This is a genomic window from Nocardia macrotermitis (assembly GCF_009604405.1).
Lineage (GTDB): Bacteria > Actinomycetota > Actinomycetes > Mycobacteriales > Mycobacteriaceae > Nocardia > Nocardia macrotermitis.
This window is the reverse complement of record NZ_WEGK01000029.1, coordinates 1-48,210: the sequence shown is the minus strand read 5'-3', so window position 1 is coordinate 48,210 and position 48,210 is coordinate 1. Positions and strand designations below refer to the sequence as shown.

Below are 48,210 nucleotides of genomic sequence, written 5' to 3'. Positions count from 1 at the left end.
CACGCATCCGCAACGCTTCCTGCTGACCGGGAGAGAGCCTGCGCATGTCCACCCTCAGATCATCGACCACCGGACAGGCGTACACGAACACGACCCACACCCGCAAACGTTCAGTTCCGGACCAATACATGCGGGCCGAAGCACCGACACGCTACCATCGAGTGGGATGTCGCTCGGTCCGACCGCACCTGGCAGGGCCGAAATCCTGCATTGGGAGGCACGGTGGGGACCTCGACACGCTGGCCGGGACCGAAGAACGGTGTCTGGCGCGGACCCAATATCGCCTTCGGCAAGGTGGGCAAGCTGTCATCCGGATTAGGTGGCGAGACAGCGCCTTTCGAACCTGCGGTGCGGGTTCCAGCGGCCGAGACGGCCGTCGAGGACAGGCTGCGGCGTGCGATTCTGCAATGCTTGTCCGCACTACGCGATCTCCTCGAGGCCGATCCCGACGCCTACGATCTGATCCCGACCATGGTGCGTACCGGAAACAACCTGCTGGACGTGCTGACGGAAATATCCACGGGCACGGATCTCCTCGCCGACTCGTCCGACGACGCCGACCGCCGTACCCGGTTCGTCCAGGTGTTCACCGAACGTGTCGTCGGTGTCGCCGCTGCACCCGCGGATGCCGTCGCACGCGCAGCGGCCGTCCGATCGGCCCGAAAGCTGTTGCAGAACAGTAATGTTGCCGCCGCGATCGACCGCGGCGCGCAGGTCCCTCTCCCCGACGACCTGTTCTGCGCGATCTACGAACTCTTCCTGAAAAGTATGCTCACCGAGTTCATCGCCGGAATCGCGGCGGCCAAACTCAATCTCGCACTGCCATTTCTGTATCTCATCGATCCCGGCGGCAAGATCGCGGAGTGGATCGCGGACGGGGTCACCGAGCACATCCTGGATCCATGCGCCGAGCGCGGCGACTCGGACGATATCTCACTCGCCGACCTGGGCCGCGACCTGCTCGAGGAGAACGTGCGAAGGGTTTTGGGCCTGCCGATCGAGTCGTAAGGGGATGCCATGTCACGGCGCGAGTTCCGTTATCACTTCACCGATATGAACACCGCGTTCCCACCCCATGCCGATGACAGCTGGATTCGACTGTCGGACAGGGATTTCCGGAATGATCCGACAAGGCAGGCGGACGAGAGCGGGGTCGACGACGAGCACATCTGGGCGCAGGATTTCTGGCGCATCGCCCGCGCGGTATACCTCGCCGATCGACGATCGGCCCGGGACTCGACCGACGACAACTGGACCAGAACAATCCGGCTGTCGGTCCAGGTGTACGAGCCCTGTCGTTGGAAAGCGCAGTCCGACCGCCTCGAGAGCCTGCTGGAACTGTTGACCGGAGATCGGTGGGAGATCCTCATCCACGGGGGAATCACCTCGATTTCCATCACTCCCAACCTCGTCGATCACCCGCCGACATCTGTCGTATTGTTCTCCGGCGGACTGGATTCGACGGCATACGCCGCATACCGTGCCGCGCGGCTGGGCGACTCCGAGCGAATTCGGTTCGTGGCCTTCGATACCACGGTCAAGAAACCTCAGCAGAGCATTTTCACGAGCCTCACGCATCTCGTGCCGAGGCAGCGCTCGCTGCGCGAGCGCATGGTTCTGGCCCCGACGCGACTGCTGCCGACCGGAAACCTGGACTCCACCAACCGTTCTCGCAGCCTCACCTACATCGCCGCCGCGATCCGCACCGCCGCCCGGGAAAATGTGTCCGACGTCGTGGTACCGGAGAACGGACAACTCGCCATCAACCCACCACTGACACCCGGTCGACGCGCGGCCTGCTCCACTCGCTCGGTGCACCCATGGATCATCGGCACCGTCAATCGCCTGATCGCCGACGTGGGCGGTTCCGTCAGGGTGCGCAATCCACTGCTGTCGGCCACCAAGGGCGAAGTCTGTCGGTGCGCGCTCGACTCGGGACTCGCTCCCGAGACATTGCTGCAAACCGTGAGCTGTGGTCGGCCGACCACGGCGCGCTGGGACAGCGGTCGCACCTATTTCAACTGCGGCATCTGCTTCCCGTGTCTGGTCCGGCGTTCCGGGCTGCATGCCGCACTCGGCGGTTACGATGACTCCGGCTACGCGCACACCCTCTCCTCGATCGATCTCACCGATATGAGCGAGCAGGGCCGCAAAAACGCTTCACACCTGCGTGATCTGATCCGCTGGATCGACGCGCCGTTCACGGTCGACGACCTCCTGGCCGACACCCCTTACCCGCCGACGACATCGCCCCAGTCGGTGATGCCGGTCCTCGAGCGCGGCCGCGGCGAGCTCGGCACGATGTTGACGGACCTCGTTCCCGACCTTTATCCGGTACGCCGTCCCCTTCTCGAACTGCATCGCCGATGATCACCGTGCGGAGCGGCCCGATCGGGTTGCAGTGCGGGCCTGGCGATACGACCTCGATCGAAGTGTGGTGTGCGGTCACTCCGCGGCGAGGGCCTGCTCGCGGGCCCAGCGGTAGTCCGCTTTTCCAGCTGGGCTGCGGGTGATTTCGGGGCGGAAGCGGAATTGTTTCGGGAGTTTGTATCTGGCAATGGATTTCGCGGCATGGGCGATCAGGTCTTCGGGGGTGGGTGTGGCGCCTTCGGCGGGGGCGACCACGGCGACCACCTCTTGGCCCCAGCGTTCGCTGGGGCGCCCGACCACGACGACGTCGGCGACCGAGGGGTGGGAGGACAGGGCAACTTCCACTTCCTCCACGAAGATCTTCTCGCCGCCGGAGTTGACCGTGACGGCGTCGCGGCCGAGCAGCTCGATGGTGCCGTCGGGGAGGTGGCGGGCTCGATCTCCCGGCAGGACATAGCGTTTGCCGTCGATGATCGGGAAGGTGGTGGCGGTTTTGGCGGGGTCGTCCTTGTAGCCGAGGGGGGTGAAGCGGCGTTGGGCGAGCCAGCCGATGCCGGTGTGGCCCGGAGGCAGGACGGTGGTGAAATCCGCTGCTACGACGCAGGTGTCGACTCCGGCGGCGAAGGTTCCGGTGGAGACGAATCCGGCCGCGGAGACGTGATGCATCTGGGCTCCGGTTTCCGAGGCGCCGACCGCGTCGAAGACGACCAGTCCGGGGACGGCGTCGATCCAGCGCTGTTTGAGCGCGGGGCTCAGCACCGCGCCGCCGTTGGCCAGCGCGACCAGGCAGGATACGTCGGCCGCACCGGATTCGATGGCCGTGAGCAGCGGTCGCGCCACCGCGTCGCCGACAACGATCACCACCGACACCCGCTCGCGTTCGATGGTCCGCACGACCTCCCGGGCGTCGATGTGATCGGTGATCGACGCGAATACGATGGTCTGCCCGGTGGTCATCGCGGTGAACACCGCCCACTGCGCCGCGCCGTGGATCAGCGGCGGCAGAATCATCAGTGTCGCACCGGGATTCGCGGCGGCGCGCTCGGCGACCTCGGCGGGCGACTGCACCACCGAGCCGGTGTTGTTGTCCCGGCCGCCACAGGCCGCCATGAAGATGTCGTGCTGTCGCCACAGCACACCCTTGGGCATTCCGGTGGTGCCGCCGGTGTAGAGCACGTAGAGGTCGTCGGGTGAGGGGTCGGGCAGCAGTGGATCGGGCGGGGTCTCGGCGATGATCGTCTCGTAATCGACTGCACCGTCGAGCAATTCGTGCCCGGAGTGATCGGCGATCTGAATGAGCACCCGCAGTCGCGGCAGATCCGGGAGCACTTCGGCGAGCCGGGGCGCGAAGGCCGCGTGATAGATCAGGGCCGTCGCGCCGGAATCGGTGAGCAGATAGTGCAATTCGTTCTCGACGTAGCGATAGTTCACGTTGAACGGCGCCACCCGCGCCCGGAACGAGCCGATCAACCCTTCGACGAACTCGTTGCCGTTGTATGCGTAGATACCGAGCAGATCCTGTCCGACCTCGTGACCGGCGAGATCGGATCGCTCTGTGTGACAACCCAATCCGCGACCGCGCAGATACGTCGCGAGCCGCCGCGAACGCTCGGCGATCTGCGCGTAGGAGAAGCGACGCTCGCCCTGCACCACGAGTTTCCGGTCCGGGAGCGTCGCCGCGGCGGCGTCGGCGGCCGCGACCAGGGTGAGTTGCCTTGTCGGCGTGGTTGATTCGATATCGGAGCCGGACAAGATGCCTCCTTCGATCGGCTACCGCGAGCGGACGCGGGACCGCTAGTGCACACTGCGTTCCCGACGACGGGCCGTGGCCAGACGCCGCCGGGTCCGCCCCCGCGCGACGCGCAGGGCCAGATCGACCACCGTGCGCACCGGCCGCCCGAACGGCGGCGCGGCCAGCGCGGTGACCACGAACGGCAGATCGGTCCCGACCACCGTCCGGTAATGCGTGAAGGTGTCGAACCCGGCCTTACCCCGGTAGGCACCCATACCACTGCTCCCCACCCCGCCGAAGGGCGCGTCCTCGGGAAACATGTTCAGCGCGAAGTCGTTTCGTGACACACCACCACTGCGGACACGTCGCGTGAACGACCGGAACTCGCGCCCATCGGGCCCGTACCAGTAGGCGACCAACGGCGTCGGCACGGCATGCAATCGGCTCACGACGTCATCGACGCGCGCATACGGGCGCAGCACCAGCACCGGCCCGAAGATCTCCTCCACCGCGATCGGCATCTCATCGGTGACATCACGAACGATGGTCGGAGCAACCTTGCGCGACAACGGATCCGGCAATATCTCACCGGGCGGCACGACCTGCTCGACTCGCGCACCCCGCGCCCGCGCATCCTCGATCAGCCCGACCACTCGCTCGTAGTTGGCCCGATCCACACACGCGGTGTAATCCTCCGAACCGACCACCGCCGGAAACAGCGCACCGAAGGCAGCCCGCACAGCGTCGGCGAACGCATCGATCCGGTCTTCGGGCACGTACACACAGTCCGGGCTCACACATACCTGCCCACCATTGACCATGCGCGCCCGCGCAATTCGCGCCGCCGCCACCTCGATATCGGCATCCGGAGCCACCACGACGGGGTTCTTCCCGCCGAGTTCCAATGTCACCGGAACGAGATTCGCCGCCGCCGCGCGCTGCACCAACCGCCCCACCCGGGTCGATCCGGTGAAGAACAGGTGATCGAAGGGCAGTGCGGCGAATTCGGCCGCGACATCCGGGCCGCCGGTGATCACCGCCAACTCGCCCTGTGAGAAGTAGGAGGGAGCCAGCGACCGCGTGAGTTCCGCTGTGCGCGAGGTGATCTCGGACATCTTGAGCATCACCCGGTTACCCGCCGCGAAGGCCGCGGCAGCGGGCACGATCACCAGTTGCAACGGAAAATTCCACGGCCCGATGATCCCGACCACGCCCAGCGGCGTCGGCCGCACCTGTGCCCGGATGCCGTACAGCCGCGCGCTCGGCTTCGGGTTGCGCGGCCGCATCCACCGCTCGACGTGCGAACGGGTGTGCTCGATGGTCGTGAGCATGCCCATGATCTCGGCGAACAGGATGCCGGTGCGCGATCGCGTGCCGAAATCCGTTGCCAGCGCGTCGACATAGTCGTCGAGATTGTCCAGGACCATGGCCAGCAGCCGATCGATCCGATGCCGCCGCACCGCCGCCGAGGGTGGGCCGTCCCGCAGGAACTCCGCGCGTTGCAGCTCCAGAACTTCTTGCGCCGCAACATGGTTCGCCATGAGAGTGTCGCCGTTCATACCTGTCGCGCCTCCCCGCGCGACGCCATCGGGCCTACCTCCACGAAACCGATGATCCGCGACATCCGCGCACTCCTCACTGGTCTTCGTCCGGCGAGCGACACGGACGGCGAAGCCTGACAGTGGATCTTCCAGTAAGACAAACTGTAACATCGAACACGACCGTCCCGCGGGGAGATCCGCTCGAATCCGTGGACCGTCGACGCCCTACCGAACAAATACCGTCGCGCATACGCTGTAAACCGTCCGCATTCCGGTCCGGACCGTTCCGATCCGCAATTACGTGGGCGGCGCGCTCCGGCCCGAGCCAAAACGGGTCCCGATCCAGGTCGCGACCAGAGAACAGCAGGAGGACATGTGACCGGCCGATTGAACGACAGGGTTGCCTTCATCACCGGAGCCGCGCGCGGACAGGGACGCGCGCACGCGGTGCGGCTGGCGAGCGAGGGCGCCGACATCATCGCGGTCGACCTGGCCGGTCCGCTGCCCCCGGCGGTGCCGTACGACTCCGCGACGCCGGACGATCTGGCCGAAACCGCCCGTCTGGTCGAGCAGACCGGCCGCCGCGTCGTCACCGCGCAGGTCGACACCCGTGATCTGGACGGCCTGCGCAAGGCGGTGCAGGAGGGCGTGGAGACCTTCGGCAGGCTCGACGCCATTGTCGCCAATGCCGGCATCTGCGTCCCCGAGACGTGGGACGAGATCACCCCGGAGTCCTTCCGCGACGTGATGGACATCAATGTCACCGGGACGTGGAACACCGTGCTCGCGGGCGCGCAGCAGATCATCGACGGCGGCCGCGGCGGATCCATCGTGCTGATCAGCTCGGCGGCCGGAATCAAGTTGCAGCCCTTCATGGTTCACTACACGGCCAGCAAGCACGCGCTGGTCGGCATGGCCCGTGGGTTGGCCGCCGAATTCGGCAAGCACTCCATCCGCGTCAACAGCGTGCATCCCGGGGCGGTCAACACACCCATGGGCACCGGCGACATGGTCAACGCGCTGGGTCGCGTCTTCGCGACGCAACCGCAACTGGCGCAGATGAATTCGCCGTTCCTACCCGAGGGCATCGCCGATCCGGAGGATATCGCCGCGACGGTGGCCTGGTTGGTGAGCGACGACGCGCGCTTCGTCACCGCGGCACAGGTCGCGGTCGATCTCGGGTCCACCCAGTACTGATCTGAAGTCGAATTCCCTTGTCCAGGAGATAATTCCATGCGTGAAGCAGTGATCTGCGAACCGGTCCGCACACCCGTCGGACGGTACGGCGGGGTATTCCGCACACTCAGCGCGGTCGACCTCGGCGTCACCGCCCTGCGCGGGCTGCTCGAGCGCACCGGCATCGATCCGGATCTGATCGATGACGTGGTGCTCGGTCACTGCTATCCCACCAGCGAGGCGCCTGCCATCGGCCGGGTGGTCGCGCTGAACTCCGGACTGCCGATCACGGTCGGCGGGATGCAGATCGACAGGCGGTGCGGCTCCGGCCTGCAAGCGGTCATCCAGGCCGCACTACAGGTCGCCAGCGGCGCCTGCGAGGTCGTCGTGGCCGGTGGGGTGGAGAGCATGAGCAATGCCGTGTTCTACTCCCCCGATATGCGCTGGGGCGCGGGGCGCGACGGCATCCGGATGTTCGACGGACTGGCGCGCGGCCGCGAAACCGCGGGCGGACGGCATCATCCGGTGCCCGGCGGGATGTTGGAGACCGCCGAGAATCTGCGGCGCGCCTACGAAATCCCCAGGGAGGAACAGGATCTGCTCGCGCTGCGCTCGCATCGGCGCGCGGTCGAGGCCGCGCGTTCGGGGGCCAGCGCCGAGCAGATCATCCCGACCGAGGTGCCCGTCCGGCGCGGGACGCCCGTCGTGGTCGACACCGATGAGCATCCCCGGGCGGACACCACGCTCGAGACGCTCGCCGCGCTGAAACCCGTTCGCGCGCAAATAGATCCGGAATCGACTGTGACGGCGGGCAACTCCAGCGGCCAGAACGACGCTGCCGCAATGTGTCTGGTGACCACGCGGGAGACTGCCGAACGTCTGGGCCTCACACCACTGGTCACGTTGAAGTCGTGGGCGGTGGCGGGTGTACGGCCCGATGTGATGGGTATCGGCCCGGTGCCCGCAACCGAGAAGGCTTTGCGCACAGCAGATCTCACTCTGAGTGACATGGGGCTGATCGAGCTGAACGAGGCATTCGCCGCCCAGGCACTCGCGGTGCTGCGGGAATGGAAGTTCGGCGAGGACGATATCGAACGCGTCAACGTGCACGGCTCGGGCATCTCGCTGGGCCATCCCGTCGGCGCGACCGGCGTGCGGATGCTGGCCACCCTCGCCCGCGAAATGCACCGGCGCGACGTCCGATACGGCCTCGAGACCATGTGCATCGGCGGCGGGCAGGGGCTCGCGGCGATCTTCGAACGCGTCGCCTGAGCCGCCACCCACAACACCGAACGGATATCCATGAAACTCGCCCGCACGCACGGACTTACCGAGACGCAGACCGAAATCCTCGCCGCCGTCCACGATTTCGTCGAGAAGCAGATCATCCCGGCCGCGCCGGAACTCGAACGCAACGACACCTACCCGCAGGCCATCGTGGATCAGATGGCGGAGATGGGGTTGTTCGGCCTGACGATACCGCAGGAGTACGGCGGCATCGGCGAATCGCTGCTCACCTACGCGCTGTGCGTGGAGGAGCTCGCGCGCGGGTGGATGAGCGTGTCCGGGGTTATCAACACCCACTTCATCGTCGCCTACCTGCTCAATCAGCACGGCACCGCAGAGCAGAAGCGGAAGTTCCTGCCGCGCATGGCAACCGGTGAGGTACGCGGCGCGTTCTCGATGTCCGAACCCGAACTCGGCTCGGATGTGGCGGCCATCCGCACGCGCGCGGTGCGGGACTCCGCGGGCGACTACCGTATCACCGGGCGCAAGATGTGGCTGACCAACGGTTCGACCGCGAATCTCGTTGCCGTGCTGGTCCGCACGGACGAGGGTCGCGAACGTCCGCACGACAATCTCACCGCGTTCCTGATCGAGAAACCCACCGGCCTCGGCGAGATCGCTCCCGGCCTGACCATCCCCGGCCGCATCCACAAGATGGGGTACAAGGGCATCGACACCACCGAGCTGCTGCTGGACGACTATGCCGCACCGGCGGATTCGGTTCTCGGCGGGCAGTCCGGTCGCGGGTTCAAGCAGATGATGGACGGCATCGAGGTCGGCCGGGTGAACGTGGCCGCCCGCGCCTGCGGAATCGCGTTGCGCGCCTTCGAACTCGGCGCGCGCTACGCCCAACAGCGTTCGGCCTTCGGCAAACCCATCGTCGATCACCAGGCCATCGGCTTCTCACTCGCCGAGATGGCCACGAAAGTCGAAGCGGCACATCTGATGATGGTCAATGCCGCGCGGCTCAAGGATTCCGGTGAACGCAACGACGTCGCGGCCGGGATGGCGAAATACCTGGCCAGCGAGTTCTGCAACGAGGTCACCCAGGCCAGCTTCCGCATTCACGGCGGTTACGGTTATTCCACCGAGTACGAGATCGAGCGGCTCATGCGCGAGGCGCCGTTCATGCTGATCGGCGAGGGCACCAGCGAGATCCAGAAACGCATCATCGGCAACGGGGTGCTGCGCGATTACCGACTGTGAGGATCGGGGTTCAACCAGCGGCGATGCTTCTGCGACGCACCGACGGGATGGCCAGCTGTATGATTTACGGTTAGGTGTACTATGAACGTTCCGCCGCGTCCCGTGGCGGAACTTGCCGACACGGCGTCAATCGATTCACGGAGGTGGTCGCGACCATGGCGAAGCGGGCAGCCGCACCGAAACGGCCGCGACGCGAGCGCGGGTCGCTCAATCCCGAGGACATCATCGACGGCGCTTTCGAACTGGCCGAACAGGTTTCGCTCGACAACCTGAGCATGCCGATGCTGGGTAAGCACCTCGACGTCGGAGTGACCAGCATCTACTGGTACTTCCGCAAGAAGGACGACCTGCTCAATGCCATGACCGATCGTGCGCTGCACCACTATTCGAGATTCGCGAGCCCGTTCGTGGAGGCCGGGGACTGGCGTGCATCGCTGCGTCGCCACGCCCGCACGATGCGAAAGACCTTCCTGCGCAATCCGATCCTGTGCGATCTGATCCTCATCCGATCCGCGCTCAGCCCCGCCGCCGCACAGCTGGGCGCGCAGGAGACCGAACAGGTCATCGCCAATCTGATGACCGCCGGGCTGACCCTCGAGGACGCGGTCGACACCTACTCCGCGATCCAACTGCACGTCCGGGGAACCGTTGTGCTGCAACGCCTCTACGACAAGAACAAGGAATCCGACGCCGAGGCCAGCGCCTACTACGAGCACCTCACCATCTCCCCCGACACCACCCCCCTGCTCGCCGCCGCCAGCGCCGAGGGCCGCCACAACGGCGCTCCCGACGACCACAACTTCGAATACGGCCTCGACCGCATCCTCGAACACGCGGACCGGCTGATCGACTCGGCGAATTCACCAGCTGCACAACGCACTTCCCGGACAGCGGCAGCCGAGTAGCCGCGGCTGCCATCTGCCCGAGTCAAAACCTGTGGCGGCTCCAACATGGTTCGTCGCCAGGAGTGCACAACGACGGCGCGCAATGCTTCGGCCGATCAGGTTGCGTTGCCGTTCCGCGCGGCATGCTGCGCCCCCGGTAGAGCGGTCGGGGTAGCGGCCACCGCGCTGACCGTAGCCGAGCAGTGCACTACGTCATCGAGTAGCAGGCGGGCCGTGGACTCGATATCTCGCTGACCCACTGTGCGTTTCACGTCGAAGCGCAGATCGGTGAGCAGGGGTGTGGGGCGGCGGTAGGTGAGGGTCAAGGTCCTGGTCTTTCCGGCTCGGTCGGTGGCGCAGTTCTGTTGTTGGACAACGCAATCGAAGAACAGGGCGAGGAATCCGCCGTGAACCAGGCCGGGCGGGCCCTCATAGGCGAGGGGGAAGTGCACGCGACCGTAGGCATGGTGCGGGTCGATGTGTTCGAAGCGGTATTCGGGGAAGCACGGATTGTAGTCGCCGACATCGAAGGCGTGATCCAGGTAGATCCGCTGGTCGGGAGTGGCGTTCGTGCCGATGCGCGGGGTCGGGTCCGGCGGGCCGGCGGCAGTCAGCGCGCGCTCCCATTCCGGGAGCCGGGCAAGCATCTCCTGCACCACTGGATGCGAATGTTCCTGGGACAGCAGTAATCCCGTGAGACGACGCAGGGCCGCGGCCGCTTGCCTGGTCTCTTCCAGCGGTGCGGCACCGAATCGCGCGGGCGGGGTCGCGGAATCGTCGGACATGGCCCCTCTTTCGTCCACGACGGTTGCTTGCTACATTGTGTGAGGTACAACGGTAGCACATACCGTATGTTTGATAGTAAGCCCTCCGAGACTCAGGTGGCGCCGTGCGCGATGATCGTGAATCCACCCGTTCCGGGGCAGTGTCCGTCGATCGCGAGGATGACGTCCTGCATCTGGTGATCGATCGGCCGGAACAGCGAAATTCCGTGAGCAGCAACATGATCGACACTCTCGTCGATACGCTGACGACCGCCGCGTCGGACTCCTCGCTGCGCGCGATCGTGCTGCGCGGCGCGGGCGCCGACTTCTGCTCGGGCGTGGACTGGATGGCGAGCAACGATCCCGACGCACCGCGCCCGCGCACCGGCGATCTGGTGCGGCGCATCCCGCACACCGCGCATCGCGTGATCGAGCTACTGCACACCATCCAGCTGCCCGTAGTGTGCGGCGTGCGGGGCTGGGCGGCCGGGATGGGCTGCAATCTGGCCCTGGCCGCGGATTTCACCGTCGCCGCCGACGACGCGGTGTTCTGGGAACCGTTCGTGGCCCGCGGTTTCAGCCCCGACTCCGGCTCGACCTGGCTGCTACCCAGGCTCATCGGCATCACCCGCGCCAAACGCATGCTGCTGCTCGGCGAACGGGTCACCGCCACCGAGGCCGCCGACTGGGGGCTCATCGACTGCTGCGTTCCCGCCGACGCGCTGGAGGAGACCGTCGACGACCTGGCGCACCGACTCGCCACCGGCCCCACCGTGGCCATCGGCCTGGCCAAGCAGGCGATCGCCTTCGGCCAGCACGCCACCCTCGGCCAATCCCTCAACCAGGAACTGTACGACCTCGAACTGTCCTGCCGCACAAGTGATTTCAAAGAGGGTATGCGAGCGTTCCGGGAACGCCGCGCACCGGAGTTCCACGGCCGTTAGCGAATACGCTCCACCCGAGATCAGGTATCGCCCATGAGCACCGAAATACCGAGCGACACAACGCATCACACCACTTCGGACCGCACGTTCCGGACGATCCGGCTCGACCTGGACCACACCGACCGGGTCGCGACCATCACCCTGAACCGCGCCGAACGCCTCAACGCCTTCGACCGAACCATGTGCGAGGAAATGGTCCGCGCCTGGCACACCGTGAAGGCAGCGGATTCGATCAACGCGGTGGTGTTGCGCGCGGCGGGCACTCGCGCCTTCAGCGCCGGACTGGACGTCAGCAAGCCCTACGGACAGCCCGAAAGCGTCTGGCACCACGAGGATCCGGGCGAAGCGCTGAGCCCCAAATGGCAGAAGATGTGGAAACCGGTGGTGTGCGCGGTGCAGGGCATGTGCACCGCGGGCGGGTTCTACTTCCTCAACGAGGCCGATGTGGTGATCTGCTCCTCGGACGCCACCTTCTTCGACTCGCACGTCTCCGTCGGCCTGGTCTCGGCCCTCGAGCCGATCGGCCTGCGTCGCCGCATCGGGCTCGGCGAGACGCTGCGAATAGCGTTGCTGGGCAACGATGAACGCGTCAGCGCGGACACCGCCCTGCGCATCGGCCTGGTCTCCGAGATCGTCTCCCCCGACCGACTGTGGACCCGCGCCCACCAGATCGCCGCCACCATCGCGGCCAAACCACCCGCCGCCACCCAGGGCACCGTCAAGGCGATCTGGGAATCCCTGGACAAGCCCTATCGTGCCGCCCTCGACCAAGGTCTGATCTACACCCGCCTCGGAAATCCCCTGGGCACAGCACAATTGGCCGCCGACGGTGGCCCCTCTCACCCTGATCCCTGGATCCGCTGATGAGTAGGCACGCCGAGGAGACCGACATGTCAGCACAGATCCCGGAATTCACTCCGAGCGATTCGAGCACCGCGGCGAATCCCCTCACGCTCGGCACCGTTGTGAGCGAGCAGGCGCGACGGCAGCCTGATAAGACTTTGCTGGTCTGCGATGCCGAACGTCTGAGTTACGTTGAGGCAGAGCAATATTCGGCGCATCTGGCTCGCGCGCTGATCACATTGGACGTCGGCAAGGGCACACACGTAGGGCTGCTGTATCCGAATGGCGTCGAATTCGTGATAGCAGCGCTGGCCGCCGCCCGAATAGGCGCGGTGGTGGTCCCGTTCTCGACCTTCTCGACCACCCGTGAGATGCGAGAACAGCTGATACACAGCGATATCGAAGTACTCCTGGGCACATCCTCCTATCGTTCGCACGACTACGCGCAACGTCTCCGCGAAATCATTTCCGCTGCGACACTGGATGATTCCGGACGCCTGTTCTGTCCGGCCGTACCACAGTTGCGGCACATCATCCTCGACGGCCGCACGACCGCCGAGGATGCACCACACAACGTATCCGAAGAACTACTGGCCGCCACCCAGGACGACGTAGACGGCTCCGACCCCCTGACCATCGTCTACACCTCCGGATCCACCAGCGCGCCAAAGGGTGTCGTACACACGCACACGGCCCTGCTCGAACACCAACGCAACCTCAACGAGATCCGCGCCCTGACCCCCGACGACGTCCTGTTCTGCAACTCCCCCTTCTTCTGGATAGGCGGCTTCGCCTACGGCCTCCTCGCGACACTCGTCGCAGGCGCAACCCTGGTCTGCTCCAACGCCACCGACCCGGGCAAAACCCTCGATCTCCTCGAATCCGAAAAGCCCACTGTCACCAATGGTTTCGCCGCAGGCATCGCCCACCTGGCCCAACACCCAAGCTTCGCGGACCGCGACCTGTCCAGCATGCGACGCGGCAATCTCTACCCGATCATGCCCGCCGAACTACGCCCGGGCGATCCCGAACTACGCCACAACATGCTCGGCATGACCGAGGCCGGAAGCGTCGTACTTCTCAGCGGCGACGAGTCCGATCAACCCGAGCACCGACGCGGTTCCTACGGCAGACCCGCACCCGGATTCGAGACGATGATCCTCGAAACAGACACCGGCACAATCCTTCCCCCAGGCGAGACCGGCGAACTGTGCCTACGCGGCCCCTACCTCATGGAGGGCTATTACAAGCGCACCCGCGAGGAGTGCTTCGATCCCGACGGCTGGTTCCACACCGGCGATCTGGCCCGCGTCGACGCCGACGGATTCGTCTACTTCCTGGGCCGCAGCGGCGCGATGATCAAAACTGCGGGCGCGAACGTGGCCCCCGCCGAGGTCGAACGCGCGATCAACGGAATCACCGGCACCGCAGTACATGTCGTCGGCCTGCCACATCCCACCCGCGGCCAGACCGTGGCCGCGGTCCTCGTACTCGATGATCCGACGACATTCGACGGGTCGGCCCTGCGCGAAAAGCTCCGCGCGGAACTCTCGGCCTACAAGATCCCGACCCGGTTCGCCGCAGTGCGCGCGGCGGAAATTCCCTTGCTGTCCAGCGGCAAAGTGGATCTGCGGCAATTACGTAAGGTGTTCGATGACTGAACAGACCGCCGAGCGGGCACCGTCCACCATGGATCAACTCATCCGCGCGCAGGCAGCAGAACGGCCCGAGACACCGATGGTGATAGACCCACTCTCCCGGCTCACCTATCGCGAATTACACACCACCACAAGAGACTTGGCCGCCCTCCTGCTAGACGTCGGTATCGGCAAAGGCATCCGAGTCGGCCTGCTGGCCCCGAACAGCACCGACTGGGTCCGAATCGCACTGGCACTCACCAGAATCGGCGCGGTCCTCGTCCCCCTGAGCACCCTGCTGCGCCTACCGGAACTGCGCACCCAACTCCGTGTCGCCTCGGTACAACACCTCATCACCGTCGAGGAGTTCCGAGGCCGCCACTACCTGGCCGATCTCGGCCTGACAGCGAACACCCCTGCCCAGCAAGCAGATCCGAACCTCCCCGCCCTACGTCGCGTACACACCGTCGGACACCTGACAACCACACCCCCGACGCCGCACGCCGCAGCCACCGTCGACGCCCTCACCGAAACCGTGACCGCCGCAGACCCCTTGGCCATCATGTTCACCTCCGGCAGCCGCGGCCTCCCCAAAGCCGTAATCCATTCACACGGAAACGCTTTCGGCGCAGTCCGCTCGGGCCTCGAGAGCCGCTGCATCGACCACACCACACGCCTGTACCTCCCGATGCCGTTCTTCTGGGTAGGCGGCTTCGGCGGCGGCATCCTGTCCGCGCTGCTGGCCGGAGCCACCCTCGTCACCGAGGCCATCCCCGATCCGAAAACCACCCTGAAACTGCTGCGAGACGAAAAGGTCACCCTGTTCCGCGGTTGGCCGGATCAAGCGGAATCCCTTGCCCGACAGGCGAATGAACTCGGCATCAGCGTCCCGACCCTACGCCCGGGCAGCCTGGAGGCCCTCCTACCCGAGCACCTGCGCGCCCACCCCGGAGCCCGCGCGAACCTCTTCGGCATGACCGAATCCTTCGGCCCGTACAGCGGTTTCCGCGCCGACACCGATATGCCCCGCACCGCCTGGGGCAGCTGCGGCCGCCCCTTCGACGGTACGGAAGTCCGCATCGCCGACCCCGTCGACGGCCACCCCGTCCCGCCGGGTTCGGTGGGCATGATCCAGTTGCGCGGCCCGAATACGTTGCGCGGCATGTGCAGACGCCGCCGCACCGACCTGTTCACCGTCGACGGCTTCTACCCCACCGGCGATCTGGGCCATCTCGACGACTGCGGATTCCTGCACCACCACGGCAGATCCGACGACATGTTCAAGGTCAGCGGCGCAACGGTCTACCCCACCGAGGTCGAACGCGCCCTGCGCACCCTGCCCGGCGTCGCCGCCGCGTTCGTCACCAATATCCCGGGCGCACAAGGTGATCGGGTCGCCGCGGCCGTGGTGTGCGACACCGGCACGACAGCCGACGCACTCCGCACGGCCGCCCGTGAGATCCTCAGCTCGTTCAAGATACCGACGGTCTGGCGACTGCTCGACACCGATGACGCCATCCCGCGCGGCACCACCGGCAAGGTCGATATCCACGGCCTCCGCAATCTTCTGGAAACCGGTTCCCGATGACCCGATCAAATGTATAGTTGGTCACACTGTAACTGCAATAGTTACCCATTCGGTCAACTCGGCACCGGCGTCGCACGCAGCATCCGAGCAGTCCGCTGGAGGTTCGATGACACTGGAACGACTGAATGCTCCCGTTCGAGAAGTAGGCCAGTTCTTCGCCATGGTCGCCGATGTCGGCCGTGGCCTGGTGACCACCCGGTTCCGATTCAGCGAATTCGTCGAACAGGGCTGGCTGCTGGCGCGGGTATCACTGCTGCCGACGGTCCTGGTCGCGGTCCCGTTCACCGTCCTGGTCAGCTTCACGCTCAATATCCTGCTGCGCGAGATCGGCGCGGCCACCATGAGCGGCGCGGGCGCGGCATTCGGCGCGGTCACCCAGGTCGGCCCGATGGTCACGGTGCTGATCGTCGCGGGCGCGGGCGCGACGGCCATGTGCGCGGATCTGGGTTCGCGGGTGATCCGCGAGGAGATCGACGCCATGCGCGTGCTGGGTATCGATCCCATTGTGCGCCTGGTGATTCCGCGCGTCGTCGCCTCGACCATGGTCGCGGTGCTACTCAACGGCCTGGTCTGCGCGATCGGCATCGCGGGCGGTTTCGCGTTCTCCGTGCAGTTGCAGGGCGTGAACCCGGGCGCGTTCGCCTCGGGCATCACCCTGCTGACCGGCGCGACCGAACTGGGCATCTCCGCGGTCAAGGCACTGTTGTTCGGCATGATCGCAGGGCTCGTCGCGTGCTATCGCGGCCTGTCGGTCACCGGCGGCCCGAAGAGCGTCGGCCAGGCGGTGAACGAGACCGTGGTCTACGCGTTCATCGCGTTGTTCGTGGTCAATACCGTGGTCACCGCGGTCGGCATCCGGATCTCGGGGAAGTGAGCGCCGATGCATATCGCCGAGACCGGAAAGTTCACCGCCACCCGGCGGCGGCTACAGCGCTGGAACGACGCCGTCGATTCGGTCGGCCTGCGAATCCTGTTCTACGGCAAGACCATTGCCCACATTCCCGGCGCGGTCATCAGACATCCGGCCGAAACTCTGCGCCTGGTCGCCGAAATCAGCATGGGCAGTGGCGCTTTGGCGATGATCGGCGGCACCGCCGCGATCGTGGGATTCATGACGCTGGCCACCGGCAGCACCATCGCCATCCAGGGTTTCAGCTCGCTGGGCAGTATCGGCATCGAGGCGCTGTCGGGATTCCTGTCCGCCTTCATCAACGTCCGCATCGCCGCCCCGGTGATCGCCGGAATCGGCCTGTCCGCCACGCTCGGCGGCGGCGCGACCGCGCAGATCGGAGCCATGCGGATCGCCGAGGAGATCGACGCGCTGGAATCCATGGCCATCCGGCCGATTCCGTATGTGGTGAGCACCCGGGTCGCGGCGGGAATGGTCACCATCATCCCGCTGTACTCGCTGGCGCTGGCGGCTTCGTTCCTGGCCGGAAAGTTCACCACCGTAGTGCTTTTCGGCCAATCGTCCGGGCTCTACGACCACTACTTCTCGACCTTCCTCAATCCCGTCGACGTGGCGTGGTCATTCATGCAGGCCGTGCTGATCGCGATGCTGGTCATGCTGATCCACACGCATTACGGATTCACCGCGTCGGGCGGCCCGGCCGGGGTCGGCGCGGCGGTCGGGCGCGCGGTGCGGATGTCGCTGATCATGGTCGTCCTGGTCGTCCTGCTGGTTTCGCTGGCGCTGTACGGCGGCAACGGCAATTTCCACCTGTCCGGTTAGGGGGACCCGATGCGTATGCTGCGGTGGGCGAAGCCGAAATCCGCTGTGCTGGCGTTGATTCTGGCGGCGATCGCGATCGTGTGGTTCGTGCTGGGCAGTTATCAGCAGCGTTTCCAGGACTGGGCGACGGTGACGCTGATCGCCGATCGCGCCGGTCTGGTCATGGATCGCGGCGCACGCGTCACCATGACCGGCGTCGAGGTCGGCGAGGTGACCGCGATCGACTATCACGCCGATCGCGCCCGGCTGACCTTGCGGCTGCACCGCGCGGCGCTGAACTCGATCCCGGCCGACGTCACCGCGGCCATCACCTCCAACACCGTCTTCGGCGCGAAATTCGTCAGCCTCACCGCCCCCGCCGACCCCGCGCCGGCCCGGCTCACCGCGGGCGCGACCATCGACATCACCCGTGTCACAGTCGAATTGAACACGGTCTTCGAAGAACTGACCACGCTGCTGCGCGCGGTGGACCCCGCCCAACTCGACGCCACCCTCGGCGCCCTGTCCACCGCGCTGCGTGATCGCGGCGACCGGCTCGGCACCGCGCTGGATCGCGCGTCGGGCGTGCTGGCGGAACTGAACGCGGCGAATCCGGGCATCGGCGAGTTGCTGCGCGCGGCCGCGCCGACGAGCCGGCTGTACGGCGATGTGACACCGGATCTCATGCGCACCCTGACCGCGCTGACCACCACGAGCTACTCCGTCGTCGAGCAACAACGTCAACTGACCCAGACCCTGTCGAGCGCGACGACGCTGGCGAACTCCGGATCGAATCTGTTGCAGCACAACGGCTCCGCGCTGGCGAACGTCCTGCGCCTGACCGCCCCGACGAGCGCGCTGCTCGGCCTCTACGCACCCGAGATCCCCTGCCTGTTCCAGGGCATCACCGCCGAGAACAAGACCAATCCGGCCGCCTACACCGGACAGCCGGGCATCAAGATGTTCGCCGGGCTCGTGCCGGGAGTGAGTCCGTATCAGTACCCGAAGGATCTGCCCAAGGTGAACGCGACCGGCGGACCGCACTGCCTCGGTCTGCCCTACACCGATCCGGTGGTCAACGTCCCGTACGTGGTCACCGACACCGGGGTGAATCCGTTCGATCCGTCCCGGCAGGGGGTCGGGCTGCGCGTCACCGATCCGCTCTCCTACCTGTTCGGCCTGGGCGGCAAACGATGAAGAACCCCTCTCTCGCAGTGAAACTCGGCATCTTCGTGCTGGTGATGCTGGCGGTGAACGGCGCCATGGTGCTGGTGTTCACCCAGGTCGATTCCGGGAACGCGCGCACCTATCACGCGGTGTTCGCCGACGCGTCCGGCATGCATCCGGGTGCGAAGGTGCGCATCGCGGGCGTACCGGTCGGCTCGGTCCGGGCGGTCCGCTACGGCGCGGATCACCGCGCCCACGTCGATTTCACGATCGATAGCGGCGACCGGCCGACCACGACCACCCGGGCGGCGATCCGCTACGAGGACCTGGTCGGGAACCGCTATCTCGAACTGCAACGCGGAACCAGCGCCACACCGCTGCCCCCGGGCGCGACCATCGCGCCACCGAACACCGCGCCCGCCCTGGATCTGGACGCGCTGCTGGGCGGATTCCACCCGCTGCTCCAGGCACTGGATCCCCGGCAGGTCAACGAGTTGTCCATGGCCCTGCTCCAGATCTTCCAGGGCCGCGCGGGGACCATCACCGAGGTGCTCGAGCGCGTCGGCGCGGTGAGTACCACGCTGGCCGACCGGGATCAGGTGATCGGGCGGGTGATCACCAACCTGAACACCGTGCTGGGTGAAATCTCCTCGCGCGGTGATCAATTCGGCAGCACGCTGGACCATCTGCAACAGCTGGTGTCGGGCCTGGCGAGCGATCGCGCACTCATCGGGCGCGCGGTCGGCACCCTCGATCGGGCCACCGAGACCTTCGCCGGACTGCTCACCGACGTCCGCCCGGACCTGGCGGCGACCATCAACGGGATGGACACGGCGCTGACTCCCAGCGTGAATCACATCAACGACCTGGACGGCGTGCTGAACCAGCTGCCCGACGACTACCGCAAGCTGACCCGCACCGGCGCCTACGGCTCGTTCTTCAACTTCTACATGTGCGGCCTGTCGTTCAAACTCACCGGCCCGGACGGCAAACCGACGGTCGTGCAGATGACCGACCAGAAGACCGGAAGGTGCGCACCCCGATCATGAAGCGACTCTCCGCACATCTCGCCGGCCGCGTCGGGCTCGTCGGCATCGTGATCACGGTCGCGATCTGCCTGGTATCCCTGCAATTCGACCGCATACCGCTGCTGAACCCGCCCACTCTGCGTTATGCCGCGATCTTCGACGACGCCAGCGGGCTGCTCGTGGGCGACGACGTCGCGGCGGCCGGGGTGAAGATCGGCTCGGTGACCGCCATCGCCGTGGACCGCGGCCACGCCCGGATCACCTTCAGCGCCGATCCCGCTGTGGCCCTGGGTGATTCGACCGGCGCGGCGATCAAGACCACCTCGCTGCTGGGCAAGCGGGCGATCGAACTCACGCCGTCGGGGAACGGAAGGCTGCGCCCGCACAGCGTGATTCCGTTGGAGCGCACCCGATCCGGATACACGCTGCCGAATATTCTCAACCAGGCCACCAGCTCGCTGCGCGACATCGATCTGGGACAACTGACCCGGGCGCTGGACAGCGCCTCGGACGTGCTCACCGCCGCCGCGCCGCAGGTAGGGCCCGCGCTGGACGGAATGAAACGTCTGGCCGAGACCGTCAACCAGCGCGATGCCGCGCTGCGCACGCTGCTGGCCGGGGCACAGCAGGTGACCTCGGTGCTTGCCGGTCGCGCGCCACAGGTGAACAAGCTGCTGCTGGACGGCAATTCGCTGCTCGGCGAACTCCAGGTCCGCAGCCAGGCGCTCGGCGGCCTGATCACCGGGATAACCCAACTGTCCCAACAACTCTCAGGGATGGTGCACGAGGACAACGCCGCGCTGACCCCGGCGCTCACCAAACTCGGACAGGTGCTGACCTTGCTGAACAAGAACCGCGACAACATATCCCAATCGATCCAGGGCCTGTCCACCTACATCGGCACCCTCGGCGACGCGGTGGCCAGCGGCCCGTACTTCTACGCGTACATCCAGAACCTGGTGCCCGCGGATTACACTCAGCCCCTGCTCAATACGGTGTTCGGCCTGCCGCCCGCACCCCTGCCCATTCCGCAGGTCAAATGATCACCCGCATCGGGGCCGCGCTCGGTCGGCACTCGAATTCCTCGAAGCCATTCCGGCGCTGGACTATTCGCATCGGCGCGGCAGTGGTGGCGATCGCGCTGCTCGCGACCGGATACCACTTCGCGCAGGACTCCCGGTTCTACACCGTCACAGCGCATTTCCCCGCGACCAACGGCCTGTATCCCGGTGACGAGGTGCGGGTGGTCGGGGTGAAGGTCGGCACCGTGCGCAGTATCGAGACCGACGGCACCGGCCTGACCGTGCGGATGCGGGTGCCGAAGTCGCTGAAACTACCCACCGGCGTGCAGGCCGTGATCATGGCTCAGAGCCTGGTCGCGGCGCGTTTCGTCCAGCTGACCCCGGCATGGACCGGTGGTCCCGACGCCGGGCACGCGGTCGACATTCCGGCCGATCGCACCGCGGTCCCGGTGGAATGGGATCAGGTCGAACAGCAGTTGAACCGGGTCACCACCGCACTCGCGCCCACCTCGACCGACCCCACCGGGCCCGGCGCCAGACTGCTCGGATCCGCCGCCGCAGCACTGCACGGCAACGGAGATACGTTGCGCGCCAGCCTGCAACAGCTCTCCGCGACGATGAACACCCTGTCCGCGGGCAGCGCCGACCTGTTCGGCACCATCCGTAACCTGCAGGCGTTCACCACCGCGCTGGCGGCCAGCGATCAGCAGATCGTGGTGTTCCAGGGACGATTGGCCACGGTCGCCCAGGTGCTCGCGGGCAACCACGACGAACTCTCGACCGCGCTGACCAGCCTGGACGCGGCGATCGGCGATATCCAGTCGTTCGTGACCACGCACCGCGACGGCATCACCACCCAGCTGAAGCAGCTCTCCGATGCGACGGGAGTCCTTGTCTCCCAACGTGATGCACTCGAAACCGTACTGCATCGCGCACCCACCGCACTGTCCAACTACTACAACACCTACAACCCGGGGCAGGGCGCGATCACCGGCGTGCCCGGCTTCCCGAACTTCGGCAACCCGATCAACTTCCTCTGCGGCTCGATCGCCGCGGTCGCGAACGCCACCTCCGCGGAAGGAGCCAAACTGTGCGCGCAGTATCTCGGGCCGCTGCTGAACACGCTGCGGATGAATTACCCTCAGGTCTCGATCAATCCGACCATCGGCACCGGCGCGGGACCCGGTCAGCTCGTGTACAGCCCGCCGTCGCTGAAACACCTGCTGCTGCCGGGACAACCGGGCTGAACCTGCTGCTGCGGTATCGCCGGCCGCTCGCGTTGGCGTGTGGAATCACGTTGTGCGCCATGCTTTCCGGATGTCAGTGGACCGGCTTGAACTCACTGCCGCTGCCCGGCGCCAAGGGCCACGGACCCGGCAGCTTTCACGTCACCATCGAGATGCCCGACGTCACCACCATCACCCCGAACTCGCCGGTCATGGTGCGCGATGTGGAGGTCGGCTCGATCACGGCGATCACCACACAGGACTGGCACGCCAAAGTGACCGTCACCCTGGACCCCGGCACCGCGCTACCGGCCAACGCGACCGCGAAGATCGGCCAGACCAGCCTGCTCGGCGCGACCCACATCGAACTCACCGCACCGCCCGACCCGCAGGGCAGACTGACCGAAGGCAGCGTGATCCCCCTGCGACGCGCGGGCGACTACCCGACCACCGAGCAGACCCTCGCGGCCCTGTCCCTGGTGCTCAACGACGGCGGCCTGGGCAACCTACAGACCATCGTGTCCGAGGCGAACAAAGCCCTTGCCGGACATCAGGATTCGATCGGCAAGGTGATCGACCAGATGAATTCGCTGCTGGGCGAGCTGAATTCGCAACGCGACGACATCACCTCCACACTGGACGGCCTGGACCGCTTCTCCACCGCGGCGGCGAAGGACAACGACACGATAGGCAAGGCCCTCACGGCCATCGCACCCGCCGTCGACGTGCTGAATCAGCAGCGCGGCAACCTCACCACCGCCCTGGACGCGCTGACCCGCTTCGGCGCGGCCGGCACCGCACTGGTCCAGCAGACCCGGGGCGACCTGAGCAAGAACCTCGCCGGGCTGGTGCCGTTGCTACAGAAGATCGCCGAGGCCGGTGACGATCTGGTCGACAACGTCCATCAGCTCGCCACCTTCCCGTTCCCGCCGGTGGCCGTTCGGAACGGGATTCGCGGCGACTACATGAACCTGTGGGCCGAGGCGGATCTGACGCTGCCGCGGTTGCAGCAGGGGCTGCTGTTCGGGACGCCGTACGCCGCGCCCACGCCCGCGCCGCCGCCGGGAGGACAGCGATGAAGATCTCCAAAGCCGTTCGCGCGCAACTGATCATCTTCGCTCTCGTCGCGGTCGTGTCCACGGCCTTCACCGGCATCTACTACCTGCGGATTCCGGCGGCGCTGTCCATCGGGCGGTATCGGGTGATCGTCGATCTGCCGCGCGCGGGCGGGCTGTACCACAACGCCAATGTCACCTACGACGGTCGCACCATCGGCCGGGTCGCCTCGGTCGATCTGGGACCGTCCGGGGTGAGCGCGACGTTGTCGATCATCGACTCCGCCAGAGTGCCAACCGATCTCGTGGCCCGGGTGCGCTCGATGTCGGCGATCGGTGAACAGTACGTCGATCTGCAACCGGCGGTGAATCACGGCCCGTATCTGCACGACGGATCGATCATCGGGGCCGATCGGGTGCGGGTCGCGGACGAGATCGGGCCGATTCTGGACCGCACCCGCACCATTCTGACCAGTCTCCCGCCGGACACCCTGCATTCGGTCCTGGACGAGGCCGCGCGCGGAATGGGTGGGGAGGGAACGGATCTGGCGAACATGCTGGACTCCACCACGAATTTCGTGAACGCCCTCGCCGCGAACGGCGACGCCCTGATCGCCCTGGTGCGACAGCTCACCCCGCTGCTGAATACCCAGCTGGTGAGCAGTGCCGAAATTCGTTCCTGGACAATGGATCTAGCGAATATCACCGAACAACTCCGGACCGCCGATCCGGCCGTGCGCGATATCCTCCAGCAGAGTCCGGCGGTCGCCGATCAGGCCGACCAGCTGTTCGAGCAGCTGTCCCCCACGCTGCCGCTGCTGCTGACCAATCTGACCATGGCCGGACAGGTCGCGCTGACCTACAACCCGGCGATCGAGCAGGTCCTGGTGCTGTTGCCGCCGTTGATCGCCGCGGAGAACACCGCCGGTAAACGCGGAGTTCCCGACGGTGGTGTGAATGTCATCTTCTCGGTGGAGGTTCAGGACCCGGCGGCGTGCACCACCGGCTACCTGCCCGCGAGTCAGTGGCGGCTGCCCACCGATGACAGCTCGCCCGTCACACCCAGCAATCTGTACTGCAATGTGCCGCAGAACTCGCCGTTCGCGGTGCGCGGTATGCGTAACCTGCCGTGCCTGAACAATCCCGGGGCGCGCGCGGCCAGTCCCCAGGAGTGCCTGCACGGCGCGCGGCCGCCCAGCGGCGACAACGGGCCCTACGAAACCGGACCGACACCCGCTGCCGCACCGCCGAATCCGCCGTCCACGAACGCCGCACCGGCCGCGGCCCGCTTGCTGCCCGGCACACCCATGTACCTCACTCCGGACGGCACCGCCTACCGGCACATCGAGATAACCCCGAATTCGCAACCAGCCCACCAGGACCCGGCATGGACACAGCTGTTGACAGCCCCGATTCCCTGACCCGCGCCGCGGCATCGACCACGGCCCTGGCGACCCCACCGCGCCGCCGCAAGGCGACCCGGCCGACCGGACCGCCGAGCCGCGCGGCCGATCCGCCGGACGCCGAGGATCCACCCGATGCCGAAGGGGATTCCGGCACAACGGATTCCGAGGACCTCGCTACCGCGCGGCCACGCCGGTTCTCTCGCCGGGAAGGATTGCGGCGCAGGGCTTTTCGTGCCGCCATCGCAGTCCTGGCCGTTCTCGCGTTGGCCGCCGCGGCCGTCGTCGCCGGACTGGCATTGCGTGATCACCAGCGTGCCCGCGCCGCCGACGCCCACCGCGCCGCGGTCGTGGACACCGCCCGACGCGGCATCACCGCACTGATCAATATCAGCGGCAACCGAGCCGACGCCGATTTCGCCAGACTGAGCGACCTGACCACCGCCCCCTTCGCCAACGAGTTGCACAGCCAGTCAACAAATTACGTGCAGGCCGTCCGCGACGCCGCGGTGCAATCCACCGGACAGGTCATCGCGGCGGGTCCGGCCGCACCGGACGCCGACGTTCCCGCCGACGGCCCCGACACGGTCATCGTCGCCGCCGACGCGCAGGTCACCAATACCCAGACCCATCAGCAGGAACGCCGCTCGTACCGGTTCACCGTGACCGTCAAGCAGGTCGGCGGCGTCCTGAAGGTTTCCGATGTGGAGTTCGTACCGTGACGCGAAAAGTATTGCGCCTGCGCCTCATTCCCCTGATCTCCGCGCTGATCGTGGCACTGGCGGTGACCGCCGTACTGCTCGTGCGCGCCAATCAGCGCGAGGCCGCCACCGACGCCGCGCGCCGCGACGCCCCGGCCGCCGCCCGCGACACCGTGTCCCGGATGCTCAGCTACACCGCCACCTCCGCCGACAAGGATCTCGCGAACGTCCCCGGCCTCACCGGCTCGTTCCAGAGCGCCTACCACGACCTGGTGACCCGCACGATCATCCCGGTGGCGAAGGACAAGGGCGTCAGCACGCGGGCGCGCGTGGTGTCCACCGGCGTACTCACCGCCGCGCCCGACCGGGTGACCCTGCTGATGTACATCGACCAGGTGACGGTCAGCACCGCCGTGCCCGCGCCGACGACCAGTTCGAGCCGGGTGAGCGTAACCGCCGAAAAACACGACGGCCACTGGCTCATCGGTGATATGACGCCCCTGTGACGACCACTCCCGACACCCCCGTCGAGCCGGATCCCCGGGTCCTGCGGTCGCGCGGCAGGCTGCTCGACGCCGCCGCCGCGCTGCTCACCTCGGGCGGTATCGACGCGGTGACGATCGAGGCGGTGACGCGCGCATCCAAGGTCGCGCGCACGACCCTGTACCGCCAGTTCGGCGGGCTCATGCAGTTGCGCGCCGCGACCCTGGAACGATTCCTGGTGCCGCAGGCGGAGATTCCCGAATCCGTTGGCACACTGCGGGATCGGCTCGTGGAACTGGTGAGCCGACAGGCCACGCTCATCGATGACGCCCCGCTGCACATCGCGACGCTGACCTGGATGGCGACCGCCAATCCCGCTGCGCCCGAGGGCGGTACGGAGGCGACGGCGTTGCGGCGGCGGTTGGTCGAGCACTATCGGCGGCCGTTCGACGAGTTGTTCGCCGGGGCCGAGGCGCGCGCGATACTCGGCGACTGCGAGGTCGACCAGGCGGTCGCGCAATTGATCGGGCCCGCGATCTTCCTGCGGCTGGCCAGTCTGGGTCGCACCACGCGCGCCGATTGCGCTCGCGTCGTGGACGATTTCCTCGCCGCGCGGGCTGTCCGTCATGCGACGCACCCGGGCGACCTTCCTCCGACTACCTGATCCATCCGAACACCCAGCCGCCGAGATCATTTCTAATCCGGAACAACATACTGTCGCATTAACAGTAATATTCGCGGTAACATATCGGGGAGCGACCACAGCCACGCCGAGAGGACCGCCGCCGATGACCGCCGAGAACACCCCGGCCGACAATCCGCCGATGTCGCGCGCACAGCAGCTGCGCGCGATGGTCACCGTGATCAGATCCGGCGGCCTGAAACCGATGGCCCGCTACGCGCTGACCCAGTTGTGGTCCTCGGTGCGCACCTCCCTGCGCCGCTGAATCCGCGACCATTCGAGAAGAGGAACCATGGCCAGTATCGACATGTCCAAGGTCACCGTGATCCCGTACGTCTCGATGGCGGACGCCTCGGTGCACGACCATTCCACGCTCGACAAGCAGTTCCCCGGACTGCACAACGATCTGCTGTTCCTGTGGGCGATGGCCGATACCGCCGACGGGAAGCGTTACGAGCTGGTCCGCACGCTATCCGCCAGCGCCACATACGATTTCACCGTGCACGAGTGTTCGGCCGACCTGTGGTCCGATCCGCGCAACGTCTGGTTCCCGGGCGAGAACGACCTCTACTGGGGTCCGATCCTGTGGATCGAACGCGAAGGCGAGCAGACCCTCTTCCCCGCGAACATGGATATGCGTGCCAAACACCCGATCCGAATTTCCTTGGGCCCCAGCAAGTATGCCTGGAAGGAACATCGCGACGGCGTCGACATCGTGCTCACACCGCTGCCGCAGAACGTCACCACCATCTACGTCCCCGGCCCGCCCGACGACGTCGGCTACACCAGCTCGGGTTGCGCGGTGTCCGGCAGCATCGCGGGCTCACCGATCATCGGCGGCTACGGCGGACTCGACCGCATGTACTGCCTACCCGGCATGAGCGCGCAGGTCTCCAAAATCGCCGAGCTGGAACACTATTGGTTCGTCTGGGGCGCGATGTTCGACGACGGGCACTGGGAGACCGGCAACGCCATGCTGGGCGCGGGCGACTACGCCACCGCCACCTTCCACCGCCAGGGCGAGCCGCCGATCATCGCCACCAACCGCGACGTCGGCTCCAAGGTCGTCTGGGAATCGAAAGGCGATGTCCGCCAGCCGGTTCGCGCGAGACTGGAATTCGGCGGACACACCTTCTCCTTCGAGGCCACGCACAATGCCGCCGCGGCCGCGGTCTCCATGGGGATCGCCTGGATGCACGGCAACGTCCAGGAGGAGGGCGCACCCCGGCCCGTCCAGTGCTGGTCCACGATGGAGGTCATCAAGATCCGCGCCACCCCGCGCGACTGAGCGGTCGTCCCGCCGAGGTCAACGCCCGTTCGAGCCGGAAACCCTTGCCCCGTCCAGGAATACGGCGATCACGGCCTCGGCGGCCTGCTCCACCCCGGACTCCCCTCGCAACACGACGTGCAGGGCCTTCTCCAGCAGTCCGGTGAACATCTCGAACAGCATGCCCACCGGCGGGTCCGCGCGCAGGATGCCCTCGGCCACACCGCGATTCAGCAGATCGAGCACGGGCTGGGCGAGCCGGTTCTGCAACTGCTCGTCCTTGTCCGGCAGTGCGACGCCCGGTTGCAGGAGCGCCGCGTATTTACTTCCAGCCGTGAGGAATCCGCGCGTCAGGCGGGCCAGCGCGGTCGGTACGGAGGCGGTCTCCACATCGGCGTCGGCGATCCTGCCGAGCAGATCCTCGAGAGCTGCGGTGGTCAACCCCGCCAGCAGCGCATCGCGACTCGGGAAATAGCGATAGAGCGTCGCGCGACCCACCCCGGCGGCCTCCGCGATCTCGGCCATGCTCACCGCGGGTCCCTGTTCGGCCAGCACATTCGCCGCGGCCGCGACGATCCCGGCCGCCACGTGATCCGCGCGTTTCACCATGTTCGGAGCATACATTTCAGTACCGATCATTGACCCTCATGCCTCTATTTGAGATAGTAGTGTCTCAAATAGAGATAGGGGAAACTCATGATCACCATGCGCAGGCTCGGATCCACCGACCTGGAGATCACGCCGATCGGGTTGGGCTGCATGCAGTTCGCCGGACAGGGCATCGTGACGCAGTTCTATCGCCCGCTGGACCAGGACACCATCGGCTCGATCGTGCGGGCCGCCCACCAGGGCGGCGTCAACTGGTTCGACACCGCCGAGATGTACGGGCGCGGCCACTCCGAACGCGCCCTGACCAGCGCGCTCACCTCGATCGGCGTCACGCCCGGGCAGGTGCGGGTCTCCACCAAATGGGCCCCGCTGGGCCGCACCGCCGCCAACATCGGCCGCACCATCGACGCCAGACTCACGGCGCTGCAAGGCTTTCCGATCGATCTGTACCAGATCCACGAGCCGCACGGATCACTGTCCTCGATCACCCGCCAGGTACGAGCCATGGCCGAGCTGCGCACCGCGGGCAAGATCGCGGCCGTCGGGGTCAGCAACTTCTCCGCACGACAGATGGAACTCGCCGACGAGATCCTGCGCGCACACGGCCTGCGCCTGGCATCCAACCAGGTGCAGATCAGCCTGCTGCACCGCGCCATCGAACACAACGGAGTCCTGGAGACCGCCCGCCGACTCGGCGTCACGCTGATCGCCTTCTCCCCCCTGCGCTCGGGCCTGCTGACCGGAAAGTTCCACGCCACACCGGAACTCATGCGCACGGTCCGCCCCATCCGCCGCACACTCGGCGGCTTCAGCGCGCGCACCCTGACCCGAACCGCCCCTCTCATCGACGAACTGCGCGCCATCGCCGACGCATACGGCGCGGTCCCCGCCCAGGTCGCCCTCGCCTGGCTGCTCACCCACTACAGCGAGACCGTGGTCGCTATTCCGGGCGCATCCAGCCCCACCCAGGCAACAGCCAGCAGCGAGGCGATGAACCTACATCTGACCGACGCGGAACTCGACCGCCTGGACACGCTGTCCGCGGCTCAGCACTGATGCTCGTATCATGTTAGGCCACAACACTATCGGCGAGTGAGAGTCCAGTCGCGCAGAGATGACACTCTCGCGGCGTAAATCCGCTGGGCAGCTCGGACATCACGCGCCGCACCTGCCGCAGGAGGTCACACCGTAATTCCATTGCGATACAGCAGATTTCGCAATGCGAGGGGTCGACCGAGCAGACCGAGCAGCCGACGTATCTCGATCGGACCGACTCAGTGCCCGAGGTTACGTGCGACGAAAGCCTCCGCATCCGACAGTGACACCCCGACCGTGCCCCGATGATCGGCACCCTGATATTCGCGGTAGTCGAGCGTATTGGCGTTGTCCCGCAACGTCTTCACCATCAGATCGGTCGAAGCCTTCGGGATCACCTGATCGGCCGAACTCTGCGCAACCATCGTGGGCACCTTCAAGTGCAATTTGCCCGGATCCTGTTGCGCGAGATACATGGTGAGCGCGGATAGGTCGGCATCGCCGCGGAATATCCGGTTCGCGGGCACCGGGGTCACCTTGCGCAGCGCATCGATGCAGTCCACCTTCGCCGCGGACAGCAGCGGCTGCGCGTCGGGGGTAGTCCAGCGGGAGGGATCGAGGGACGAATCGGCGGCCTGGGCACCGAGCAGGATCAGGGGCAGGAACGGTTCGGCGACCTCGGCTCCCGGGTTCGCCGCAGCGAAATACCGAACAACCTGGTCGAATCCGCTGCCCGGCGCGATGGCCACCGCACCGCCGAGATGCAGTTCCGGTGCGCGCGCAGGTCCCTGGGCCGCGGTGAACAGCGCGGCCTGCCCACCCTGGCTGTGGCCGATCGCGAACCAGGTCGAGCCGACCGAGGAGTCCGATTGCCGGGCGGCGCGAACGATATCGGTGACCGCGTTCACCTCGGTGACGCCGTTGACGTACGGATGAACCCCGGGCGTGCCCAGCCCCTCGTAATCGGTGGCGGCCACGACATACCCCTTGGCCACCCACTCGTCCAGCGAGGTGTCCATCTCGGCGATGTAGCCGTGGGTCGGACCGCCGGGGAAGTCCGCCGAGGGAGCGCACGCGTCGGCGACGCCGGTCGTCCCGTGTGCCCAGCTGATCACCGGATATCCACCCGATGGCGGCGGCGTCCGCGGAATCGCCACGGTCCCCGAGACCACGACCGGCTTGCCCGTCGCGTCCTGCGAGACGTACGTGATCAACGCGGTGCGCGCGGCGTGCGGCAGCGCCACACTGCCCTCGACGGTCCGGGCGGTCAACAGCTCACCGGGCCGCAGCGATGCCGGTCCACGGCTGTCATCGGATTTCGTTGTGCTACAGGCTGTTACCGCAAGTACGACAGCGAGAGCCAACACTCCGGCGTGGATTGATTTCATGAAATAGTCTCCCGCGGTTCGGATTCCGTCCTGGCGCTGACCAGAGTGACCACGCACCGGACGGTTCGGCATGATGTTCCCGCTCACCGAGATTCGGCATACAGCGCATCACTCACCGCACGGGTCGCGGTGAGCACCAGCGGCGCAACATGTTCGAGCCGCACGCTGCGCACCTCCCCGCACAGCGACACCGCGGCCACCGGACCATCGGGCCCGCGCACCGCCACCCCGACGCAGCCGATCCCCGACACGGCCTCACCGCGCTCGTACGCGATCCCGTGCCGCTGCCTGATCCGATTCAGATCCTGGTGCAGCAGTGGCAGTTCGGTGATCGTCCGATCGGTGGTGCGGGTCGGGAAACGGCCACACAGCCGATCCACCTCCTCCGGATCGAGCCACGCGAGCATCGCTTTACCGCCCGCCGTGGTGTGCGCGGGCACTCGCCCACCGACCCGTGACGGCAACGTCGCGGCGAAGCGCCCGCCCACCTTGTCCAGATACAGACTTTCCCCGCGCTCCAGAACCGCAAGGTGCACAACCAATCCCGTGTGCATGTGCAGTTCGTGCAGCAGCGGGGCGGCCGCGGCGCGAATCAGGCCGTGCCGGTTGTCGCTACCGCCGAGCCGTCGGGCCCGCCCGCCCAGGCAGTACCCGAGATCGAGATGTTCGACCCAACCGAGCCGGACCAGTTGATCGAGTATCCGATGCACCGTGGAGCGCGGCAGGCGGGTGCGCCGCGCGACCTCCTGGAGCGTCAGCCGTGCGCCCGGCCCATCGATGACGTCCAGGATCAAGGTCATCCGCTCCACCATCGACGGCGGCAGGGCATGGCTCCCGACGACCGCCGACGGCGCGTCACACGAATCGACGAGCGTCATAGACACCTCCAAATTCGCTGGTCAAAGATCCACACCTTGACAAAACTGAAATTAATTCTTGAAATGTTAGCAGCGGGCACCCGAGCCCGGAAGCGCATTCGGCGGTCGACTCCCGCTCACCGGCACCCGCGCCCGATTCGTTGCTAGCCTGGACGAACCGGCGGTCCGCAGTGCCCGGGCGGACCGCCGAGGACAACCGGGCCCAGCGCCGGCGGCACCCGGATTCGCCGCCGTGGCAGGACCGAAGGGATGACAGTGCCGAGAATCGCCGAAGCGCGCGACGCCGCCGCGCCGAGTTCGCAGGAGCAGCACGCACGGCACGTCCGAATGCTCACCGCCGCTGCGGAACTGGCCTCGGAGAAGGAGTTGGCGCGCGTGCAGATGCACGACGTGGCCAAGCGCGCCGGGGTCGCGATCGGCACGCTGTATCGCTATTTCCCGTCCAAGACGCACCTGTTCGCGGCGGTCATGGTCGATCAACTCGAGCGGCTGGCGAGCAAATTCGCGCGCAGACCCGCATACGACTCACCGCAGGACGCGATGCGCGGCGTGCTGGTCCGGGCCACCCGGGGCCTGCTGCGCCAGCCCGCGCTGTCCACCGCGATGGTCATGTCGACCTCCACCGCCAACCACGACCTCGTGCCCGACGCGGGCCGGGTGGACCGGCTGTTCCGGCAGATGCTGCTGGACGCGGCGGGGATCACCGAGCCGACCGAGGTCGAGGTGACCTCGGTGCGGCTGCTGATTCAGCTGTGGTTCGGCGTGGTGCAGTCCTGCCTCAACAACCAGATCTCGCTGGCCCAGGCGGAATCGGATATCCGGCGGGCCTGCGAGTTGCTCCTGGTCGATCTGCGCACGAATAGGCCGGGCGATGCGGACGACATCGCTCCGGCCTCGTGAGGTCCTCGCTCAGACCGTGATGCCGCGCCGGATCAGTTTGCCGGTTGCGTTGCGCGGCAACAGTTCCTCGGTGAATCGCCAACGGCTCGGCACCTTGAAGTACGACAGCCGCTCGGAGACGTGATCGCGCAGCTGCTCCGCGGTGACCGCGCTGCCGGGCCGCACGACCACCACGGCGGACACCTCCTCGCCGAGATCCTCGTGCGGAGTGCCGATCACGACGCATTCCAGCACATCGGGGTGTTCGTCCAGGCACTGTTCGATCTCGGTGGGGTAGACGTTCTCGCCGCCGCGCAGGATCAGATCCGAACGCCGCCCGACCAACCGCAGCATCCCGTTCTCGAGAATGCCGAAATCCCCTGTCCGAAGCCATCGTTCGGGAGTGATCGAGGCATCGGTCGCCGCCTGGTCGTCCCAATACCCCAGCATCACATAGGGACTCCGCACACACACCTCGCCCTCGTCGCCGTCGGGCACCGGATTCCCTTCCGGGTCACGGATTTCCAGGCTCACCCCGATGATCGGACGGCCCAGGGTGCCCGGAAACTGTTCCAGCTCGGCGGGAGTCGCGACCGCGACCGCCGTACTGCATTCGGTCAGCCCGTAACTGTCCACCAGCGCCGCGCGGGCGAACGGAACCCGTTCGCGCAGACGCTCTTTGAAGGGGATCGAGGACGGCGCGGAGGCCAGCGCGAAGGCATTGAGCGAGGACAGATCGTAGTCGTCGAAGTCGCCGTACTCGGTCAGGCGGGCCGCCATCGCGGGCACCGCGCCCCAGTTCGTCACGCGCTCACGTTCGATCAGCCGCAGCACCGGGGCCACGCCGAACTTGCCCTGATACATCACCACCGCACTGCCGGTGACCAGTCGCGGCACGACCAGATTGTGCAGGCTCGCGATGTGGAACAGCGGCGAGGTGAGCAGGTACCGCAGGGGACTCGGCGCGACCGGATCGTAGGGCTGTCCGGTGAACGCGGCAAGTGCGGCGTCGTTGAACCGGTGGTAGTCGGCGACGGCCAGGATGTTCCGCTGCGAGTGCAGCGCGCCCTTGGGCCGGCCGCTGGTGCCGCTGGCGTAGACGATGGCAGCCGGGTCATCTTCGTCGATCTCGGTGTGCGGCAACCGAACTCCGGTGTTGCGCGCGAAGATCGCGGGCAGGTCCTCGGCCATCGTGAGCACGCGCACACCGGTGCCGGCGTCGGCGAGCACGGCGGCGCGTTCGGCGTCGGCGATCACCACCGCCGGACGGCTGTGCTCGATACCGAACGCCGCCTCCCGCGCCACCCACCAGCCGTTCATGCACACGGTGATCGCACCCAGCACCTGCGTCGCCCAGAACGCGATGACCCATTCCGGCGTGTTGGCCGCATAGATCGCGACGCGATCGCCCTTCCCGACACCGAACTCGTCGCGCAGCGCAACCGACAGCGCCGCAACCGAATTCGCATGCTCGGCAAACGAAATCCGCCGATCGGCGGTCACAAGATAGTCCCGTTCCCCCCACCGCACCGAGGCCTCCAGCAACTCGGCGACGGCCCGCCGCCGATCCCGCATCACCGGCATCACCACCCCGAGCACCGACTCCTCGACGAGCTCGAACGGCCCGCCAACCCCCACCAGCGCCGCAATCACCGAACTCGGGTCCCCCGATGATTCTGCCCGTCCACCCATCGTGAAGACCCTTCCGTCCCGCCGTACCTACCAGCCACACGATGGCACCAGTCCCCGCCACCAGCACGTCCCGGTACCGGTGAGCGAGACTCGCACACGGCACGGGCCGAGCTCCCCCGCTGGACGACGAACCTTTCGACGGCACGTGATCCATCGCCCAGCGGGTGATTTCGCGACTCCCGGGAGCCGGGATGCGTTACCGTGCCGCGAGCGCGGCGGGGCGCATGATGAAGTCTGGATCTACCTGTGCGACAAGCTCTTTGCCTGCCCAGGCTTCGGCATTGCGGATGTGGAATTGTACGGCGTGGCGTTGATAGGAGTCCCAGTCACGATCGATCGAGTCCAGTTCCGCGCGGACGGTGGCGAGGGCCTCGCGGTTTTCCGGTTCCAGGTCGGCGATGGGGCGGATGTCGCCGCGTTCGGCGGCACGGACGTGGGACGAGCGGCCCACCCAGCACAGGAGGTTGTCGCCGACCTGTTCGCGAAGGAAGGCGAGGTCCTCGCCGTCGCAGACCTTGTTGCCGATCACGGCGATCCTGATGCCGAAATCCCTTGCATAGCTGAGATATTGGCGATAGACGCCGACGCTGCGCAGGGTCGGCTCGCAGACCAGTGCGGTCAGGTCGAATCGGGTGAACAGGCCCGAGGCGAAAGAGTCCGCGCCCGCGGTCATATCGACCACGACGTACTCGCCGGGACCGTCGGCCATATGGTTCAGCAGCATCTCGGCGGCACCGACCTTGGAGTGGTAGCACGCCACCCCGAGATCCTCCTCGGCGAACGGCCCGGTCACCATCAACCGCACCCCACCGACCTCCCGCGCGCACGCGGCATAGATCGGATTCTCCTCGACCACACTCAACAACCGCGATCCGGTGCCCGGCGGCGTCGTCTTGATCATCGCCTCGGCGGAGGGAATCCGCGAATTGTCCCCGCGCAGATACCCTTTGATCAACGGCAGTTGCGCGGCGAGCGTCGGCAACCCCGCCGACTCCTGCTCCCCGAGCCCCAGCGCCGCCGCCAGATGCTGATTGATATCCGCATCGATCGCCAGCACCGGCACGTCCTGCCCAGCCAGATGACGAATGAACAACGACGACAGCGTGGTCTTCCCGCTACCGCCCTTCCCGACGAAGGCGATCTTCACCGCCACACTCCTCCCATAACTGTAACGACATTCATATTCGAAAAGGTCGCCGCGACTGTACCCGCAACCTCGGTCCACGCGACAGCGCGCCCCCGGCTCTCGAGGTGCGAATCGACAGAGCTCCGATTCAGTGCGTCGGCGGAATCTCCACGTCGCCCGGCAGCCGCAGCTCACTGCTGCGCGGGTTGTAATCGGCCTGCACCTTGTAATACCGCCCGTCGGGTTGGTACGCGGCGTAGAAGGTGAAAGCGTGCGCGCCGTCACCGATCAGCGGCGCACCCCGCACGAACCGCTCGAGCACCGGATCCAGCTGCACCGGGAAGGTTTCCCGAGAAAACCTGCGCGGGAAGCAAATTCGCCGCACACCGGGATCATCCCAGGAGAACGTGCGATAGATCGTATAGGCGTGCGCATCGAGGGCGGCCAACTCCGCGTCGGTCGCCGCGGCGAAGTCGAGCTCCCGCAGAATCGTGGCGATATCCTCCGGCGGCAGCTGACCGGGCGACAGTAACTGCGAGTACAGATTCATCGTCCGCCCTTGGAAATCCACCGCGACCAGCAGGAATTTCCCTCCGCCCCAACGGATCAGGTGCTCGGCGTTGGCCCGCACCGCCTCGGGCATCCCGGGCAGCGCCGAAATCCGCTGCACATCAAGCATTTCGCCGAGCGCCAGCCACACCTTCTGCACACCGGAACCCACCGCGACGTCGACACCGAACTGCACCGGCACCGCCCCCGCGACCGCGGTCAAAACCTGTTCGAGCGGGTGCCCGCCGAATTCGAGCAGCCCCGCCTCCCGCAACGCGACCGTCGGATCGGCGGTGAAGTTCATGAACCGCACGTTGACTTCACGCTCGCCGACCGGTTCGGTCGTGGTGCGCACCGCCATCAACGCATCCGGCGCGATATCGGACAGTACGTCGAGCACCGGTTCCACGCGCGTGGGCTCGTACGATGCCTCGGCCAGCCGCGCGTATTCCCGCAGATCTTCCCGAAGACGTTGAGTCACAGCAGATGTCGGCATCGGACCGGTTCACCTCGCACACAGAGTGGATGTCGAGTCTCCGGCACAGAATATCCCCGCGACGGCACTCGTCGGCGAGTATCGAGCATCCAGTATCCGGGTCACGCCCGAGCGGCCTCGACGAATGACCCGACGGCCCGCCGGGATAGATCCGGATCAGCCACGCGGACAACAGATCCGAGACTCACGCGCCCGCGTATCGAGAAGCGGCAACCGCCCCACCATCGACGAGCACATCGGTCCCGGTGACGAAAGACGCGTCGGGCCCGAGCAGATACGCCGCGGCCGCCGCGATATCCCCGGCGGTCCCCAACCGCCCGGTCCCCGACGCCTCGACCATCGCGCGCATGCCGGGCCCGGACTCGCCCGCCAGCTCCCGCCGGCTCATCGCGGTACTGATGACGCCCGGACTGATGCTGTTGATCCGCGCGCCCCGCCGCCCCCAAGCCAGGCTCGCGACCTGCACCCGCACCTGATTCGCGCGTTTGGCGATGCTGTAGGCGGCCCCGGGCGACGCCAGCTCCGGCCCGGCGAGAAACGGCAAGTCCAGCAGCTCATCCGGTGCGGTCGTCGCCAACGCGGCTTCCCACTCGGCGGGCAGTCGCCCGGTCACCAGCGCCCCGGCCATACTCGCGATCACCACACCGGCCCCGCCCGGCGCGACGACCTGCCCGAACTCCTCGAGCACCAATGCCACCCCGACCATGTCCACCGCCAGAATCGCCGCGGTCGACGCCTGCGCCGGAGACAGCCCCGCCGTATGCGCCACCGCCGTCACCGAACCCAACTCGGCGGCCCGGCCCGCCAGGGACGACACCGAATCACGCTGTGACACATCAACTTCCCGCAGGTCGACCAGATACCCGTCGGCCGCCAGCGCGGTACCGACCCGATCCAGCACCTCGGCATCGAAATCGGCCAGCAACACCTGCCGCCCCGCCCCGAGGCGACGCGCGATGGCCTCACCCATACCACCGGCCCCGATGACGACCAGAACCTCGCTCATCGCACTCCCTTTCCAAAAGCAATACGATTCGTCTCGCTATTGGCGGACATTACACGCCTCGTACGCTGACGGCCATGACCCAGTCCCGCCGCGGCCCCAAACGCAACGAGGCATCCCGCCGGGCAATCCTCGAAGCCACCCGCGACATCCTGCGAACGGACAGCTACGACCGCCTGTCGCTGGACGGCATCGCCCGACGCGCCGGAGTCGGCAAGCAGACCATCTACCGCTGGTGGTCCTCGAAGGCCGCGGTCGTGGTCGACGCGGTCCTGGACGGTTTCATCCCGACCCCGCCGATGCCCGAACCGACCGGGGCCGATATCGCCGAGGCACTGCGCGACTGGTTGCTGGCATTTCGCGAACAAATCGCCTCCCCCGCTGGACGCACCCTCTCCCAGGCACTCACCGGCGCGGCCGCGGTCGACGACACCGCCGCCACCCGCCTCTACACCCACTTCACCGGCCCCCTCCGCGACCATCTGCGCGAACGATTGGCCGCCGACACCGAACTGCGCCCCGACGCGAACCACCTCGCCGCCGCCGACGCACTGATCGGCGCGCTGATCTTCCTCACCCTGTCCCGCCAGCCCATCGACCCCGACCACCTCGACGGCCTGCTCGACGTCGTGCTCCGCGGCCTGCGCCACACACCCACCGAGCAGATCCGCACGGAGCGTTGAGAATTCACCACCGGAACCGAATTCCAGCCCGGATCGCGAACGAGCGTCTCGTCACACTTTCCGCGTCGACCCTCTCGAAGGATCCGGGCGTTTTCCGCACCTACCCCACCAACCACCACGCCGATCGATAGCAGACAGACATCGATCGAACCGCGAATCGCCGACGCTCAGGTCGCATTCGCCACGGAAACCCGTACTGTCGCAACGGCACTCGACCGCGCGCACCGCGACGGCCCGCTCGGACACCGGGAGTGACCTGCATCGAGCCACCGAATCCGAGAACGATTCGCAAGATGGCGAACGCCTGATGCTGTTCGTCATGAGCAGTCGGAGAATTTGTGGCACAATACAATTCGTGACACGTTCGGTCGAAAGCTACTCTGCGGCAACGACAATGGTCGATGCCCGCACTTCGGGCATTTCGGCTCGTCAACACCTACGCGTTGTCACGAACCCAACGGCGACAGACCATTCGACCCGCCACCCGGCGCAGTTCGAGCAACTGCGGTGCGGAAACAGGAACCGCGCGAAGGTGCGTGACGCATCGAGCCGCTGACAAGTGATCGTCCGGCTCCCGCCACCACCCCGCAGCACGCGGGCGAATTCGTGGCGAACCATACCGCAGCCCGGCCGCACCGCAACCAAGTTGCCGTTCCCATCGTCGTACCCGAAGGTCATCCGAGGAGTATCAAGCCGTGAATTCCCCACAGCCCACCAAAATTCATCGACCGGAACCGTCCCGGGCGATAGATATTGGCGCTGTCACGGAACGTGTTCCGATGTACACCCAGGAATTCGCACAGAATCCGCACGACTACTTCCAGTTCATGCGGCGCCACTACAACGACCTACCGCTCATACCGGTCTGGATAGCCGAGGGCATTCCGGCGACGCTGGCGATCAAATACGAGACGGCACGGCGAATCCTGCACGATCCGACTCATTTCCCCTCCGACCCGCGCAATTGGCAGCGGAAACTGCCACGCGATCGCCGGCTGGATTTCCTGCCGATGGTGGAATGGCGTTCGAACGCACTGCGCAGCAATGGCGACAGCCCGGAGCACAAACGCTACCGTGAGGCGACCCAGTACGCGCTCTCGAAGGTCAACCAGTTCGCGCTCCAGGACGAGGTCGAGATCCAGGCGCACAATTTGATCAACGCATTCTGCGCCGAGGGCGCCACGCCGGACCAACCGCTCGATCTCATCCAGCATTACATCGCACCGCTGACATTCACTATTCTGAATTACATGGTCGGCTCCCCGCCGGACATCATGATGCGAATCGCGAAGGCCAGTGCCGACCTGTTCGAGGGACAGGACACCGAGCAGACCAATGCCCAATTCGATTCGGCGCTGTTGGATCTGATCACACTCCGGCGGGCCGCACCCGGCGACGATCTCACCACCCGGCTGATCACGCACGAGAGCCAGCTGACCGACGCGGAAATCGTCCAACAGCTGGTGACCTGCCTTTCCGCCGGTACCCAGGGCCCCGCGGATCTCGCGGCCAGCACGATAAAACTGCTGTTGACCACGCCCCTGCACGAGCGGCCGATGACCAAGACCGCACTGAATCAAACGCTCGCCACCGACCCGCCGATGGCGAATTATCAGATCACCTATCCGAAACAACCGATCGCGGTCGACGGCGTGTGGTTGCCCGCCGACGAACCGGTGATCGTCAGCCTGATGGCGTGCTGCACCGATCCGACGGTCAACAACGGTGATTACCACAGCGACGGCTGGCACGCCGGTTTCGGATTCGGCCCGCACGAATGCCCGAAAGATGCCAAGAGTTCCTCGTTGCAGATCGTCGAGGGCCTCATCGATTGGCTTTTCGACATTCTCCCGGATGTCCAGCTCGCGGTACCCGAGGAGGCACTGGTGTGGCGGCCGGGACCATTCGCGCACGGCTTGCTGTCACTACCCGTCACTTTCCCACGAACTCCACCGATGATGCCCACGAGACGGTCGGAAAATTCTCAGTACTCGGGCTGAGAGGAGCAACGCCTCTTGATACTCCATGGAGCGAAATCTATGAGATGACGACGAATATCTGATCGAAACAGTTCCGGGGCGGCACGAATGTACCCCTCCCGGATGCAGCACATTCCGCGCCGGATCTACTTTACGGAGTAATACACGCATGTCCGGACGCGGATAATTACGGTTACCAGAGCGGATGTGTCATGACGACAGCAGATCTTCCCCGTCCCGCAGTTTCCGACGACGCAACACCCCCCGGCCACGGAACCGACCTGGGCCCCGGACCCTCCGAGCCCGTGCCGACCGTCGCCGCGTTACGACAGATGATCTTCGGCGAACAGTGGGCATTGCAGCAGCGATTCCGGGATGTGATCGCCGGACTCGAGGACGGACCGCGCACCGGGCTCGTCCAGGCGGACGAAGCCGTGATCGGCCCCGAACTGCTGCGCCTGGCACTGGCCCAGCTGGGCCACTCCGCCCGGGAGATCGCCGCGGACCACCAGCTCCGTGGCGCGCTGTGCGGTCACGCCCTGGTCACCGCGCCCCATATGGCCCCCATCCTGACCGGCCATTTCTCCCTGTCCACCAGCGCGATCAACCGCTTGGGCAACGGATCTCGCTATCAGCAGGACTGTCTGGCCGAACTGGACACGGCGCAGGCGATCGGTCTGCTGTGTCTGACCGAACTCGGCGGCACCAACGGCAACGACCATCGGACCATCGCCGAATGGGATGCCACCACCGACGGTTTCTGGATCTCCTCCCCCACCGCCGAGGCCTGGAAATTCATGCCGAACGCGGCCTCGGCGGTACCCAAGACCGCGGTCGTCACCGCCCGCCTGCTCGTGGACGGCGAGGACCAGGGCGTGCTGCCGTTCCTGTTCCGGTTGCGCACGGCCGAGGGACTGGCCGACGGCCTCGAGGTGGTCGCACTACCGGACAAAGCCACGACCGCGATGGATCACGGCATCTTCCGATTCACCCGGATGTGGGTACCGCGCGACGCGCTGCTCGGCGGCGACTGGGCCGTGCTGACGCCGGAGGGACGCTTCGAATGCGCTGTGCCACTGCGGCATCGGTTCCACCGCGCGATCGGCGTACTGGGTGACGGGCGGCTGGACCTGGCCAACTGCATCATCGCCGCGGCCCGCGCGGGACTGGCCGGACTGGTCAACTATTCGCTGCAACGCCGCCCCGGCCAGGGCATGCTGATGGCCGACCGGGACAACGTGCGCCTGGACGTGGTCTCCGCACTCGCCGCGGTCTACGCCACGAGCGTGCTGGGCCGCCGCATCCGCGACCTGCGCAGCGGACCCGACGCGGACGAGCATCCGCACGCGGTGTGGTCGATGATCGCCAAACCGCTGCTCACCTACACCGGACTCGAGGTGCTGACGACCTGCGAACAGCGGGCCGGCGCGCAGGGGACGCTGCGTTCGAACCTGTTCGCGGACTGGATCGGCGGCACCAAGGGGGCGATCACCGCCGAGGGAGAGAACCGCATCCTCCAGGTCAAGGTCGGCCGTCCCGAACTCGAATTCCTGTGTCTCCCAGGAACTCCCGAGCAACTACCGTGGTACCTGGACATGCTGATCCACCGGGAACACCGGATCGCGGCGAGTCTGCGCGACAGTGCACCCGACCCCGCCAGCTGCGCGCTCGGCCCCGAATCGGCCGCGGTCGAGATGGCCGACGCGACGAGTCAGCGGCTCGCCGCCACGGCCCTGTACCTGGAGTCGGTCGCCGCGACCGATCCGACCGCCGCGCGACTGGCCGAATCCGCCGCTGCGGCATACGCATTGCAGTGCATCCACTCGAACGCCGCCTGGTTCATCGCCCACGAGCAGATGCCGCGGGTGGCCGGGGAACTGCGTGCGCACCGCACGGTACTGCTCGATCACCTGACCGCCATGATCGAGGGATTCGCCCTGCCCGACCTGTCCTTCGCGCCCATCTTCTCCGAGGACTACATCGACGCCTACCGAAAGTTCACCGGCTGGGCGGATTCCGCTGCCGCCTGATCCGATGATCGGCGAAAGGTGCTCCCCGCCACGATGATTCGACCTCCGCAAGGCCGGAGCGTCGGCGGCGCGGAGCACCTTCGCGCGTGAGATCGAAATATTCGCTGTGTTCCAACGGATTTCGGGCTACAGTGCCTGACTGTGGAGTCCCCGGAACTCAACCCGCAGGTCGCGCACACCGCACGGGTCTACGACTATTGGCTCGGCGGGCACGACAATTACGAGGCCGATCGTCGCGCCGGCGCACGTTCCGAACAGGTGCATCCGCATGTGCGGGTGACCGCGCGACAGAATCGCAATTTCATGCTGCGCGCCGCGGAATTCTGTGCGGAGCAAGGTATTCGGCAATTCCTGGACATCGGCACGGGCATCCCCACCGAACCGAATCTGCATCAGGCCGTACAGCGGATCGACCCCACCGCCCGCGTGGTCTACGTCGACAACGACCCGATGGTGCTGGCCCACGCCCTGATGACCGGCACTCCGCAGGGCCGCACCACCTACGTGCACGCCGATGTCCGGCAACCGGATTCGATCCTGACCGCCCCCGAACTCCTGGCCACCCTGGACCCGACCCTCCCCACCGCACTGTCCCTGATCGCGGTGATGCATTTCGTCGAGGACGAACACTCCCCCTACGACATCGTCGACCATCTCCTGTCCGCCCTGGCCCCCGGTTCCTACCTCGTAATGACCCACGCCACACCGGATTTCGGCCCCGAAATGGCCGAAGTCGAACGCATCTACCACGAATCCGGCATGCCCGGCCAGATCCGCACCCGAGCCGAATTCGCCCGCTTCTTCACCAACCTCGAATGGGTCCCCCCAGCCCTCACCACCCCCCACAACTGGCGTCCCACCATCGCCCCACCCGCCAAAATGGACAGCCAGGTCCAGTTCTACGCGGGGGTGGCCCGCAAGGTGTGAATCGGCGGCTCGTCACGGATCGACTCGGTAATCCGCGCCGGTGGCGGCACGGGATCCGCAACCGCGAATTCCCCGATTACCGAACTCCCACAACAGGTTTGAGGTTCACGCCCGCCGGTGGGCGGACTCGACGTAGTGTGCCGTCGAATCCGGTGACGTACAGCGCCCAGCGGTTGCCGTCCGGGGCGATTCGGACCGAACTCGGGCCGGTCCAGCCGCCGGACAGGCCCGTGACGATGGCGCACGAGCGGCCGGTGGCGGGGTCGAAGCGGTAGATCGCGCCGGTGAGCAGATCGTCGGTGCAGACCGCGCGGTGATCTGGGCTCAGTGCGAGACCTTCCGCGCGGGGTACCGGTGACCAGACCGGGCGGACAACCACCGGGCCACAGCTACGGCGACCACGCCCGCCGCGGCGATGACGTAGCAGAGCGCGGCCCAGTTCGCGATCGCGCCGTAGGTGGTGGCCGTCTGCTCGGATACCGCGCCCTGGTGCAGGAACAACCGGGCGACCGGGACGAAGTTCGTGCCCGCGTCGTCGGTGATATCGGGCAGAGTGAACGCGAAGGTCAGCAGCGCCAGATCCAGCGCGGCGAGCGTCGTCATCAGGGCCGCGCGCCATCGTCCGGCGGTACGGCGCAACATCGTCACCCCGAACGCGGTCGCGACGACAAAGGGTGCGAGGCCGATCAGACCGACGCCCATCAGAAGTAACAGCAGCAGCCAGCCGGGAGCCGCGAACCGTACCGCGATCGCGACGACCGCCACCGCCACCTGCGCGAGGATCGGCACGGCGGTACTGCCGCTCCGAGCGGCAACGGGTGCGGGAAGATGGCCGTGCGGATAGCCCGTCCACGCTGCGGAATACTCGAGTCGCGTCATACCTCCCAGCATCCCGACCCCTGGACCAGCGCGTATGCGTAGAACTACGCAGCCCGCACCCGATATCTACCCGGCATCTGCCCGTGCGCGAACCCGCACCGGATCGGCCACCTCCGCCGCGACGCCGACGCGGTATCGGGTCACTACCACCGAACCTGCCCGCTTTGGCAGAGTGGGGGCCGTGAACTCCTCCCCCGGGTCGACGTATCAGCCGCGACCGATGTCCAGCCGCACCGCTTATCTGCTGGGCGGTGTCGCGGTGGTGGTCATCGCGATCGTCGTGGCGTACGTGATGCACTCGAGCAGTAGCAGCAGTCCGAAGGTCCAGGCAGACGGGTACGGCGCGGTCCACGACACCGCTGTGAGCGCGCTATTGGATTCGGATGGCGCGATCGTGCTCGGTAAAACCAATCCCACCAAGACGATCGACGTGTACGAGGATCCGCTGTGCCCGCAGTGCGGATCGCTCGAACACTATTACGGGCAGCAGATCGCCAAGGAGATCGACGCGGGCAAACTGGCCGTGCGGTACCGACTGGTGAACTTCCTGGACCCGAAGTCGGGCACGAAGGACTATTCGACCCGCGCCATCGCCGCCGGAGACTGTGTCGCCTCCGCCGGTGACGGCCCCATGTTCTCGAAATTCCATCTGGCGCTGTTCACCACGAAGCAGCCCGCCGAGGAGGGCGGCAGCCTCAGCAACGAGCAGTTGGCCGCGATCGCCAAGGACGCGGGCGCCTCACAGGACGTGCAGCAGTGCATCACCAGCGGCGACCGTCTCGACGAGGCACGCGACCACGCCACGTCGGCGACGTCGGCGCTGACGAGCGCGATCAAGCAGGTGCAGACCCCGACCGTGCTGGACGGCGACAAGAACGTGGACACCGGAGATTCGACCTGGGTGACCAAGCTCGCGGGATAACCGCACTCTGCTTGCGGGACAACCGCATTCGGTCCGAACCGCCCGGACGGCAACCCCAGCCGTCCGGGCGGTGTCCGTTCGGCCCCGTGGCCCGGCTCCGGATCAGGGGTCCTCGTCGATCAGCGCCTCGTAGACGCGATTGCGCGCATCGGCGATGGCATTGACGGTCTCGCGCAACTGCCCCGCCATCGCGGCATAGCCGGAACCCGCTGGAGTCCGGTCGAGTTCGGCTTCCAGACGATGACGTAGCTTGTCGAGCGCGGCGATTCGTTCGCGTTCCACGGCGACGTCGATGACGGTCGGCGCCGGTGGACGGTCCGGATACGACATGTGCGGTGTCCTGTGGATCGCTACCGGACGGACATCCGGTTGCAGTACGAGCATCAGTGAATCCCCCTCAGCGACTTCGGTTTTCGAAAACGAGACGGCCGGGCGGTTCGTTCTCGGGCAGCATCGCTGCCGCCTCCGGATGGACGAACGCGCCGTGTTCGATCGGATAGGTCAGGTCGACGGTGGACAGGTGCGGTGGTGCGGGAACGCTTGCAGGACTGGGCCACAGGGCATCGAACGCCCCGATGTCGGTGTGCGGGAACAGATATCGCTCACCCTCGCGGAAGGTGATGTGCTCATCGCCGGTGGGACTCTTCCAGCGTAGCCGATCGGCATCGACACGGCGGACCCGCCACGACGTCTCGCCCCGGTCCGCGGCCGCCTTCAGCCGATGATGACGTGTACACAACACGGCGAGATCGGCCAGTACCGAACCCCGCCGGGCGGTGTCGCCCGGAACACCATGGTCCACCAGCGATTCCGAGGCAGGCATCGTGCACCCCGGAAAACGGCACACGCCATCGAGCGCGCGAACATCCCGCTCCTGCCGCCGCGTCGGCTCCGGTCGCGCGGACTCCCGCGCACCGGCCGGATCCTCGGCGCGCTCCGGAATCGCTTGGAACCGAGCGTATTCCGCGATCCGGCGGACGAGCGCGGCATCGATCGGACCGTATCCGGACAGGTGCGCCGGGGAATCCCGCTCACCCAGCAGCGTCTCGGCGGGGACACCGATCTGGATCAGCGGCCGCTGCGGCGCTTCGGATTCCGGTGCGGTGCAGCGTTTTCCACGCCCACAAGCGCAACGCAGCCGATTCGAACCATCGGCCAGCGCGACCAGCGCATCGGCCCGCCGCTGCGGCATCGTGCGCGGATCGGCCCGGCACACCTGCGAACTCATCTCCCGCAAACGCATCGCGACCGTCTGCGCACCGACCGCGGGCAGCAACCCCTCGAACACCGCCATACCGTCCTGCACGGCCTTGATCCGCACATCCCGATCACCCTCGCGCCGCTCGCGCCGCCGCTGCTCACCCTCGGGATCGAGCTTGGCGACCCAGCGCCGCACCGTCTGCCGCAGCCGCGCGGGCGTGAGCCGCTCCGCCACGTCGATCAGCGTCGGCTCGACATCCGCGAGCAACTCCTCCGGCAACTCCCGCACGTTCTCCACCAGCACCTGCGTTCGCGCCAGATCGATCCGCCCCGAGACGAACGCCTCCCGAATCCGCGGCAGCCGATCGAGCCCGATCCCGATATCGATCAACCCCGCCGCCACCCCCTCGGAGATCTGCACCGCCACCGAAGCCTCCGCCGCCGCGAACTCCACCCCCGCCCGCTCCACCCTCCGCCGCCGATACAACTCCCGCACCGCCAGCACCTCGGCAGCCTGCGCGAACGCCGCCGCCCCATGCGCCCGCCGCACCGCGTCGAGCAGCCCCTCATCGGTCATCCCCTGAAGCTCTCCGCTATCGAACATGCGTTCGACTCTACCCGTCGAACACCCGTTCCACCACCCCACTATCCAGGCGATTTGGTAGCAATTACCCCCGTGGTGTAACTTCGTTCAAGCCGAAGGGAAACACCCCGGAAGCACAGCACGGGGCTATGGCGCAGCTGGTAGCGCACCACACTGGCAGTGTGGGGGTCAGGGGTTCGAGTCCCCTTAGCTCCACCAAATTAGTATCAATCCGAACCGGTTTCACTAGGGCCCCGGCCAGCGGTTTTCCGCTGGCCGGGGCCCTAGTAGCGTTGGGATCGCCCCCAGTGGCGTTCGTGTGGGCCCGCGTGGCGTTCGTGCGGGCTGTGGTGGCGGTGGCATGCCCGGGGGTGGGTTGGGGGATCCGGAAGATGGGGATGATGGTGCCGGGGCCGGTGATCTTGATTTCGGCGACGAGCGTTTCGATCAGGGCTTTGCGGGTTTGGTCGCTGCCGTTGGTGATGAGTGTGGTGATGTGGTCGGCGACGTTGTTCAGGGCGGCCGGGGTGGGTTGGGTGGGGGCGTTTTCGATGGCGGCGATGAGTTCGTCGCGGCGGCCGGTGCGCTGGCGGACGGTGTCCCGCAGTGCGGTCAGGCGTGGGCCGACCATGTCCGAATCCATGGTGTGGTTTTCGAACGCGGTGAGATAGCGGTCGATCTTGGCGTTGGCGTCGGCGATCTCGGCGCGGACGGCGGCCAGTTCGTCGTGCTGGGTGGTGTGCGCGGCGCGGTGTTGGCGTCGGGCTCGAGCGACCGCGTCGGCGATGAGTGTGTGGTTGTTGCGGTAGAACGTTGCCAGGCTCTCGAGCACGGCGGATTCGGCGGCGTCCGCGTCGAGGCGGTAGCCGTCGCATTTGCTGCTGTCGTAGCGGTCGCGGTTGTAGCAGATGTAGTAGCGGTACACCTTGCTGCGGCCGTGGTTGCGTGAGCCGACCATCGCGGCACCGCAGGTCGGGCAGCGCATCTTGCCGGTCAGGTCGTAGTCGGAGCTGTTGGCGCGCAGCTGGGAGCGTTCGGCGTTGCGTTCGGCGGTGATGCGTTCGGCTTCGGCGAAGGTGTCGGCCTCGATCAGTGCATCGTGGCAGTCGGTGGTGGTGATGTCTCGGAAGGTGAGTTCGCCGAGGTAGATGCGGTTCGCCAGTATCCGCAGGATTTGGTAGGCGGACCAGGTTCCACCGTTGGTGTTGCGATGTCCGCGTTCGTTGATCACGCGGGCGATGGTTGTGGAGCCGAGCCGGTCGTGGGTGTAGAACTGGAATATGGTGCGCACGACGGGGGCCTCGTGGGGTGGCCCGTCCCCAATGGATGAGACCGGTCGGTATTAGAGTCCCTAAGATCAGAGATGTCCGGGTGACGCCCGGATGCCCAGGTCGGTGGGGTGTAGCTGATTAGAGTCTGCCTCTGTTGTGGCTCAACAGGAGTGGCTGCCCCACCGTCTGGACGCTCCGGCCACTGATTGAGATCTGAAGCGGTTCGTCGCTAGTTAGCCTCGCGCATTCACCGGAATTCCGACACCGTGTGTCGGTATGAGGAAAGGGTGCTCTGACCTGCGATAATTCGAGTTGTCTAGGTTCGAATATGGCAGTTGCAGGAGCACCCTTTCGGTGAGTCAGT

At 66.5% G+C, this 48,210-nt stretch carries 46 protein-coding genes, 1 tRNA gene and 1 pseudogene; 32 read left to right on the top strand and 16 right to left on the bottom strand.

What is annotated here, in order from left to right; all coding sequences use genetic code 11:
* Nucleotides 1-222 precede the first annotated feature (222 nt).
* Entirely contained in the window at nt 223-1,008 is a 786-nt protein-coding gene (locus NRB20_RS36355) for a hypothetical protein (protein WP_153415970.1), read from the top strand.
* A gap of 12 nt (nt 1,009-1,020) precedes the next feature.
* Here the strand turns inward: NRB20_RS36355 and NRB20_RS36350 are convergent, their stop codons facing one another.
* A complete protein-coding gene (locus tag NRB20_RS36350; protein WP_153415969.1) occupies nt 1,021-1,374 on the bottom strand; it encodes a hypothetical protein in 354 nt (117 codons plus the stop codon).
* A gap of 144 nt (nt 1,375-1,518) precedes the next feature.
* Here NRB20_RS36350 and NRB20_RS36345 point away from each other — a divergent pair, with 144 nt between their 5' ends.
* A complete protein-coding gene (locus tag NRB20_RS36345) occupies nt 1,519-2,370 on the top strand; it encodes a hypothetical protein (RefSeq protein WP_153415968.1) in 852 nt (283 codons plus the stop codon).
* Between the two features lie 75 nt (nt 2,371-2,445).
* Here NRB20_RS36345 and NRB20_RS36340 read toward each other — a convergent pair whose 3' ends face one another.
* Nucleotides 2,446-4,122 (bottom strand): acyl-CoA synthetase, encoded by a 1,677-nt coding sequence (locus NRB20_RS36340; protein ID WP_227834215.1) that lies wholly within the window; start codon nt 4,120-4,122, stop codon nt 2,446-2,448.
* A 42-nt stretch (nt 4,123-4,164) separates the two neighbouring features.
* On the bottom strand, nt 4,165-5,661 hold the full coding sequence (locus tag NRB20_RS36335; RefSeq protein WP_153415967.1) for an aldehyde dehydrogenase family protein: 1,497 nt from the start codon (nt 5,659-5,661) through the stop codon (nt 4,165-4,167).
* 357 nt (nt 5,662-6,018) lie between these two features.
* Here NRB20_RS36335 and NRB20_RS36330 point away from each other — a divergent pair, with 357 nt between their 5' ends.
* From NRB20_RS36330 to NRB20_RS36315, 4 genes are all read left to right on the top strand, one after another.
* Nucleotides 6,019-6,840: a mycofactocin-coupled SDR family oxidoreductase gene (locus NRB20_RS36330; protein ID WP_319945857.1), complete on the top strand. Its 822-nt coding sequence runs from the start codon at nt 6,019-6,021 to the stop codon at nt 6,838-6,840.
* Between the two features lie 36 nt (nt 6,841-6,876).
* On the top strand, nt 6,877-8,091 hold the full coding sequence (locus NRB20_RS36325; RefSeq protein ID WP_153415966.1) for an acetyl-CoA C-acetyltransferase: 1,215 nt from the start codon (nt 6,877-6,879) through the stop codon (nt 8,089-8,091).
* Nucleotides 8,092-8,121: 30 nt separating this feature from the next.
* On the top strand, nt 8,122-9,312 hold the full coding sequence (locus NRB20_RS36320; protein WP_153415965.1) for an acyl-CoA dehydrogenase family protein: 1,191 nt from the start codon (nt 8,122-8,124) through the stop codon (nt 9,310-9,312).
* A 155-nt stretch (nt 9,313-9,467) separates the two neighbouring features.
* Nucleotides 9,468-10,217 (top strand): TetR/AcrR family transcriptional regulator, encoded by a 750-nt coding sequence (locus tag NRB20_RS36315; RefSeq protein ID WP_153415964.1) that lies wholly within the window; start codon nt 9,468-9,470, stop codon nt 10,215-10,217.
* 95 nt (nt 10,218-10,312) lie between these two features.
* Here NRB20_RS36315 and NRB20_RS36310 read toward each other — a convergent pair whose 3' ends face one another.
* Nucleotides 10,313-10,981, bottom strand: coding sequence for a hotdog family protein (locus NRB20_RS36310; protein WP_153415963.1), 669 nt, complete (start codon nt 10,979-10,981; stop codon nt 10,313-10,315).
* Between the two features lie 104 nt (nt 10,982-11,085).
* Between NRB20_RS36310 and NRB20_RS36305 the strand changes: the two genes are divergently transcribed.
* From NRB20_RS36305 to NRB20_RS36225, 17 genes are all read left to right on the top strand, one after another.
* Nucleotides 11,086-11,904, top strand: coding sequence for an enoyl-CoA hydratase/isomerase family protein (locus NRB20_RS36305; RefSeq protein WP_319945856.1), 819 nt, complete (start codon nt 11,086-11,088; stop codon nt 11,902-11,904).
* 33 nt (nt 11,905-11,937) lie between these two features.
* A complete protein-coding gene (locus tag NRB20_RS36300) occupies nt 11,938-12,768 on the top strand; it encodes an enoyl-CoA hydratase/isomerase family protein (protein ID WP_153415962.1) in 831 nt (276 codons plus the stop codon).
* Between the two features lie 26 nt (nt 12,769-12,794).
* Nucleotides 12,795-14,408, top strand: coding sequence for a class I adenylate-forming enzyme family protein (locus NRB20_RS36295; protein WP_153415961.1), 1,614 nt, complete (start codon nt 12,795-12,797; stop codon nt 14,406-14,408).
* Nucleotides 14,401-15,972, top strand: a complete 1,572-nt coding sequence (locus NRB20_RS36290) for a class I adenylate-forming enzyme family protein (RefSeq protein ID WP_153415960.1) — start codon at nt 14,401-14,403, stop codon at nt 15,970-15,972. Before NRB20_RS36295 ends, NRB20_RS36290 begins: the two co-directional genes overlap by 8 nt.
* A 106-nt stretch (nt 15,973-16,078) precedes the next feature.
* Complete coding sequence (locus NRB20_RS36285) at nt 16,079-16,846, top strand: MlaE family ABC transporter permease (RefSeq protein WP_153415959.1); 768 nt, start codon at nt 16,079-16,081, stop codon at nt 16,844-16,846.
* A gap of 6 nt (nt 16,847-16,852) precedes the next feature.
* Complete coding sequence (locus NRB20_RS36280; protein ID WP_153415958.1) at nt 16,853-17,704, top strand: ABC transporter permease; 852 nt, start codon at nt 16,853-16,855, stop codon at nt 17,702-17,704.
* 9 nt (nt 17,705-17,713) lie between these two features.
* Complete coding sequence (locus tag NRB20_RS36275; RefSeq protein ID WP_153415957.1) at nt 17,714-18,880, top strand: MCE family protein; 1,167 nt, start codon at nt 17,714-17,716, stop codon at nt 18,878-18,880.
* The gene (locus NRB20_RS36270) at nt 18,877-19,899 is read left to right on the top strand and encodes an MCE family protein (protein ID WP_153415956.1); all 1,023 of its coding nucleotides are present in this window, start codon (nt 18,877-18,879) and stop codon (nt 19,897-19,899) included. Before NRB20_RS36275 ends, NRB20_RS36270 begins: the two co-directional genes overlap by 4 nt.
* Entirely contained in the window at nt 19,896-20,921 is a 1,026-nt protein-coding gene (locus tag NRB20_RS36265; RefSeq protein WP_153415955.1) for an MCE family protein, read from the top strand. The genes NRB20_RS36270 and NRB20_RS36265 overlap by 4 nt, the downstream gene beginning before the upstream one ends.
* On the top strand, nt 20,918-22,147 hold the full coding sequence (locus tag NRB20_RS36260) for an MCE family protein (RefSeq protein WP_153415954.1): 1,230 nt from the start codon (nt 20,918-20,920) through the stop codon (nt 22,145-22,147). The genes NRB20_RS36265 and NRB20_RS36260 overlap by 4 nt, the downstream gene beginning before the upstream one ends.
* Nucleotides 22,148-22,179: 32 nt before the next feature.
* A complete protein-coding gene (locus tag NRB20_RS36255) occupies nt 22,180-23,205 on the top strand; it encodes an MCE family protein (protein ID WP_227834214.1) in 1,026 nt (341 codons plus the stop codon).
* Complete coding sequence (locus NRB20_RS36250; protein WP_153415952.1) at nt 23,202-24,602, top strand: MCE family protein; 1,401 nt, start codon at nt 23,202-23,204, stop codon at nt 24,600-24,602. The genes NRB20_RS36255 and NRB20_RS36250 overlap by 4 nt, the downstream gene beginning before the upstream one ends.
* Nucleotides 24,569-25,306, top strand: coding sequence for a hypothetical protein (locus NRB20_RS36245; RefSeq protein ID WP_153415951.1), 738 nt, complete (start codon nt 24,569-24,571; stop codon nt 25,304-25,306). Before NRB20_RS36250 ends, NRB20_RS36245 begins: the two co-directional genes overlap by 34 nt.
* On the top strand, nt 25,303-25,791 hold the full coding sequence (locus tag NRB20_RS36240; RefSeq protein WP_153415950.1) for a hypothetical protein: 489 nt from the start codon (nt 25,303-25,305) through the stop codon (nt 25,789-25,791). Before NRB20_RS36245 ends, NRB20_RS36240 begins: the two co-directional genes overlap by 4 nt.
* Nucleotides 25,788-26,432: a TetR/AcrR family transcriptional regulator gene (locus tag NRB20_RS36235; RefSeq protein WP_319945855.1), complete on the top strand. Its 645-nt coding sequence runs from the start codon at nt 25,788-25,790 to the stop codon at nt 26,430-26,432. Before NRB20_RS36240 ends, NRB20_RS36235 begins: the two co-directional genes overlap by 4 nt.
* A 124-nt stretch (nt 26,433-26,556) precedes the next feature.
* Nucleotides 26,557-26,715 carry a Rieske (2Fe-2S) protein gene (locus NRB20_RS36230; RefSeq protein WP_153415949.1) on the top strand — a complete coding sequence of 53 codons (159 nt, stop codon included), beginning with the start codon at nt 26,557-26,559 and terminating at the stop codon, nt 26,713-26,715.
* 27 nt (nt 26,716-26,742) lie between these two features.
* Nucleotides 26,743-27,738: a hypothetical protein gene (locus NRB20_RS36225; protein WP_153415948.1), complete on the top strand. Its 996-nt coding sequence runs from the start codon at nt 26,743-26,745 to the stop codon at nt 27,736-27,738.
* Nucleotides 27,739-27,756: 18 nt separating this feature from the next.
* Here NRB20_RS36225 and NRB20_RS36220 read toward each other — a convergent pair whose 3' ends face one another.
* Entirely contained in the window at nt 27,757-28,326 is a 570-nt protein-coding gene (locus NRB20_RS36220; RefSeq protein ID WP_227834213.1) for a TetR/AcrR family transcriptional regulator, read from the bottom strand.
* 87 nt (nt 28,327-28,413) lie between these two features.
* Here NRB20_RS36220 and NRB20_RS36215 point away from each other — a divergent pair, with 87 nt between their 5' ends.
* On the top strand, nt 28,414-29,382 hold the full coding sequence (locus tag NRB20_RS36215; RefSeq protein ID WP_153415947.1) for an aldo/keto reductase: 969 nt from the start codon (nt 28,414-28,416) through the stop codon (nt 29,380-29,382).
* 218 nt (nt 29,383-29,600) lie between these two features.
* Here the strand turns inward: NRB20_RS36215 and NRB20_RS36210 are convergent, their stop codons facing one another.
* A complete protein-coding gene (locus NRB20_RS36210; protein ID WP_153415946.1) occupies nt 29,601-30,749 on the bottom strand; it encodes an alpha/beta hydrolase family protein in 1,149 nt (382 codons plus the stop codon).
* An 83-nt stretch (nt 30,750-30,832) separates the two neighbouring features.
* Nucleotides 30,833-31,627, bottom strand: a complete 795-nt coding sequence (locus NRB20_RS36205; protein WP_153415945.1) for an IclR family transcriptional regulator — start codon at nt 31,625-31,627, stop codon at nt 30,833-30,835.
* A gap of 255 nt (nt 31,628-31,882) precedes the next feature.
* Here NRB20_RS36205 and NRB20_RS36200 point away from each other — a divergent pair, with 255 nt between their 5' ends.
* Nucleotides 31,883-32,527: a TetR family transcriptional regulator gene (locus NRB20_RS36200; RefSeq protein WP_319945858.1), complete on the top strand. Its 645-nt coding sequence runs from the start codon at nt 31,883-31,885 to the stop codon at nt 32,525-32,527.
* Nucleotides 32,528-32,536: 9 nt separating this feature from the next.
* Here the strand turns inward: NRB20_RS36200 and NRB20_RS36195 are convergent, their stop codons facing one another.
* The 4 genes from NRB20_RS36195 to NRB20_RS36180 all read right to left on the bottom strand — a co-directional run bounded on the left by NRB20_RS36195 (nt 32,537) and on the right by NRB20_RS36180 (nt 37,375).
* Complete coding sequence (locus NRB20_RS36195; RefSeq protein WP_153415943.1) at nt 32,537-34,198, bottom strand: class I adenylate-forming enzyme family protein; 1,662 nt, start codon at nt 34,196-34,198, stop codon at nt 32,537-32,539.
* Nucleotides 34,199-34,394: 196 nt separating this feature from the next.
* On the bottom strand, nt 34,395-35,345 hold the full coding sequence (locus NRB20_RS36190) for an ATP-binding protein (protein WP_319945854.1): 951 nt from the start codon (nt 35,343-35,345) through the stop codon (nt 34,395-34,397).
* A 127-nt stretch (nt 35,346-35,472) separates the two neighbouring features.
* Nucleotides 35,473-36,369 (bottom strand): aromatic prenyltransferase, encoded by an 897-nt coding sequence (locus NRB20_RS36185; protein WP_153415942.1) that lies wholly within the window; start codon nt 36,367-36,369, stop codon nt 35,473-35,475.
* 184 nt (nt 36,370-36,553) lie between these two features.
* Nucleotides 36,554-37,375, bottom strand: coding sequence for an SDR family oxidoreductase (locus NRB20_RS36180; protein WP_153415941.1), 822 nt, complete (start codon nt 37,373-37,375; stop codon nt 36,554-36,556).
* 74 nt (nt 37,376-37,449) lie between these two features.
* Between NRB20_RS36180 and NRB20_RS36175 the strand changes: the two genes are divergently transcribed.
* The 4 genes from NRB20_RS36175 to NRB20_RS36160 all read left to right on the top strand — a co-directional run bounded on the left by NRB20_RS36175 (nt 37,450) and on the right by NRB20_RS36160 (nt 42,991).
* The gene (locus tag NRB20_RS36175) at nt 37,450-38,055 is read left to right on the top strand and encodes a TetR/AcrR family transcriptional regulator (protein WP_153415940.1); all 606 of its coding nucleotides are present in this window, start codon (nt 37,450-37,452) and stop codon (nt 38,053-38,055) included.
* A 779-nt stretch (nt 38,056-38,834) separates the two neighbouring features.
* Entirely contained in the window at nt 38,835-40,055 is a 1,221-nt protein-coding gene (locus NRB20_RS36170) for a cytochrome P450 (protein WP_227834212.1), read from the top strand.
* Nucleotides 40,056-40,246: 191 nt separating this feature from the next.
* Complete coding sequence (locus NRB20_RS36165) at nt 40,247-42,064, top strand: acyl-CoA dehydrogenase family protein (RefSeq protein ID WP_153415939.1); 1,818 nt, start codon at nt 40,247-40,249, stop codon at nt 42,062-42,064.
* Between the two features lie 141 nt (nt 42,065-42,205).
* Nucleotides 42,206-42,991: an SAM-dependent methyltransferase gene (locus NRB20_RS36160; RefSeq protein WP_319945853.1), complete on the top strand. Its 786-nt coding sequence runs from the start codon at nt 42,206-42,208 to the stop codon at nt 42,989-42,991.
* Between the two features lie 76 nt (nt 42,992-43,067).
* On the opposite strand, the gene NRB20_RS36155 is transcribed toward NRB20_RS36160, so the two are convergent.
* Complete coding sequence (locus NRB20_RS36155; protein ID WP_227834211.1) at nt 43,068-43,370, bottom strand: NHL repeat-containing protein; 303 nt, start codon at nt 43,368-43,370, stop codon at nt 43,068-43,070.
* The gene (locus NRB20_RS36150; RefSeq protein WP_153415937.1) at nt 43,316-43,870 is read right to left on the bottom strand and encodes a hypothetical protein; all 555 of its coding nucleotides are present in this window, start codon (nt 43,868-43,870) and stop codon (nt 43,316-43,318) included. The genes NRB20_RS36155 and NRB20_RS36150 overlap by 55 nt, the downstream gene beginning before the upstream one ends.
* Nucleotides 43,871-44,051: 181 nt before the next feature.
* Here NRB20_RS36150 and NRB20_RS36145 point away from each other — a divergent pair, with 181 nt between their 5' ends.
* Nucleotides 44,052-44,792, top strand: a complete 741-nt coding sequence (locus NRB20_RS36145) for a DsbA family protein (protein ID WP_319945852.1) — start codon at nt 44,052-44,054, stop codon at nt 44,790-44,792.
* 102 nt (nt 44,793-44,894) lie between these two features.
* Here NRB20_RS36145 and NRB20_RS36140 read toward each other — a convergent pair whose 3' ends face one another.
* Both NRB20_RS36140 and NRB20_RS36135 read right to left on the bottom strand, forming a co-directional pair.
* Complete coding sequence (locus NRB20_RS36140; protein ID WP_194290136.1) at nt 44,895-45,176, bottom strand: hypothetical protein; 282 nt, start codon at nt 45,174-45,176, stop codon at nt 44,895-44,897.
* Nucleotides 45,177-45,189: 13 nt separating this feature from the next.
* Nucleotides 45,190-46,596, bottom strand: coding sequence for a DUF222 domain-containing protein (locus NRB20_RS36135; RefSeq protein WP_153415935.1), 1,407 nt, complete (start codon nt 46,594-46,596; stop codon nt 45,190-45,192).
* 122 nt (nt 46,597-46,718) lie between these two features.
* On the opposite strand from NRB20_RS36135, the gene NRB20_RS36130 reads away from it, so the two are divergent.
* A tRNA-Ala gene (locus NRB20_RS36130) sits at nt 46,719-46,794 on the top strand.
* A gap of 142 nt (nt 46,795-46,936) precedes the next feature.
* A complete protein-coding gene (locus NRB20_RS39160) occupies nt 46,937-47,524 on the top strand; it encodes a hypothetical protein (RefSeq protein ID WP_264766420.1) in 588 nt (195 codons plus the stop codon).
* Here the strand turns inward: NRB20_RS39160 and NRB20_RS39730 are convergent.
* Nucleotides 47,453-47,899: pseudogene (locus NRB20_RS39730) on the bottom strand (recombinase family protein); the annotation flags it as partial. The gene NRB20_RS39160 and the pseudogene NRB20_RS39730 sit on opposite strands and share 72 nt — an antisense overlap.
* Nucleotides 47,900-48,210 lie beyond the last annotated feature (311 nt).

Bases quoted from the DNA above. Each gene is read 5' to 3' on its own strand.
- NRB20_RS36335 (WP_153415967.1), bottom strand. From the start codon at position 5,661: ATGAACGGCGACACTCTCATGGCGAACCATGTTGCGGCGCAAGAAGTT.
- NRB20_RS36325 (WP_153415966.1), top strand. From the start codon at position 6,877: ATGCGTGAAGCAGTGATCTGCGAACCGGTCCGCACACCCGTCGGACGG.
- NRB20_RS36320 (WP_153415965.1), top strand. From the start codon at position 8,122: ATGAAACTCGCCCGCACGCACGGACTTACCGAGACGCAGACCGAAATC.
- NRB20_RS36315 (WP_153415964.1), top strand. From the start codon at position 9,468: ATGGCGAAGCGGGCAGCCGCACCGAAACGGCCGCGACGCGAGCGCGGG.
- NRB20_RS36310 (WP_153415963.1), bottom strand. From the start codon at position 10,981: ATGTCCGACGATTCCGCGACCCCGCCCGCGCGATTCGGTGCCGCACCG.
- NRB20_RS36300 (WP_153415962.1), top strand. From the start codon at position 11,938: ATGAGCACCGAAATACCGAGCGACACAACGCATCACACCACTTCGGAC.
- NRB20_RS36295 (WP_153415961.1), top strand. From the start codon at position 12,795: ATGTCAGCACAGATCCCGGAATTCACTCCGAGCGATTCGAGCACCGCG.
- NRB20_RS36290 (WP_153415960.1), top strand. From the start codon at position 14,401: ATGACTGAACAGACCGCCGAGCGGGCACCGTCCACCATGGATCAACTC.
- NRB20_RS36285 (WP_153415959.1), top strand. From the start codon at position 16,079: ATGACACTGGAACGACTGAATGCTCCCGTTCGAGAAGTAGGCCAGTTC.
- NRB20_RS36280 (WP_153415958.1), top strand. From the start codon at position 16,853: ATGCATATCGCCGAGACCGGAAAGTTCACCGCCACCCGGCGGCGGCTA.
- NRB20_RS36275 (WP_153415957.1), top strand. From the start codon at position 17,714: ATGCGTATGCTGCGGTGGGCGAAGCCGAAATCCGCTGTGCTGGCGTTG.
- NRB20_RS36270 (WP_153415956.1), top strand. From the start codon at position 18,877: ATGAAGAACCCCTCTCTCGCAGTGAAACTCGGCATCTTCGTGCTGGTG.
- NRB20_RS36265 (WP_153415955.1), top strand. From the start codon at position 19,896: ATGAAGCGACTCTCCGCACATCTCGCCGGCCGCGTCGGGCTCGTCGGC.
- NRB20_RS36260 (WP_153415954.1), top strand. From the start codon at position 20,918: ATGATCACCCGCATCGGGGCCGCGCTCGGTCGGCACTCGAATTCCTCG.
- NRB20_RS36250 (WP_153415952.1), top strand. From the start codon at position 23,202: ATGAAGATCTCCAAAGCCGTTCGCGCGCAACTGATCATCTTCGCTCTC.
- NRB20_RS36245 (WP_153415951.1), top strand. From the start codon at position 24,569: ATGGACACAGCTGTTGACAGCCCCGATTCCCTGACCCGCGCCGCGGCA.
- NRB20_RS36230 (WP_153415949.1), top strand. From the start codon at position 26,557: ATGACCGCCGAGAACACCCCGGCCGACAATCCGCCGATGTCGCGCGCA.
- NRB20_RS36225 (WP_153415948.1), top strand. From the start codon at position 26,743: ATGGCCAGTATCGACATGTCCAAGGTCACCGTGATCCCGTACGTCTCG.
- NRB20_RS36220 (WP_227834213.1), bottom strand. From the start codon at position 28,326: ATGGTGAAACGCGCGGATCACGTGGCGGCCGGGATCGTCGCGGCCGCG.
- NRB20_RS36215 (WP_153415947.1), top strand. From the start codon at position 28,414: ATGATCACCATGCGCAGGCTCGGATCCACCGACCTGGAGATCACGCCG.
- NRB20_RS36210 (WP_153415946.1), bottom strand. From the start codon at position 30,749: ATGAAATCAATCCACGCCGGAGTGTTGGCTCTCGCTGTCGTACTTGCG.
- NRB20_RS36205 (WP_153415945.1), bottom strand. From the start codon at position 31,627: ATGACGCTCGTCGATTCGTGTGACGCGCCGTCGGCGGTCGTCGGGAGC.
- NRB20_RS36195 (WP_153415943.1), bottom strand. From the start codon at position 34,198: ATGGGTGGACGGGCAGAATCATCGGGGGACCCGAGTTCGGTGATTGCG.
- NRB20_RS36185 (WP_153415942.1), bottom strand. From the start codon at position 36,369: ATGCCGACATCTGCTGTGACTCAACGTCTTCGGGAAGATCTGCGGGAA.
- NRB20_RS36180 (WP_153415941.1), bottom strand. From the start codon at position 37,375: ATGAGCGAGGTTCTGGTCGTCATCGGGGCCGGTGGTATGGGTGAGGCC.
- NRB20_RS36175 (WP_153415940.1), top strand. From the start codon at position 37,450: ATGACCCAGTCCCGCCGCGGCCCCAAACGCAACGAGGCATCCCGCCGG.
- NRB20_RS36170 (WP_227834212.1), top strand. From the start codon at position 38,835: ATGTACACCCAGGAATTCGCACAGAATCCGCACGACTACTTCCAGTTC.
- NRB20_RS36165 (WP_153415939.1), top strand. From the start codon at position 40,247: ATGACGACAGCAGATCTTCCCCGTCCCGCAGTTTCCGACGACGCAACA.
- NRB20_RS36150 (WP_153415937.1), bottom strand. From the start codon at position 43,870: ATGACGCGACTCGAGTATTCCGCAGCGTGGACGGGCTATCCGCACGGC.
- NRB20_RS36140 (WP_194290136.1), bottom strand. From the start codon at position 45,176: ATGCTCGTACTGCAACCGGATGTCCGTCCGGTAGCGATCCACAGGACA.
- NRB20_RS36135 (WP_153415935.1), bottom strand. From the start codon at position 46,596: ATGTTCGATAGCGGAGAGCTTCAGGGGATGACCGATGAGGGGCTGCTC.
- NRB20_RS39160 (WP_264766420.1), top strand. From the start codon at position 46,937: ATGCCCGGGGGTGGGTTGGGGGATCCGGAAGATGGGGATGATGGTGCC.